This window comes from Bacteroidota bacterium (assembly GCA_016706865.1).
Lineage (GTDB): Bacteria > Bacteroidota > Bacteroidia > Chitinophagales > BACL12 > UBA7236.
Window position 1 is genome coordinate 2249189 of record JADJIS010000003.1, and the last position, 57671, is coordinate 2306859.

Annotated in this window: 45 protein-coding genes, 1 tRNA gene and 2 pseudogenes (2 of these 48 running past the window's edge); 19 read left to right on the plus strand and 29 right to left on the minus strand. The window is 35.7% G+C overall.

Going from position 1 to position 57671, the window contains the following annotated elements:
* Nucleotides 1-834, plus strand: the 3' portion of a protein-coding gene (locus tag IPI31_18895; protein MBK7569888.1) for a bile acid:sodium symporter family protein. The gene continues 78 nt to the left of window position 1, outside the view; 834 of the gene's 912 nt are visible here — the last part of the coding sequence; its start codon lies off the left edge, out of view; it ends in the stop codon at nucleotides 832-834.
* Nucleotides 835-999: 165 nt separating this feature from the next.
* Here IPI31_18895 and IPI31_18900 read toward each other — a convergent pair whose 3' ends face one another.
* The 3 genes from IPI31_18900 to IPI31_18910 form a co-directional block, all read right to left on the minus strand.
* Nucleotides 1000-1785: a DUF3494 domain-containing protein gene (locus tag IPI31_18900; protein ID MBK7569889.1), complete on the minus strand. Its 786-nt coding sequence runs from the start codon at nucleotides 1783-1785 to the stop codon at nucleotides 1000-1002.
* Between the two features lie 205 nt (nucleotides 1786-1990).
* Nucleotides 1991-5095 (minus strand): insulinase family protein, encoded by a 3105-nt coding sequence (locus IPI31_18905; GenBank protein MBK7569890.1) that lies wholly within the window; start codon nucleotides 5093-5095, stop codon nucleotides 1991-1993.
* Nucleotides 5096-5127: 32 nt separating this feature from the next.
* Nucleotides 5128-6942 (minus strand): DNA polymerase III subunit gamma/tau, encoded by a 1815-nt coding sequence (locus IPI31_18910; protein ID MBK7569891.1) that lies wholly within the window; start codon nucleotides 6940-6942, stop codon nucleotides 5128-5130.
* A 124-nt stretch (nucleotides 6943-7066) separates the two neighbouring features.
* On the opposite strand from IPI31_18910, the gene IPI31_18915 reads away from it, so the two are divergent.
* The gene (locus tag IPI31_18915; GenBank protein ID MBK7569892.1) at nucleotides 7067-8305 is read left to right on the plus strand and encodes a gliding motility-associated C-terminal domain-containing protein; all 1239 of its coding nucleotides are present in this window, start codon (nucleotides 7067-7069) and stop codon (nucleotides 8303-8305) included.
* Nucleotides 8306-8314: 9 nt separating this feature from the next.
* Here IPI31_18915 and IPI31_18920 read toward each other — a convergent pair whose 3' ends face one another.
* A complete protein-coding gene (locus IPI31_18920) occupies nucleotides 8315-9622 on the minus strand; it encodes a Type 1 glutamine amidotransferase-like domain-containing protein (GenBank protein ID MBK7569893.1) in 1308 nt (435 codons plus the stop codon).
* 173 nt (nucleotides 9623-9795) lie between these two features.
* Here IPI31_18920 and IPI31_18925 point away from each other — a divergent pair, with 173 nt between their 5' ends.
* The 6 genes from IPI31_18925 to IPI31_18950 all read left to right on the plus strand — a co-directional run bounded on the left by IPI31_18925 (nucleotide 9796) and on the right by IPI31_18950 (nucleotide 16768).
* Nucleotides 9796-10890 (plus strand): proline dehydrogenase family protein, encoded by a 1095-nt coding sequence (locus IPI31_18925; protein ID MBK7569894.1) that lies wholly within the window; start codon nucleotides 9796-9798, stop codon nucleotides 10888-10890.
* Between the two features lie 335 nt (nucleotides 10891-11225).
* Complete coding sequence (locus IPI31_18930) at nucleotides 11226-12383, plus strand: homogentisate 1,2-dioxygenase (protein ID MBK7569895.1); 1158 nt, start codon at nucleotides 11226-11228, stop codon at nucleotides 12381-12383.
* Nucleotides 12384-12774: 391 nt separating this feature from the next.
* A complete protein-coding gene (locus tag IPI31_18935) occupies nucleotides 12775-13131 on the plus strand; it encodes a four helix bundle protein (GenBank protein ID MBK7569896.1) in 357 nt (118 codons plus the stop codon).
* 104 nt (nucleotides 13132-13235) lie between these two features.
* Entirely contained in the window at nucleotides 13236-14369 is a 1134-nt protein-coding gene (gene hppD, locus IPI31_18940; GenBank protein MBK7569897.1) for a 4-hydroxyphenylpyruvate dioxygenase, read from the plus strand.
* 51 nt (nucleotides 14370-14420) lie between these two features.
* The gene (locus tag IPI31_18945; GenBank protein ID MBK7569898.1) at nucleotides 14421-15692 is read left to right on the plus strand and encodes a PAS domain S-box protein; all 1272 of its coding nucleotides are present in this window, start codon (nucleotides 14421-14423) and stop codon (nucleotides 15690-15692) included.
* A 14-nt stretch (nucleotides 15693-15706) separates the two neighbouring features.
* The gene (locus tag IPI31_18950) at nucleotides 15707-16768 is read left to right on the plus strand and encodes a response regulator (GenBank protein ID MBK7569899.1); all 1062 of its coding nucleotides are present in this window, start codon (nucleotides 15707-15709) and stop codon (nucleotides 16766-16768) included.
* A 5-nt stretch (nucleotides 16769-16773) separates the two neighbouring features.
* On the opposite strand, the gene IPI31_18955 is transcribed toward IPI31_18950, so the two are convergent.
* The 6 genes from IPI31_18955 to dnaE all read right to left on the minus strand — a co-directional run bounded on the left by IPI31_18955 (nucleotide 16774) and on the right by dnaE (nucleotide 24269).
* On the minus strand, nucleotides 16774-17124 hold the full coding sequence (locus IPI31_18955) for a hypothetical protein (GenBank protein MBK7569900.1): 351 nt from the start codon (nucleotides 17122-17124) through the stop codon (nucleotides 16774-16776).
* A gap of 243 nt (nucleotides 17125-17367) precedes the next feature.
* Nucleotides 17368-18357, minus strand: a complete 990-nt coding sequence (locus IPI31_18960; protein MBK7569901.1) for a T9SS type A sorting domain-containing protein — start codon at nucleotides 18355-18357, stop codon at nucleotides 17368-17370.
* Between the two features lie 30 nt (nucleotides 18358-18387).
* Complete coding sequence (locus IPI31_18965; protein MBK7569902.1) at nucleotides 18388-19152, minus strand: alpha/beta fold hydrolase; 765 nt, start codon at nucleotides 19150-19152, stop codon at nucleotides 18388-18390.
* Nucleotides 19152-20093: a DUF58 domain-containing protein gene (locus IPI31_18970; protein MBK7569903.1), complete on the minus strand. Its 942-nt coding sequence runs from the start codon at nucleotides 20091-20093 to the stop codon at nucleotides 19152-19154. Before IPI31_18970 ends, IPI31_18965 begins: the two co-directional genes overlap by 1 nt.
* A 138-nt stretch (nucleotides 20094-20231) precedes the next feature.
* Complete coding sequence (gene trxA / locus IPI31_18975) at nucleotides 20232-20549, minus strand: thioredoxin (protein MBK7569904.1); 318 nt, start codon at nucleotides 20547-20549, stop codon at nucleotides 20232-20234.
* A 111-nt stretch (nucleotides 20550-20660) separates the two neighbouring features.
* Entirely contained in the window at nucleotides 20661-24269 is a 3609-nt protein-coding gene (dnaE, locus tag IPI31_18980) for a DNA polymerase III subunit alpha (GenBank protein ID MBK7569905.1), read from the minus strand.
* A 432-nt stretch (nucleotides 24270-24701) separates the two neighbouring features.
* Here dnaE and IPI31_18985 point away from each other — a divergent pair, with 432 nt between their 5' ends.
* From IPI31_18985 to IPI31_19000, 4 genes are all read left to right on the plus strand, one after another.
* Nucleotides 24702-25682, plus strand: coding sequence for a T9SS type A sorting domain-containing protein (locus tag IPI31_18985; protein ID MBK7569906.1), 981 nt, complete (start codon nucleotides 24702-24704; stop codon nucleotides 25680-25682).
* Nucleotides 25683-26022: 340 nt separating this feature from the next.
* Nucleotides 26023-26355 carry a tRNA-binding protein gene (locus tag IPI31_18990; protein MBK7569907.1) on the plus strand — a complete coding sequence of 111 codons (333 nt, stop codon included), beginning with the start codon at nucleotides 26023-26025 and terminating at the stop codon, nucleotides 26353-26355.
* 190 nt (nucleotides 26356-26545) lie between these two features.
* Complete coding sequence (locus IPI31_18995) at nucleotides 26546-28381, plus strand: T9SS type A sorting domain-containing protein (GenBank protein ID MBK7569908.1); 1836 nt, start codon at nucleotides 26546-26548, stop codon at nucleotides 28379-28381.
* 11 nt (nucleotides 28382-28392) lie between these two features.
* Complete coding sequence (locus tag IPI31_19000) at nucleotides 28393-30153, plus strand: T9SS type A sorting domain-containing protein (protein MBK7569909.1); 1761 nt, start codon at nucleotides 28393-28395, stop codon at nucleotides 30151-30153.
* A gap of 147 nt (nucleotides 30154-30300) precedes the next feature.
* Here IPI31_19000 and IPI31_19005 read toward each other — a convergent pair whose 3' ends face one another.
* The 5 genes from IPI31_19005 to IPI31_19025 all read right to left on the minus strand — a co-directional run bounded on the left by IPI31_19005 (nucleotide 30301) and on the right by IPI31_19025 (nucleotide 34814).
* The gene (locus tag IPI31_19005) at nucleotides 30301-30642 is read right to left on the minus strand and encodes a translation initiation factor (protein ID MBK7569910.1); all 342 of its coding nucleotides are present in this window, start codon (nucleotides 30640-30642) and stop codon (nucleotides 30301-30303) included.
* Nucleotides 30643-30650: 8 nt separating this feature from the next.
* Nucleotides 30651-31535: a diacylglycerol kinase family lipid kinase gene (locus IPI31_19010; protein MBK7569911.1), complete on the minus strand. Its 885-nt coding sequence runs from the start codon at nucleotides 31533-31535 to the stop codon at nucleotides 30651-30653.
* Nucleotides 31532-33460, minus strand: coding sequence for an LTA synthase family protein (locus IPI31_19015; protein ID MBK7569912.1), 1929 nt, complete (start codon nucleotides 33458-33460; stop codon nucleotides 31532-31534). Before IPI31_19015 ends, IPI31_19010 begins: the two co-directional genes overlap by 4 nt.
* Before the next feature lie 105 nt (nucleotides 33461-33565).
* Entirely contained in the window at nucleotides 33566-34420 is an 855-nt protein-coding gene (nadC, locus tag IPI31_19020) for a carboxylating nicotinate-nucleotide diphosphorylase (GenBank protein MBK7569913.1), read from the minus strand.
* Nucleotides 34413-34814, minus strand: a complete 402-nt coding sequence (locus IPI31_19025; GenBank protein MBK7569914.1) for a DUF4783 domain-containing protein — start codon at nucleotides 34812-34814, stop codon at nucleotides 34413-34415. The genes nadC and IPI31_19025 overlap by 8 nt, the downstream gene beginning before the upstream one ends.
* Before the next feature lie 471 nt (nucleotides 34815-35285).
* Between IPI31_19025 and IPI31_19030 the strand changes: the two genes are divergently transcribed.
* From IPI31_19030 to IPI31_19040, 3 genes are read left to right on the plus strand one after another with little or no spacing between them, the layout of a single operon-like run.
* Nucleotides 35286-36824 (plus strand): 2,3-bisphosphoglycerate-independent phosphoglycerate mutase, encoded by a 1539-nt coding sequence (locus IPI31_19030; protein ID MBK7569915.1) that lies wholly within the window; start codon nucleotides 35286-35288, stop codon nucleotides 36822-36824.
* A 57-nt stretch (nucleotides 36825-36881) separates the two neighbouring features.
* Nucleotides 36882-37070, plus strand: coding sequence for a hypothetical protein (locus IPI31_19035; GenBank protein MBK7569916.1), 189 nt, complete (start codon nucleotides 36882-36884; stop codon nucleotides 37068-37070).
* Between the two features lie 49 nt (nucleotides 37071-37119).
* Nucleotides 37120-37203: a LysM peptidoglycan-binding domain-containing protein gene (locus IPI31_19040; GenBank protein MBK7569917.1), complete on the plus strand. Its 84-nt coding sequence runs from the start codon at nucleotides 37120-37122 to the stop codon at nucleotides 37201-37203.
* Nucleotides 37204-37364: 161 nt separating this feature from the next.
* On the opposite strand, the gene IPI31_19045 is transcribed toward IPI31_19040, so the two are convergent.
* The 11 genes and pseudogenes from IPI31_19045 to pruA all read right to left on the minus strand — a co-directional run bounded on the left by IPI31_19045 (nucleotide 37365) and on the right by pruA (nucleotide 48678).
* On the minus strand, nucleotides 37365-38732 hold the full coding sequence (locus IPI31_19045) for a dipeptidase (protein MBK7569918.1): 1368 nt from the start codon (nucleotides 38730-38732) through the stop codon (nucleotides 37365-37367).
* 588 nt (nucleotides 38733-39320) lie between these two features.
* A complete protein-coding gene (locus IPI31_19050; GenBank protein MBK7569919.1) occupies nucleotides 39321-40193 on the minus strand; it encodes a 1-aminocyclopropane-1-carboxylate deaminase/D-cysteine desulfhydrase in 873 nt (290 codons plus the stop codon).
* Between the two features lie 105 nt (nucleotides 40194-40298).
* Nucleotides 40299-40607 (minus strand): GIY-YIG nuclease family protein, encoded by a 309-nt coding sequence (locus IPI31_19055; protein ID MBK7569920.1) that lies wholly within the window; start codon nucleotides 40605-40607, stop codon nucleotides 40299-40301.
* A 201-nt stretch (nucleotides 40608-40808) separates the two neighbouring features.
* Nucleotides 40809-40882: transfer RNA gene (locus IPI31_19060), tRNA-Ala, on the minus strand.
* Nucleotides 40873-42023, minus strand: a pseudogene (gene lpxB / locus IPI31_19065) (lipid-A-disaccharide synthase). The gene IPI31_19060 and the pseudogene lpxB overlap by 10 nt, the downstream one beginning before the upstream one ends.
* Nucleotides 42024-42034: 11 nt before the next feature.
* On the minus strand, nucleotides 42035-42352 hold the full coding sequence (locus IPI31_19070; GenBank protein MBK7569921.1) for a hypothetical protein: 318 nt from the start codon (nucleotides 42350-42352) through the stop codon (nucleotides 42035-42037).
* Nucleotides 42353-42356: 4 nt separating this feature from the next.
* Entirely contained in the window at nucleotides 42357-43199 is an 843-nt protein-coding gene (surE, locus tag IPI31_19075; GenBank protein MBK7569922.1) for a 5'/3'-nucleotidase SurE, read from the minus strand.
* Between the two features lie 73 nt (nucleotides 43200-43272).
* The gene (locus IPI31_19080; protein MBK7569923.1) at nucleotides 43273-44820 is read right to left on the minus strand and encodes a PD40 domain-containing protein; all 1548 of its coding nucleotides are present in this window, start codon (nucleotides 44818-44820) and stop codon (nucleotides 43273-43275) included.
* 11 nt (nucleotides 44821-44831) lie between these two features.
* Nucleotides 44832-45788: a PorP/SprF family type IX secretion system membrane protein gene (locus IPI31_19085; GenBank protein MBK7569924.1), complete on the minus strand. Its 957-nt coding sequence runs from the start codon at nucleotides 45786-45788 to the stop codon at nucleotides 44832-44834.
* Nucleotides 45785-47035, minus strand: a complete 1251-nt coding sequence (locus IPI31_19090; protein ID MBK7569925.1) for a gliding motility-associated C-terminal domain-containing protein — start codon at nucleotides 47033-47035, stop codon at nucleotides 45785-45787. The genes IPI31_19085 and IPI31_19090 overlap by 4 nt, the downstream gene beginning before the upstream one ends.
* Nucleotides 47036-47049: 14 nt before the next feature.
* Nucleotides 47050-48678: an L-glutamate gamma-semialdehyde dehydrogenase gene (gene pruA / locus IPI31_19095; protein MBK7569926.1), complete on the minus strand. Its 1629-nt coding sequence runs from the start codon at nucleotides 48676-48678 to the stop codon at nucleotides 47050-47052.
* A gap of 778 nt (nucleotides 48679-49456) precedes the next feature.
* Between pruA and IPI31_19100 the strand changes: the two genes are divergently transcribed.
* Nucleotides 49457-50614, plus strand: a complete 1158-nt coding sequence (locus tag IPI31_19100) for a T9SS type A sorting domain-containing protein (GenBank protein ID MBK7569927.1) — start codon at nucleotides 49457-49459, stop codon at nucleotides 50612-50614.
* A 5-nt stretch (nucleotides 50615-50619) separates the two neighbouring features.
* Here the strand turns inward: IPI31_19100 and IPI31_19105 are convergent, their stop codons facing one another.
* Nucleotides 50620-51117, minus strand: coding sequence for a hypothetical protein (locus IPI31_19105; protein MBK7569928.1), 498 nt, complete (start codon nucleotides 51115-51117; stop codon nucleotides 50620-50622).
* 83 nt (nucleotides 51118-51200) lie between these two features.
* Here IPI31_19105 and IPI31_19110 point away from each other — a divergent pair, with 83 nt between their 5' ends.
* Nucleotides 51201-52001, plus strand: coding sequence for a class I SAM-dependent methyltransferase (locus tag IPI31_19110; protein ID MBK7569929.1), 801 nt, complete (start codon nucleotides 51201-51203; stop codon nucleotides 51999-52001).
* 211 nt (nucleotides 52002-52212) lie between these two features.
* Here IPI31_19110 and IPI31_19115 read toward each other — a convergent pair whose 3' ends face one another.
* Together IPI31_19115 and IPI31_19120 are read right to left on the minus strand one after the other, a co-directional pair.
* Nucleotides 52213-53112, minus strand: coding sequence for a T9SS type A sorting domain-containing protein (locus IPI31_19115; protein ID MBK7569930.1), 900 nt, complete (start codon nucleotides 53110-53112; stop codon nucleotides 52213-52215).
* Nucleotides 53113-53256: 144 nt separating this feature from the next.
* Nucleotides 53257-54301, minus strand: a pseudogene (locus tag IPI31_19120) (tryptophan 2,3-dioxygenase).
* Nucleotides 54302-54549: 248 nt separating this feature from the next.
* Here IPI31_19120 and IPI31_19125 point away from each other — a divergent pair.
* Together IPI31_19125 and IPI31_19130 are read left to right on the plus strand one after the other, a co-directional pair.
* The gene (locus tag IPI31_19125) at nucleotides 54550-56970 is read left to right on the plus strand and encodes a DNA translocase FtsK (GenBank protein ID MBK7569931.1); all 2421 of its coding nucleotides are present in this window, start codon (nucleotides 54550-54552) and stop codon (nucleotides 56968-56970) included.
* Nucleotides 56971-57026: 56 nt separating this feature from the next.
* On the plus strand, nucleotides 57027-57671 hold the 5' portion of the coding sequence (locus tag IPI31_19130; GenBank protein MBK7569932.1) for an outer membrane lipoprotein carrier protein LolA. The gene runs 3 nt beyond the window's last position; the window shows 645 of its 648 coding nt (coding positions 1-645); it begins with the start codon at nucleotides 57027-57029; its stop codon lies beyond the right edge, outside the window.

Consider the following 57671-nt stretch of genomic DNA (forward strand, 5'->3'; position numbering starts at 1 on the left):
TTAATGTTCGGCATCGCGTTAAGTTTAAAGGCTGCCGATTTTAAAAGAATAGTGGAAACACCACGCAAGGCATTTGCAGGATTGATCAGCCAATATATCTTCCTCCCCTTGCTCACTTTTGCTTTGGTATTAATTTTCACACCATGTCCGAGTATAGCTCTTGGAATGTTTTTATTGGGTTCTTGTCCCGGTGGTAATATGAGCAATTTTCTTTCCCATCTCGCAAAAGGAAATGTTGCACTTTCGGTAACCCTTACTGCCACTCAAACTATTCTTGCACCATTAATGACACCGCTTACCTTCGCACTCTGCGCAAATATTTATGGACCGACCCGCGAACTTATGCAATCCATTAATATTGATACTGTTCATTTAATTATTGAGATACTCACAATATTAGGGATCCCACTTATTTTAGGAATGTTCATCAACTATAAATTCCCGGGTTTTACGGCTAAAATTATTAAACCCATTCAAAAGATCTCCATATTTTTATTTTTAGGATTTGTAGTATTTCTATTTGTAAGTAATTACGATCAATTTGTTCAAATAATTGGAGCCATATTTATTTTGGTTTTATTACATAATGGACTGGCCATGGTTGGCGGATATAGCATTGCATCACTATTTCGCCTCGACTTTAAAGATAAAAAGTGTCTTGCCATTGAAACGGGTATCCACAATGCAACTTTAGGATTAATAGTGTGGGCTAATTTTTTTCCTATGCTCGGTGGAGTTGCTGTAGTTGCCGGGTGGTGGGGAATCTGGGATCTGGTGACAGGGTTTGCCGTTGCAATTACCTGGTCGAGAATGGCGAAAAAAAGCCTAGGATAACAGGTTGAGTTCTTTAAATATTGGTAGTAATTTATATGTGGACTTAAATTAAATTATTTTGTTTTTTTATGCATCATCTCAACACAAAAAGTATGGATAATTTAACCATAAAAAAAAGAGTTTGCCTTTAATAGACAAACCCTTTTTTTATAATAAAATAAAATATTAAAACGGATAAGTAACAGAATTCATTTGTAATGTAACAGCCGTTTGAGCTAATAATCTTCCATTTATACTTGCGCCAGTTTGTAAATTGATCGCTTTTTTACATAAAATATTACCTTCAAAGTGACTGGTAGTTCCTAAAGTAACTGCACCGGTTGTTTGCCAGAAAATATTTTTTGCCTTAGCTCCTCCAATTAATGTTACATTAACACTTGATCCAACGGTTAAAGTACCGGAGATCTGGAATATCCAAACATCAGTTGGTCCACCGGAAATAGTAATGTCTGTAGGCATATTTACTGCACTGGTCCATTTATATAACCCCGGTGTAAAAGTTAGGCCACCAATTGTTCCTGCGCCTAAATTCAAAAAATCGGGATCAACTCTTCCAGCTGCATCAACATAAGCAGTTTGCATAGCGCCAACTGCATTCGTTAATTTACTTGGACTTGCTACACTGCATGGCAATGGACCTGCAGCATCCACAGATAAAATTGAGCCGGTAACTTCAACGCAACTCAAAAGAATTGCAGCACCGGTTATAGGACTAGAACCAATATTACCGGTAACGGAAGATGGGAACACATTGGTAATTCCGGATTTTGAAAGAATTACAAATTTTCCCGCACTACCAAGATTTACAGGTGAAGGACCTGCCATAGCAATGTCAAACTGAGGTTCAGGAGATTCAATATTCGCCATATCAGCCAGTTCCGTTTTTGCACATCCTGCGATCAAAACAACCACTATCATTGTAATGGTTGCAAATACATTTCTATTTTTCATACTTGCTTGTGTTATTTATTAGTTTAGATTAATTAGTGGAACAAAGGTGCGAAGCAATACATGGGCGTTGTTACATATTTAAATGTAAAAGTTGCATGATTACCACATTTGAGTGAGCAACGCATCAATAATTCTCAATAAAAAAGGGGATTATACATTTACGTATAACCCCCCGGGTTAAATTTGTTATTGAAATTGATACTATTTAGTATCCAAATATCTCTTCCAGACTTAGTTCAGTAAATTCACCCAAACCCTGGAGATATAACATATCGAGTTTATCCTTATCTCCCATCACTATAATTGTAAAGGTTCGATCAGCTATATGAGCGTCAAAAAATTCCTGCATATCCTGAAGCGTTAAACTTCTGGCCTGCAAATAAATGTCTCTGCGATAATCGTGACTTAATCCCTTTCTCCTTACATTTTCATAATTCCAGAAAATTGCTGAACGAATGATACGTTCGCTTTCAATTTGTTTTGATACTGCATCGATACTGGCATTAAATTGCTCTTCTGCCTGAGGCATATTATTCATGATCTCCAACATTGCCTCAATTGCCTGTTGCATTTTATCGGCCTGAGTTCCAACAAATGCTCTTACATAATGCGCTTCATCCTTATTATTAGGAGTAGTAAAATTTGCATATGCGGAATATGCCAGAGCTTTTGTTTCTCTAATTTCCTGGAAAATAATACTGGATAATCCACTTCCGAAATATTCGTTAAATAATCTGGCTTCAGGTAAAAGCGGTGTTGAAAAATTCTGATCTTTTGCAATGAACATGATCTGAGCCTGCACCATATCATAATCGACAAATAATACTTTATTTGTTTTAGTTTCTAATTCAGGATAACGTTTTGCCTGCGGATAATCCTGTAAAGCTGCCGGTGTTTTATGATATTTAACGATCAAATTTTTAACATCATCCGGATTTTGGCGACCATAAAAGAATATGCGGTGTTTAAATGTCTCCAAAGATTTAATTTTATCCACCAAGGTTTGAGGCAAAGTATTTTTCAATTCGTTTTCGGCAACAATATCGGTAACCGGAGAAACGGAACCCCATTTTGCATATCCAGCCAATGCAGAATTAAATATTGCATTTTTACTTGTCTTGGCATCTGCACGCTCTTTTGAAATTCCCTCCACCAATTCTTTATATGCTTTAGTATCCGGTTTTACTGAATTTAATAAATGTTCAAATAATTCCAGGCCTTTTTCCAGGCTCGTTTCCAAACCAGTTAATGAAACATAAACACGATCGCGGCTGCTGAAAACATTAAAAGTTAATCCCAATTTAAAGAATTCCTGCTGCAGTTGCGCAGCTGTGTACTTATCGGTTCCTAAATATGGTAAATAATTAATTGCATATCCGATCATATCATCATTATCAGTACCCATATCGAGAATATAATACAACTCGAACAATTCATTTTCTTCATTTCTGATATAAGAAAATGGAATTCCATTTCCCAGATCTTGTGTTGCAATACGTTTTTCGTAATCAATAAAATCGGGAGTTATACGCGTTGAAGGAAGTTCCGAAAATCCTTTTACAAATTCACTTTGTGCCTCTCTGTTAGCTTCAACGGGGGTAATTACCGGTTTATCCACTTTTTTTACATTTTTATCTTCCCCCTGGCGCTTATTTATAACCACATAGCCATTTGCAGTAAAATATTTATTGGCAAAATCAATAATTTCTTGTTTGGTTACTTTTTCCATCATATTGTATTCGTTCAGATAAGCACCCCATTCAATATTTTTAATAAATACATTTACAAATGCATTTGCTCTTCCTGAATTTGATTCAAATGATTTAGTACGAGAAAGTTTAAAATCGTTTACCACCGCTTTTATCAGCCATTCATCAAATTCCCCTTTTTTAAGTTTATTTAATTCAGCCAATAATAACTGTTCACATTCCTCTAAAGTTTGTCCTTCACGTGGATCAGCTGATAAGGTAAGAACTCCGTATTCTTTCCATTCGCTGTAAAACGCACCTGCATCCAAAACTTTTTGTTGTTGATTAAGATCAAGGTCGATCAAACCTGCTTGCTGATTATATAAAATTCCTGCTACTAATTTTGCAATGGTATTATCTTTTGTATTTGCACCAGGCATACGAAATCCCATCATCATTGTTTCCGCTTCCAAACCATAAACATCGCGGCGTTGTATTTCAGATAATGGTTGTTCTGTAGGAAATTTCTGATCACCTATGGGCCTTTTTACATAAACTCCGAAATATTTATCAATCAAAGCAATTGTTTTATCATAATCAATATCACCACTCAAACAAATTGCCATATTATTTGGAACATAAAAAGTATAAAAATATCCCATGATATTTACCATGGATGGATTTTTTAAATGTTCTCCATCTCCTATAGTAGTTTGAGTTCCGTAAGGATGTGTTGGAAATAAAGCCTTGTAATATGCTTCAAACATTTTACTTCCGTCGCGATCCTGACCCATATTATATTCTTCATATACTGTTTCGAGTTCCGTGTGAAATAAACGCAATACACAAGTGCGGAATCTTTCACTCTCCACAACCAGCCATTTTTCAATTTCATTACTTGGAATATCATTTACATACACAGTCTGTTCTTTGCTTGTATATGCATTAGTTCCTTTTGCACCCAAGGAACTGATCATTTTATCATATTCATTCGGCACTGCAAATTTTGCTGCTTCCTGACTAGCATTATCAATTTGTTTGTAGATCTCCTTTTTCTTTTCGGGATCTTTTTCCAAACGATGTTTTTCATATAATTGTGAAATGCTTTCTATCACCAATTTCTCGCGATTCCAATTTGTAGTTCCGATATTACCTGTTCCTTTGAACATCATATGTTCAAGATAATGTGCTAATCCGGTAGTTTCTTTTGGATCATTTTTTGAACCGGCACGAACTGCGATATAAGTTTGAATTCTGGGTTCGGCTTTATTTTGAGATAAATAAACTGTCAGACCGTTTTTTAAGGTATAAATTCTTGTTTTGGAAGGATCATCTGGAACGGAAATAAATGGATATTTTTCTGCCTTAAATGTTGCATTTACATTTGGCGATCCATTCGATTCTTTAAATATAGTAACAGGATCTTTCACGCCTACTTCAACCCTAACCGGCCCGCTCATTCCACTGGCTGAAGCAGATTGCTGACTGCTTGCATTCGAGGAAGACGAAGAAGAACTGGATGAGCTTGATGAACTGCTGCTTGAACCTGTTTGTGCTATAACAAACTGCCCAACAAAAAGAAGCGCAATCAATAATTGAATCTGTGCAAATCGTTTTTTCATTTTATTGTATCGTTTAATTTAAATTTAATTAATTAATAATCGAGTTCGAAACCTAAAGTATCCTTCAGATCTTTAATAAGAGGATTTAATTCCTCCATTTTTTTATATTTTTCCTGTGTTGTGTATGGTCTTTTTAATCTGTCATTTTTTGCAGCACCAACTTCAAACGCAATTTCAAACTGATTATTCTCCAACGCCTCCTTTATAAACATTCTCATTTCGCTGATCATTTCTTTCATTATACTTACTTCAACAGAAGAATCCAGGCGAATTAAAATTGCATTACTTTCATTTATTGTAACTTCTGCATGATCCATTATAATTGCAACGCGATGATGGTCTTTTCTTATTTTATCAGCATATTGTTTCCAAACAACAAAAAACATTTCAGGGGAAATTGTTTCCATCGGTTCTTCAACAGTCACCTTTTGTGAATCTGCAAGACGTTGGTCGTCTTCTTTTTTAATTACTTGCCTAAGATCCGTCTTTTTGGGTATGATCACGGTTTCCGCATCATCCATCTTGGGAGTGAAAACCGTGCTATTTTCTACAACAACTTTTTTAATGTGAGAAATATTCTCCTGTAGAGGAGATATATTTTCAACTGTAACTTCTTTTAATATTTCCGCTTTCGATGTTATTATTTCTGCAGGAGTAATAATTTTTTCTGATATTTCAATTTTCTTTTCCAGTTTTATTTCAGTCAGTCGCGGAGTTTTTTTTTCCGTATTTCCCGCTTCAAGGGATGAAACTGCATTGTGCATATAACACAATTTCAGAATGGCAAGCTCAACATGTAACCTTTTATTTTTGCTGGTTCTGTAATTTACATCTGCGGTGTTTAATACATCTAATCCAGTTAACAGAAATGATGATGTAATTAATGCAGACTGATCTTTATATCTTTCGGTTAGATTTTCACTTATCTCGAGTAATTGAATTGTTTGTTCATCCTTACACATTAACAGATTTCTGAAATGTTCCGCTAATCCGTTAATGAATGTATCCCCTTCAAATCCCTTATTTACAACTTCATTATATAATAATAAACAAGAGGAAACATCTTCGGATGCAAAGGCATTCGTAATTTTAAAATAATATTCATAATCGAGAATATTTAAATTTTCGATCACATCTTTTGCCGTGATCTTTTTTCCGGAGAAACTGGTGATACGATCAAAAATACTAAGTGCATCGCGCATAGCGCCATCGGCTTTTTGAGCGATAAGATGCATGGCTTCCTCATCACAATCAACACCTTCATTTTTGCAAATGATCTCCAGTTGTTTGGTCATGTGTTTGATCTTGATCCTGTTAAAATCAAATATCTGACAACGACTTAATATGGTTGGAATTATTTTGTGTTTTTCGGTTGTTGCAAGAATGAATTTTACATAAGGTGGTGGTTCTTCCAATGTTTTTAAAAATGCATTAAATGCACTTGAACTCAACATATGCACCTCATCCACAATATAAATTTTAAACTTGCCCGAAGCTGGTGCATATCGAACCTGTTCCACTAAACTGCGGATATCCTCCACTGAATTATTAGAGGCAGCATCTATTTCATGAATATTAAAAGAGGCATTTTCGTTGAAGGAAGTACAACTGCCACAAACATTACAAGCTTCACCATCAGGAGTGATATTTTCACAGTTAATGGTTTTTGCCATGATACGGGCACAGGTTGTTTTTCCCACGCCGCGTGGACCGCAAAACAAAAAGGATTGCGCCAAATGGTTGTTTTTGATGGCGTTTTTAAGGGTTATCACCACCTGATCCTGCCCTATCACATCATCCCAGGAAGCGGGCCTGTATTTCCTTGCCGATACTACAAAACTTTGCACGGCTTAAAGATAACGATTTTGCCCCGTTTGAAAAACCACATTGTGACAAAATTTTTACCGGAAGAAAAATTCCACTTGCATACTGTATCAATAATCTACCTAATTTTACAATGAAGCCTTCAAGATGAATTTCATTTATCTGCAATTAAATATCTTTTCAGCTAATCTGTGGATCAGGAAATATCTTATCTATATACCTTTAATTGGTCTTTCGTCTTTAAACGGACAAAATCTGATTGAAAATGGAGATTTTGAAATGTATTCTACCTGTCCCTTTGAAACATCTCAAATTTCATATGCAGAAAATTGGTTTGACCCAACTGCTGCAACTTCTGATTATTTTAATATGTGCGATACAACAAATACAGTTTCTGTGCCAACAAATTTTATGGGTTATCAGCCAGCACAATCAGGAAATGCTTATGCCGGAATTTTTATTGCACAAACCGGCGGGCCAATTTACAGAGAATATATTGAAACTGGATTTAAATCCACACTGGTTGCCGGGATGCCTTATACTCTTACATTTTATGCAAATATTTCGGATCTGAGTTCCTGTAAACCTAAAACCGTATGCGCATTTATTTCCTCAGAATTTCTGTCTGATTATACTACAAATAGTATCCTGATGGAGCCTTCAGATATTATTCATACCATATGCAGCGATCCGGAAAATTATTTTGACTCAATAGGCCAATGGGAAAAAATATATGCCTGTTTTCTCGCTACAGGTGAAGAACGATACATTACTATTGGAAATAGTTTCAGTAATGATTATGCTCCTTGTTTAAGTGAGACCGGTGGAAATAAAACAGCATATTTATATATAGATAATATTGCAATTCAACCATTGCAGGTGCAAACTGTTGTAGTTGATACCATCATCTGCAAAGGAAGTACAGTTGTAATAAACGCATCCGAATTAATTCAGGAACCTCAAAATATTACATCTCAATATACCTGGAACGATGGAACTTCAGATCCCATAAAATCTCTATCGAAAGAAGGTGTCTACACAGTTTTAATACAGAACGGTTGTGTTACTGATACTCTCAAAATAAATATTCATTTCAAAGTTGATTGCACTGAAATATTTATGATACCAAATGCATTTTCTCCAAATGATGACGGCATCAACGACAGATTCAGGATCATTGAAGAAAATATCACAGTGAAACGATTCGATATTTACAATAGATGGGGAATTAAAGTTTTTGAAAGCACAGATGCACTCACCGGATGGGATGGTAAAATAAATGGCAAAAACGCGGAGATTGGAGTTTATTTATATATACTGGAATACTCCACTAATATAACAGAAAAACAAGAAAGTAAAAAAGGTTATGTTACTTTAATCTATTGAAATAAGCTCTTAATATACCATCACATTATACACAAAGTAATTTTTAGAATTAAAGATTTTTAAAGTATAAATGGACGGGGGAAATTTTTCAATATCAATTGCTGTTATATTTCCCCGTAAATCTCCGCTTTTTACAATTTTTCCATTCATGTTGATCAATTGATAAAATATAATTTCAGAATTATCCTTTATTTCTATCGTTAATTTTTCAGATACAGGATTTGGGTATATTTTTATAAATTGATGGTCAGGAATTAAATCTTCATTTGCAACAGTACAATCAATAGCTGAAGCATCAGATAAAACATTTAGAATCCCATCTTCCACCCACCAGTTTTCCCAGGTAAAATCGTCACCTGCAGCGGTTTTCCAGTCGTTGAGGTCGAGGGTTCCGGAACCAAAATTATCAGCGCCCATTTTGATCACTTTCAGGGCAACATCATTTCTATTCCAGGTTAATTTTTCTCCATCCACACATAATTCAGGTTCCTGTGGTTCGAAACAATTTACCTGAATAAAATATACATAATCTTCCTCTCCGGGATAAGATCCATACGCATGTGCAATATTATTTTCATCAATACAAACTGCAGTATATTCTTCACATCCAATGCCATAAAATGGATGACCATAATCATTAAATAATCGCGCTAAAAAAGCAACATGTCTACCCCGGCGATCGGGATTATCGTAATGTGTGTCTGTAATGAGATCCATTGTAACAGGGTTCTGAATAAAATCATCATATCCAAGAGTCATGTAATCATTAAAAGGATCATACAGAGATTGTGCGGAAGTAGCACTTCCATTTTCTGCAGAAAAATAGGCCTCTCCCATTATTGCCGAACCGGCACTCGTTCCACCGATGGGAATCTTTTTTTCATTCACAACAAAATTTATTGCATCTTCTACAGGTGTGTCGCGCCAAAAGGAAATATAATCCCACTGATTGCCACCGGCAAACCACAGTGCTTCCGCATTTTCAATTTGGGCAATAAGATATGGATCAATAGAGGCAGCAGCTGAATTACAGACAATGGTTTGAACTGAATTTACCGATATTCCGAGCTCAGAATAAAAATAATCGTTATACCCATCCTCTCCTGAAGCCCTGAGCACCAAAACATCACCTCCATCAGCTCTTTCCAAGAACCAACGCATTGCATAATCGTTTTCACTCGCACCACCCATTAAAACAGTTCCGGAGGTTGGACTGCTCACCACATCAATAGTATCGCCGGTGTAATAACTAGTAAAAGCTTGTCCGAAACCGAGAAAATAATTCAAACCGCACAACACTAAAAGTATAAAACGCATACAATTTACTTTAAAGTCAAAGATAGGAGGAAGCACAATACCAATTGAATTATATTTGCACAAATTTTCTACACTTGGAACCTTCTCCGAAATTGGACTTCAACGATACTGAAACTGCGTTTTCAGGAAAAAGTAATGCAGCATTAAAATGGGAATATTGGTTATTTAAGGTAATGAATAATTCCGGTATCACTTCTGTTTTAACGGGATTGGCACAACTAACAATAAAATTGCATCTGCCATTTAAATGGGCAATTAAAAAAACAGTATACGACCAGTTTTGCGGAGGTGAAACGCTGGAAAAAACTATTCCTGTTATCCAAAAATTAGAATCATTTAATATAGGAGCTATTATTGATTATGGCGTGGAGGGCAAAGAAAATGAAGAGGAATTTGAAAGAACAAAAAATGAATTGATCAAAATAATTCAGTTTGCTAAAAGTCGAAATAAAAACGGAAAAGTTACAGTTCCGTTTTTAAGTTGTAAGGTTACCGGATTAACGCCATTTAGTATTTTGGAAAAAATAAATAATGGATCAGAATTAACAGAATCAGACCAAAAAGAAAAAACAGCTTTATATGCCAGAATGCACGCCATTGCGGCATCTGCGGCAGATGCCAATATTGGATTATTTATTGATGCAGAAGAAAGTTGGATTCAGGATGCAGTTGATACACTCACGTTTGAATTAATGCGCAAATACAATAAAACAAATGCTGTTGTTTATAGTACTCCACAAATGTATCGCCACGACCGACTTGAATTTTGCAAACGATCGCTGCAGGATGCAATAGAACATAATTATATTTTAGGATTAAAACCGGTTCGTGGTGCTTATATGGAAAAAGAAAGAAAACGCGCTGAAGAAATGAATTATCCCTCTCCAATTCAAAAGGATAAAGAAGCAACAGACAAAGATTACGACGCAGTATTAGAATTCTCCATAAATAATATAGAAAAAATTGCTCTTTGCGCTGCTACCCACAACGAAAAAAGCAGTTTATTCCTTGCAGAAGAATTACATAAAAGAAATATCCCTCACAATCATCCGCATATTTCATTTTCCCAATTATACGGAATGAGTGATCAGATCACCTATAATCTTGCAAAAGGGGGATATAATGCCACCAAATACCTACCATATGGTCCGGTAAAAGACGTTATTCCCTACCTGATCAGAAGAGCCCAGGAAAATAAAAGCGTAAGTGGGCAAATGAGCAGGGAGTTGGGTTTGCTTTATAAGGAGATAAAAAGAAGAGGTTTATAGGAAGATTCGAAGGGAGAAGATTCGAAGAATCGAAGGGGAAGGAAAGAAGGTTCTAAGGAAGGAAGAATACGTAAGATTCGAAGGGAGAAGATTCGAAGGGGAAGGAAAGAAGGTTCTAAGGAAGGAAGAGGTGGGTAAGGTTGAAAAAGGGATTTCTCTCGATTCGTACATTCTGAGCAATTAATTCTCCAAACTACATTGTTAAAGGTTGTTTTTTGTCAAATTCTATGTTTCATTGGAACAAGGAACTATTTGGCCTACACAATTGTCAATTATCAATTGTCAATTGTCAATTTCTCGAGTAACTTTGTGTAGGACATTTTAAAGAAAAAGATATGCCATTTTACAGTAAATTGGGGGAAATACCGGAAAAACGCCATACACAATTCAGAAAGCCTGATGGCACATTGTATCATGAGGAATTGTTTTCAACGGAGGGATTCAGCAATACCTATTCTTTATTATATCACCTTTATCCGCCAACCAAAATAAAACAGGTTGGAGAAGCCTATTCGGTGGAACCGAAAGTTGTACTTTCCAAACAATTAAAACACCGCTCCTTACACGGATTTAAAATCAATCCTGCAGATGATTATCTGGAAAGCAGAAAAGCAGTGCTTGTGAATAGTGATCTTCATATTTCACTTGCAGCACCCCGCAAAAGCATGACCGATTATTTTTATAAAAATGTGGATGCAGATGAAATGATATTTTGTCATGAAGGCAGTGGCACCTTATTGACAATGTATGGGGAATTAAAGTTTGAATACGGTGATTATATTATTATCCCAAGAGGAACATTATATCAGATCCATTTTAATACAGAAAATAACAGATTATTTATTTTGGAATCATTTTCACCAATTGAATTTCCTAAACGGTATTTAAATAAAGTAGGACAATTAATGGAGCATGCACCATTTTGTGAACGCGATATTAAAACACCAACTAATTTGATAACACATGATGTTCAGGGTGATTTCTTTTTCAAAATAAAAAAACAGGGAATAATTTATCCTTACCATTATGCAAATCATCCATTTGATCTGATAGGATGGGACGGATATGTTTATCCATGGACATTTTCCATACATAATTTCGAACCTATAACGGGACGCGTTCATCAACCACCTCCGGTACATCAAACTTTTGAAGCACGTAATTTTGTTGTATGCAGTTTTGTGCCACGTATGTTCGACTATCATCCACTTGCAATACCAGCTCCATATAATCACAGTAATATCGACAGCGATGAAATTCTTTATTATGTTGATGGAGATTTTATGAGCCGAAAACACGTTGAACGCGGTATGATAACACTTCATCCCGGAGGTATTCCCCACGGCCCACACCCGGGCACCTACGAAGGCAGCATAGGCAAAAAAGAAACCCACGAACTCGCACTCATGGTAGATCCGTTTCGCCCGCTTCAATTAACGGAAGAGGCGTTGGGGATTGAGGATAGGGAATACTATCTTTCTTGGTTAACTTGATTTTCTTATGAAGAGATGTAGATGATGTACCAATGTACCGATGAACAGCCGAAAATAATGTACCGATGCCTGCACGTCTTGCGACGGGAACAGCCGGGGATGATGTACCAATGTGAGGATGAACAGCCGTGGATAATGTACCGATGCCTGCCCGTCTTGCGACGGGAACAGCCGGGGATGATGTACCAATGTGAGGATGAACAGCCGTGGATAATGTACCGATGCCTGCCCGTCTTGCGACGGGAACAGATGGGGATGATGTACTAATGTGAGGATGAATATTCGAAAAAAAAAATAAAATTAAATTATTTATAAAAAATAGATAGTTATGTAAAAAGAGACTTGATTTATTGAATTTATTTATTGATTTAACCCTTAACCCTTAAAAACGATGAATGATTATTTTAGTGATGATAATATCATCTTGAAATTGACCTTTGAATTTAGTTTGCTGATTATTGAATACACTGAAAAGTTGGAGGAAATGAGAAAGTATCCTATGGCGAGACAACTTTTTAGATCAGGAACTTCGATTGGGGCAAACGCAAACGAGGCTCAAAATGCGGAAAGTAAAGCGGATTTCATACATAAAATGAAAATTGCTGCAAAAGAAGGAGAAGAAACATTTTATTGGTTAAATTTATGTAAACATGCTCCAAACTATCCCGATTGTGATTATTTAATTGTGAAACTAAATAGAATTAACAGAACTTTAGGAAAAATAATAAAATCCTCAAAAAAACAATAATAAAAAAATAAAAACACGGACACCAAACAACCGCAGGTTGTGCGGGTTTGGCTGTTAATCGGTACATTAATTTAATTGGTACATTGGTACATCAAAAAAAAATTATGGAAACTTTAAATCTAAATCAAACCTCCTCCCCTCTCGAAACACTCGACTTCCTTCCACTAAATGGAACGGATCATATTGAATTTTATGTGGGAAATGCGAAGCAGTCGGCGTATTATTATCAGTCGGCGTGGGGATATAAATTGGTGGCATATGCCGGATTGGAAACCGGAGTTCGCGATAGGGCGAGTTACGTTTTGCAACAGGAAAAGATAAGAATCGTATTAACCTCTTCCTTTGATCCTGAAAGTGAAATTTCGATGCATGTTAAAAGACATGGTGACGGTGTAAAGGTTTTGGCATTAATGGTGGATGATGCAACAAAAAGTTTTGAGGAAACTGTAAAACGAGGAGCAAAACCCGCGATGCAACCTACCGTAATGAAAGATGCTTACGGAGAAGTGGTTGTTTCAGCAATACACACTTATGGCGAAACCATTCATAAATTCGTGGAGAGAAGAAATTATTCCGGTGCGTTCATGCCAGGGTTTGAAGCAAAGGAGTCGACAATAAATATACAGCCAATAGGATTAAAATATATTGATCACTGCGTGGGAAATGTGGAGTTGGGGCGCATGAACGAGTGGGTGAAATTTTATGAAGATGTAATGGGATTCAAACTATTAATAACATTTGATGATAATGATATATCTACAGAATATACAGCATTGATGAGCAAAGTTGTTTCTAATGGAAATGGATTTGTTAAATTCCCTATAAATGAACCTGCCGAGGGAAAAAAGAAAAGTCAGATAGATGAGTACCTTGAATTTTATAAAGGAGCGGGTGTTCAGCATATTGCCGTGGCTTCGGATAATATTTTGGAGACGGTAGCTGAATTAAGAAAACGCGGTGTTGAATTTTTACAGGTTCCCGGAGCTTATTACGAAGATGTATTGGAACGTGTTGGACATATTGACGAAAATCTTGAAGACCTGAAACGACTTAATATTTTGATCGACCGCGATGAGGAAGGATATCTCTTGCAAATTTTTACAAAACCGGTTGAGGACAGGCCAACAGTTTTTTATGAAATAATCGAACGACATGGTGCAAAGAGTTTTGGAAAGGGTAATTTTAAAGCATTATTTGAGGCAATTGAAAGAGAACAGGAATTGCGCGGTACTTTATAATTTAAAGTCATTATTTGATAATCTAAAATATAATAATTAAATTACATCTGAGTGGAAACAAATTTTGAAAGAAATTCAAATGTAAATTCACTGCAACAATTTGAGGCATTATTTCATCATGCAACGATCGGTATTATTATTTCCAATAAATTGGGTGAAATAATTAACGCTAATGACATGGCATGCAAATTTTTTGATTATCAAATTGATGAACTAGTAGGACAGAAAATAGAAATATTACTTCCTGAAAAATACCAGCACTCTCATCAACACAACCGTGAATCCTTTTATTCCAATCCACATAATCGTGCTATGGGTGCTAACAGGGATCTGAATGCCAGGAAAAAAGATGGATCTACGTTCCCGGTTGAAATTAGTTTGAGTTATTATAAAATTAAGGAGGAGTTATTTGCCATTGCATTTATCATAGACATTTCGGAGAGAAAGGCCAATGAGGAATTTATGCTTGCTCAAAAAAACGAACTGGAGAAAAAAACGATCGAAATTTCCTCGATGAATATTGGTTTAGAAAACAAAATAGAGGATCGAACAAAAATGTTAAGGGAAACCTTACAGGAACTGGAAAATTCAAGGCAGGAATTAAGTGAGGCATTTGACAAAGAAAAAGAATTGAGTGATCTTAAATCGCGATTTGTAACCATGGCCTCACATGAATTCAGAACACCATTAAGCACAATTTTATCTTCTGCGTCACTCCTCAATAAATATACTAAAACAGAAGAGCAAGAAAAACGCGACCGGCACATAATGCGAATTAAGGATGCGGTAGGTAGTATGAAAAATATTTTGGAAGATTTTCTTTCATTGGGAAAATTGGAAGACGGATTGGTTACTGCCAGGTATGAAAATTTAGAGGTTCAAGACTGTGTACATGCAATAAAAATATTAATTGAAGATATACAGCAGATCTGCAAACCAGGACAAAAACTTATATTTACACATGTTGGCGAAGGAAACCTTGTTACTGATTTAAATATGATTAAAAATATTCTTGTAAATCTAATTTCAAATGCCATTAAATTTTCTGCTGAAAATTCAGTGATCAATATAGATTGTATTTTAGACGGTGCCGTAATTAAAATTGTAGTAAAAGATAATGGAATAGGAATTTCGGAAGAAGACCAGGAACACTTGTTCGAACGTTTTTTCAGAGCTAAAAATGCCTCCAATATTCAGGGAACCGGTTTGGGATTACACATAGTTTCAAAATATCTGGAGTTGATGAATGGAAAAATATCATTAAAAAGTATATTGAATGAAGGAACTACTTTCACTTTGGAAATTCCAAATATAAATTCATAAGTTATAATATTAACATGAAAAAGAAATTACTATTAATTGAAGATAATACAGAACTGCGTGAAAATACTGTAGAGATTTTGGAACTTGCAAATTACACGGTATTTTCGGCGGAGAATGGCAAAATTGGAGTTGACATTGCACTTGCGGAAAAGCCTGATCTCATCATTTGCGATATTATGATGCCGGTTCTGGATGGTTATGGTGTGATACATTTATTGGGACAGAACGATGAGACAAAAAATATCCCATTTATCTTTCTAACTGCTAAAACAGAAAAGTCGGATTTCAGAAAAGGTATGGAAATGGGTGCTGATGATTATATTACAAAACCGTTTGACGATATTGAATTACTGAGAGCAATAGAGGTGCGATTTAAAAAACATGAATTGCTGCGTTCTGCATTTACAAACGACATTCATGGAGTGAATGAATTTATAAATTTAGCGAATGAAACAGCAGGTCTTGAATTGACATCTGATCTTCGGGAAGTGCGAGAATACAAAAAAAAGCAGTTTTTATATTCAGAAAACAACAGGCCTCATAATATTTATTACGTAATAAAAGGAAAAGTAAAAACCTATTTAATAAATGAAGATGGAAAAGAATTGATCAATGCAATTTATACCAACGGAGATTTTATTGGGTATACAGCTATATTGGAAAATAAACCCTATGCAGAAAATGCAGAATTTATGGAGGATTCTGAATTAATGCTTATACCTGCGGAGGATTTTACTGCGCTTATTAACAAGGATATGATAGTGGCACAACAGTTTATTAAATTGCTCACAAAAAATATTTCTGACAAAGAAGAAAAGCTTATTGCATTAGCATATAATTCTCTTCGGAAACGTGTTGCAGCCAGTTTGATGGAAGTATATGATATCTTTAAAAAATCGGATCCCAATAATTCAAAAGTAGAAATTTCCAGAGAAAATCTTGCACGTGTGGTTGGTACCGCTAAAGAATCGCTGATAAGAACATTAAGCGATTTTAAAGATGAAAAATTAATAGATATTAAGGAAGGTAAGATCTATATATTGGATGAAAAAAAACTCAGAAACCTCCCATTTTAAGATGTCTATTTTCTGCTGAATAATTCCCCTTCTATGTTCTGTCTCTCCAGAGTCCAGTCCTCAGTTAAAGTAGTTTCCACCCAAACTTTGCCCGCTTTTCTAAATACCAATACTCCAATACCGAATTTATTAAAGTGATCCTTTAGGGTTACTACTCTATCGTTTTTATCAATATGTATCGCAACTTTATCAGAATTGCCATTTAAAAATTGTATTTTTTGATTCGCCCCTAATTTTTCAATACTTGATTTCTCATCTCCTGTGCGTCTGCGAAAAAATTCTATTCGCAAAAAAGGGAAATACCTGTTAAATTCTTGCTGTAACTCTCCAATTAATTTATTTCCCTGGATATCCATTTTTAACCTTTTGCTATTCTTTTCATCATTAAAACTTACCGGATATGTCATATTAAACTCCTCCTACATGGTTCATTGCAAACTTTTATTGCATTTACCAACTGCAAAAATGAAAAAATGCCGCAAAGGTATAGATGATTAAAATCACCAATTTTAATGATGATGATTGACAGGTGTCGAAGCACTTAAAATAGAAAAACCCGCCAGAACAAAAGCTGGCGGGTTTTTCTATTTTAAGTGTATTTATTGAATTGTAATTGTTTTTATCTGCAGTCCTTCAGATGTTAAAACTTTTAATAAATATATACCCGAAGTCAGATCAGCAACATGTAATGTTGAGGTATGTCCTGATAAATCCTGACTAATTATCAAACTTCCTTTCAGGTCATAAATTTCAGCATTTAAAAGGTTAACATCGGCAGATGCAATTTGTATATTATCTACAGCCGGGTTAGGAAAAATATCTAATTTATTATTCAATAAATTATCCTGTAACCCAGTAATTTCCACATCGCTGTTAATTCCGTATGATTCCGAATTACTTGGAATTCCACCAACATCGGTTTTAAGATCAAAATACTGAAATAAAGGTCCCTTTACTCCTGCTTTATACCAATAATAAAGAGTGTAATCATATACAAATGTAAAAGGTATACCCACCGCTTCATCACTGAAATCTTGCTCAATTTTTACTCTTAAAACATTTGTATAAGTTCCTGATGGCAGAATTAGGGTTCCGTAACCATCTGCGTTCATTTCATTTGATCCGTCACGAATCATATCATACCCTGAGAAAAATTCAGCATGCAGATCATCGGAATTGGTTGTTCCGTAAGTTAAAGGAAAAATAAGTATTTCTTCCGGGTCACTATAACTTATTGTTGTTGCCGGGGTATAAACACCATACACAGTATATTCCGAAGGAGTGATCTTAAAAAAACCAAAACTCCCTGATCCGTCATCACTTGCAGTATTTGCACCTGGAAATTCCGCAGCTTCACCTGTTGCGGAAGGATCCACTAGAGTATAACCTACTGTAGTACCAGAGGTAGAGATGCCGGAAAAATCCCACGTAACATTTTCACCGGCAGCACCAGGGTCAAAGTCAGTAGTATTTACATTCACATAAGATAATTCATCTCCGATGGTACCAGCAACCGAGGATGTAATTGTTGGCTGAGCATAACAAGCTATGCTAATTGTTACCATTAATAAAGTAAAAAGTTTTTTCATAGTATTTTTTTTAGCAAAGTTAATAAATGACTAGGTAATAAATGTTAATATGATCCCTAAAAACGCCTCCGGTTGTTCAGCATGCACCCAATGCCCTGAATCTTCCACTGTTTTTAAGATGGCATTTGGAAAAACTTTTTGAATATCATCCCAATCTTCATTCACAATATATTTGGAATTTTCGCCTCTTACAAACAATACATCTCCTGTAAACGTATTTAAAACTTTTACGGGTGCAAGAATTTCGTCATCGTAATTGGCTGATAATGCTTCCAAATTGAACTTCCACCGGTAACTCCCATTTACATTTCTTGATAAATTTTTTAATAGAAATTGTTGTACTGTAATATCCGACAGCTTATCAGCCATAAGTATCTCAGCATCTTTTCTGGAATGGATGGTTTTAAGATCTATAGACTGTAACGCATCAAAAATGGAATCGTGTCCTCCCGGATAACGTTTAATTCCCATATCCACTATAATAAGTTTATTTACCTTTTCGGGGTGCTGAAGTGCAAATTGCATTGCCGTTTTACCACCCATGGAATGTCCGATGATATGCGCTTTTGATATTTGATGGTGTGTAAAAAATACACTAAGGTCATCCGCCATTAATTGGTATGAATGCTCCGGAGTATGTGGAGATTTTCCATGATTGCGTTGGTCGATAAGGTAAACAGTAAATTTTTCTTCTAAGGATCTTGCTATGGTTTTCCAGTTATCCAACATTCCGAATAATCCATGAAGAATAATTATAGGATATCCGGATCCTGATTTTATATAATTGAGTTCCATTATTTCATCTTCATTCTTTTCACTAAATAAGGCATTAATACCTGACTAAATTCCTTATTCATATCAGCTTCTATAAAATCAATTTTGTATTGATCGCATCGTGTTTTTAAATTCTTCATAAATTTCACCATTTGTTCCATGTAGTGAGATTTAACTTCATTGCTTCTAACTTTAACTTTTTCACCACTTTCCATATCAACAAAAACATATGGTCGGTTATCGTAGGTAAAATCTATTTCGTGTTTTTTATCCACTACATGAAATAAAATTACTTCATGTTTATTGTGTTTTAAATGTTGCAGCGCAGAAAAAAGTTCTTCCGTGTTTTCATTGCCTTCAAACATATCGCTGAAAACAATCACCAAACTCCGGCGATGCACATTTTCCGCAATTACGTGCAAACATTTTGCAGCTTCAGTTTTCAGATCTCTGGATGATCTTCCAATAAAATTCTCCAACTGAGATTGCAATAATTTTTGATGAACAATATTACTTGCAGCTTTTGTATGCAGCAAAATATCATCCGCAAAAATGGTAAGTCCCGCAGCATCTCTTTGCAATTTTAATAGATGCATGATAGAACTGGCACAAATGGCAGAAAATATGAGTTTATTAATGTGTAATCCCTGTTCATTTTTTTCTGCTTCGGGAAAATACATACTCGAGGAAGCATCGATCACGATCTGACAACGCAGATTGGTTTCTTCCTCATATTTTTTTGTGAATAACTTATCCGTTCTTCCGTAAACTTTCCAGTCGATATGACGTGTGGCCTCTCCGGGATTATAAATTCTATGTTCTGCAAATTCTACAGAAAATCCATGAAAGGGGCTTTTATGTAATCCTAAAATAAAACCTTCCACTACCTGTTTAGCAAGAAGCTCCAGGTTTTCAATACTGCGCAGGTCCTGAATGGACATCAATTGTTGGGTTGTAGCCATATTCTATGCAAATAACCCTGAATTAGAAAATTTGAAATTTACTTCAAACCATTTGTTTTATCTAATTTTCAATTCAGGGCTTACGTAAAAAGCCTTCCTACTAACGCAAGAAGGCTTAAATTAAGTATGTTTAACAAATTACATATGTTGTTTCACCTTCGCATCGAGCACACTTTTAGCAACTGCACCCACCTGTTTGTCGATTACCTGGCCATTTTTTATAAATAAAATGGTTGGGATGTTGCGAATCCCGTACATCATAGAGATCTCAGGGTTAAAGTCAACATTCACTTTGCCGATGTTCACCTTACCGTGGTAGTCTTTCGACAATTCTTCGATAACTGGTCCAACAACCCTGCAAGGTCCGCACCATTCAGCCCAAAAGTCGATTACAGTAAGTTTTTCACTTTCAAGAACATCTTGCTTGAAGTTCGCATCGTTAAATTCTAATGCCATAGTAATTTTTGATTTTATTGGTTTATTAATTAAGAACATTATTGTAACAATCAAGTGTGGGATTAGTTCCTGCACCACTCATTTTTCCCCTCCTATCCCGGCTCTGCAAATTTAACCAGCTACTTTTAAAGTTACCTCCCCAAATTTCCCCAAACTGTTCAAAACTGGACTTTCTGCTTTGATACAGCCATTTTGGGTTCTGAAATAGACGTCAAAATTCTCGGTTTCCTCCACAATTTTCAGTGCGATCCTGTCATTTCCCGGGTGTGCCTTGATAAGATCTCCAACGGCATCAATAAAGGAATGGTTCAAATCGGAAAGTGAGATGCTTAAGGTGATCTTCATGGTCTTTTTCTCACGCATTTCACTGAGCAATTGAATATCCGTCACCCAAAAACGTTTTCTTTCCGGATCATTTCTGTCTGTTTGATAATTTCCCTTTACGTATAATACATTACCGGTTTGGTCAACGTAATTTTTGAATTTAATATAATTGCTTTTAAATAATCCAAGTTCTAAATGGCCGCTGAAATCTTCCAATGAAAAAATGGTGTATTTATCACCCGACTTTCCGATCTTGGTATCAGTAGATGCGATATATCCTACAATAGAAATTTCGCCTTTATCCGTAAATTTTTCTATTTCATTTATGGCACATGTTTTAAATGCATCCACTTCAATTCTATAATCATCAAGTGGATGTCCGCTTAAATAAATACCTATTACTTCAAATTCTTTTTTTAATTTTTCTACGGTGTTCCATTCAGGCCATTCCGGAATTTTTGGTTCCGCAACCTCACTGTCAATGGTATCACCAAATAAAGTATTTTGAGCATTATTGACATTATCGGTGAAATTATTTCCGTAGCGTATTGCATTTTCTAAAACATTAATAGTTTCATTTTTTCCAACCGCAAAATATTGTGCACGAAAAACATTAAAACTATCAAAAGCGCCGGCAAGCACAAGCGACTCCAAGGTCTTTTTATTTACACTGCGCAGATTAACTCTTCTTGTAAGATCATATAAACTTTTATAGGGACCATTTGCATTGCGTTCTCTTATCAGCTCAACAACTGCAGCCTCTCCTACCCCTTTGATCGCGGTTAATCCAAAACGAATTTCACCATTTTTATTTACGGCAAAAGTTACATTACTTTCGTTTACATCAGGAGGTAATACAGAAATTCCCATACGGCGACATTCATCCATAAAGAAACTCACTTTTTCAATATTCCCCTGATTATGTGTGAGCACTGCACTCATATATTCAGCAGCGTAATTTGCTTTAAGATAGGCAGTTTGATAAGCAACTAAAGCATAACAAGTTGAATGCGATTTATTAAATGCATATTGTGCAAATGCTTCCCAATCGCCCCATATTTTTTCACATATTTTTTTATCAAAATTATTTTTTTCGCAACCCTCGATAAATTTCGATTTCATTTTATCGAGCACATCCTTTTGTTTTTTACCCATTGCCTTACGCAGGGTATCCGCATCTCCTTTTGTGAAATTTGCGAGGCGTTGTGAAAGTAACATTACCTGTTCCTGATAAACAGTAACACCATATGTTTCCTTTAATATTTCCTCCATTTCCACAAGGTCGTAATGAATTTCCTCACGCCCGTGTTTGCGTTTGATATAAGTAGGAATATATTCAATAGGACCCGGACGATAAAGAGCGTTCATCGCAATAAGGTCTTCAAATTTATCGGGTTTTAATTCTTTCAGATATTTTTGCATTCCCGGACTTTCAAACTGAAATGTTCCGTTTGTTTCGCCGCGCTGATATAATTCGAAGGTGGGTTTATCGTCTAAAGTAATTGTGTCGATATCAATGGTTACGCCATGATTTTGTTTAATTAAATTTAATGCAGTTTTAAGAATGGATAAAGTTCTTAAACCAAGAAAGTCCATTTTAATTACACCTGCATTTTCTATCACTTCTCCTTCAAACTGTGTGATATATAGATCCGAATCCTTTGCAACTGCAATTGGAATCAGGTCGGTAAGATCGCATGGTGCAATAATTAACCCTGCAGCATGCACACCGGTATTGCGCACCGATCCTTCTAAAACTAAAGCCTCTTTAATTACTTTACTTCTCAGATCATCACCATCTTCAAATATTTTGCGCAACGCCTTTGCATTTGCCATTTCATCCGGTGATAAATTTTCTTTTTCAAATAAGGAATTATCACCGTTTAGGGGTGCATTAATAAATCTGTTTAATGAAATACCCGGGCGTTCAGGAATAAATTTACTTAGTGCATTACTATCTGAAATTGCCATATCCAAAACACGTGCAACATCTTTTAAACTTGTTTTGGCAGCCATGGTACCATAGGTAATTAATTGTGCAACCTGATTTTTTCCGTATTTCTGCACAACATAATCAATAACTTTTTGCCGCCCGTCATCATCAAAATCCGTATCAATATCTGGCATCGACTTTCTATCAGGATTTAAAAATCTTTCGAAGAGCAGATTATATTTCATGGGATCGATATTGGTTATCCCAATACAATATGCAACTACAGATCCTGCAGCCGATCCTCTTCCGGGACCAACAAATACACCCATGTCGCGCCCTGCTTTTATAAAATCCATTACAATGAGAAAATATCCTGCAAAACCCATTGTTTTAATGGTAAACAATTCGAAATTGATGCGTTCCTCAGTGAGTGCTTCAATTTCGCCGTACCGTTTTTTTGCACCTTCAAAGGTGATGAACTTTAAATATTCCCATTGATTTAAAACATCATCCTCATGAATTTTAAATTCGGCGGGTACAGGAAATGCGGGCAATAATATATCGCGTTTAAGATCTAATAATTGTATCTTATCAACTATTTCATTGGTATTTTCAATTGCCTCAGGTACATCATCAAAAAGAGTTATCATTTCTGATGATGTTTTAAAATAAAACTGATCGTTATAAAAAGCAAAACGTTTGCCTTTGCTTTGCATATCATCGTCACCAAAATCCTTCATTTTTGGCGTTGCCTGTTTTTCTCCGGTATTGATACACAATAAAATATCATGTGCGTTTGCATCACCTTGATCAACATAATGTGCATCGTTGGTTGCAATCACTTTAACATTATATTTTTTTGCATATTGCATTAAAACATCATTCACATAAACCTGATCGGGGATGTCATGACGCTGCAATTCGATATAATAATCCTCACCAAATAAATTATGCCACCATTTGAATGTTTCCTCTGCCTCTTCCTTACTTTTTTTCATGATGGCTCGGGGAACCTCAGCAGCGAGACAACAGGTGGTTGCAATTAATCCTTCATGATATTTTTCAATAATGGATCTGTCGATGCGAGGGTATTTACCGTACATGCCCTGCGTATAACCCAGGGAACACATTTTTACTAAATTTTTATATCCTACCTCATTTTTGGCAAGCAGCACCTGATGATATCGCACATCTTTCTCTTCCCGGGTAAAATTTTTCCGGTACATATCACTCACGATATAAAATTCGCAACCAACTACAGGTTTGATCTTTGGTGTTCCATCGGCATTTTTGTGTTTATAGGCCTCTGCCACAAATTGAAATGCGCCAAACATGTTGCCGTGGTCGGTAATTGCGAGCGCGGGCATTTCGTCTGCAACTGCTTTCTTATATAGCCTGCTTATGTCACTGGCTCCGTCGAGCAGCGAAAACATGGTATGATTGTGAAGATGTGAAAATTTCATTTTTTTTAAAGGTCGGCTAAATTAGAAAGAAGCCCAAATGAAGGTAAAAAAAATGACGGGATTTTTTAAACAGGTTGTGCACAAGATTAAATAAAAAAGTTTCGTTTAAGCTAAGTAAATGTAATTCAGCACATTGAATTGTCTATAAAACTGCATAAACTCACTGAAAAAATGTAATTTTAAATAAATTGTGGGTCCTGATGAAAACGATCATTTCTTGTCTTTTTATTCTTTATACCCGGTTTCGCAAGCGGACAAAATAATACCTGGTATTTCACCGGTATTACCGATACAGTAATTAGTATCACTTCCCTCAACAATAAAATTTGGGCTGCAACTCAAAACGCGGGGTTAAAGATTTTTGATCAAACCACAGGAGAAATTACAACCTATAATAAAAATAATTTACAGGTGGGAACTAATGATTTCAGGATGATCAGATCACTGAATAATAAAATTTATGCCGGCGCTTTTTTTGGTGGATTATATATTTATGAAAATGATAGCTGGAGTTGGATTGATACTTCCAATTCACCTATACCGGGAATGAATGTAAATGATGTAGCATTCGACAGTGTCAATTCCATTTTATGGATCGCAACAAATAAAGGTCTTGCAAAGGTTCAGAATGATAGTTGGCAAATATTTGATTCAACCAATTCAGAACTGGGCGCAAATGATCTCACTTGTTTATTGAATGATAAAAACAATACGCTTTGGATAGGATCACGATTTTCAGGCGTTTCAAAATTAATTGATGGTGTTTTTACAAATTATAATTATGATAATTCAGGACTAAATTCAAATCTTATACGCACCATGATAAGTGATGATGAAGGCATTTTATATATAGCAGATTTTCTCGGTGTAGAAAAATATGATCCGGTTTCTGATGTTTGGTTGTTTGTATATAACACACTTACCTCCCAGCTTACACACAACAGTGTAAACCGCATGGCAATTGACGCGGAGGGAAATATTTGGTTTGCCACACACAATGGAATTACAAAAACAAATGCTACAGGAAGTTGGGATCAATTTTACAGTACTAATTCAAATTTACCACACAGTACTACGGATGGGTTGTATATAGATGATGCGGGAAAGGTATGGGCAGGTACCTTTGGTGGTATGGCTATTTATACTTCCTCAAACCAAATAGGATCATTTGATGATGTGGTAAATATATTTCCCAATCCATGTCGCGATCTTGTTACCATTTCTACAATAAATCCTATGTATATTTCCTTGTATTCCATAACCGGGAAACAACTTGTTTTAGAATATATTATGGAAGAAACGTATGGAGAATTTTTCAATTCTTTTAATGTTACTTCCCTTAGCAAAGGTATTTATGTTGTGGAATGTAAAAATGAAAATTCTGCTATCTCAAAAATATTTGTAAAAAATTGATGTCAATAATAAAGTTCCCTTACTATCAGTGATTTAGCCACAAGTTCTCCCTCCCATTCAAAATATATTTACGAGCTTCTATTATTGAAAAATTTCGCCATTTTTTCGGAAAATGGATAAATCTGTATTTTATTGACCTCAATATCTGCTGCAACTTTGTGAGTGGATCTTGGAAGGGATATACAAACAGTTCAGATTAATAAACAGTCCTTTTCAAAAACGATTTTTTGTAAGAACATCCTGAAACGGAAGTAGGGTATAGTAGTTGGGCATTTTAGAATAAACGTTATTTGAAATAATTTGTTTAAAAACTATATTTGTAGCCACATCTATTTGATCTATGGCAATAAATTATTCCGACTTCGAAAAAGTGGAAATGAGAACAGGCACAATACTGGAGGTAAATGACTTTCCGGGAGCAAAAAAACCTGCTTTTCAGTTAATAATTGATTTCGGAGAACTCGGAATTAAACGATCGAGTGCACAGATCACATCACATTACTCAAAGGCAGAACTCATAGGGAAACAAATTGTTGCCGTGGTAAATTTTCCACCTAAACAAATTGCTAATTTCTTCAGTGAGTGCCTTGTTTTAGGTGCAATTCAAACAGATGGTTCTGTTATATTACTCCAAACAGATAAAGTAATAGAAAACGGATTACGCATTGCATAATCTGATAATCTCTTGACTTTAGGATAGATGCTACTTCCTGTTGCAGTTACAATTACCATTGTAATTCGATTTAATTTTTAAGATGAACACCAAATAAATGGTGACAATTGTTTCCTGTTTACAGAACAAAAGTCATCCGATTTTTACTATTTAACCAATTTCTTTGTATATACATATAAATTTAACTTTTATGAAAAAAATATTATTTATTGCGGCATTATCCCTTAGCACAATAGCCATAAATGCTCAGGTAACGGAAGACTGGGTTTCGCAGGACGATTATTATGGTAAAGACGGCATCATGGTAGTAGTTGATGAGGCAGATAATGCCTTCACTCTTAGCGACATCTTTTATGGTGATATTTACCTTACGAAAAGAAGTCCGGACGGAACCATTCTATGGGCTGTAACCTACGACAATACAACACCATCTCAATGGGAAGTGGCAAGTTGTGTTGCCATCGATATTAATGGAGATGCCATTGTAACGGGATATACAAATACCGGATTTGGATCAGATTGGTTTCCGGTTCAAGCAGTTACTATGAAATTTAATGGTGAAGATGGTGCATTGATTTGGAGAGAAACATACAGCACCGGAGTTGCATACCGTGGACGCAAAGTATTAACGGACGCATCCGGAAATATTTATGTTGGTGGTGATGTAAATGCATGGATGATCTACCACGGAGAAGTGGGTAATATGATGGTAAAAAAATATGACACCAATGGAAATGAAATTTGGACAATTATTGCAGACAATCTTGGAAATCCAATGCCGGGAACACTTAATAATTTAGAATTTGACGCAGCAGGAAATATTGTTATAGCATCTTATGGTTCAACCATGGCTAAAATATCGCCTGCCGGAACCATATTATGGTATTTAAGCGGCATTGAAAATGGAATTATTGATATTGATCTGGATCCGTCAGGAAATATATTTGTTTTATCACATGGTTCCTTTGGCGTGATTCCGTTTATTTCAAGCGATTTCACAGTAAAAAAATATAATAATTCCGGATCATTATTATGGTCGCAACATTACGATTTTGGCAATGAAGAATTTGGTCGTCAAATTGAAAGCGATAATTCCGGTGGTGCATATATAATAGGATATGGTGGACTTTATTTCGACTGGATAACATTTAAAATAAATAGTACCGGAATTCTACAATGGTCGCAGGAATATGATGAGCACACAGGTAATGATGAAATACCAATGAAGATGGTAAAAGATAATGATGATAATATTTATGTAACAGGACAAGGTGGACCATGGCCGGGATATTTCTGGACTAGTTTAACTCAAATGGTTACTATTAAATATACACCTGATGGAGTTGCGGAATGGACAGCCTTACATGATTATTATACCAATGTAGGGACAGCAATTTGTCTTGCCTCTGATAATTCTATTTATGCTGTTGCTCAAATGTATGCAACTACAATACATTATACTCAGGCGCTTCCAACCCTTTGCGAAACTCCTGTAGGATTATTCACCAATAATATTACAACAACAAAAGCGAGACTTAATTGGACAGTTGATCCTGATGCATTTCAATACGAAGTATGGTATAAAAAAACAACGGCAGCGGCTTGGAAGAAAAAATTTGTTCCCGGTATAACCAATAAATTAAATCTTAAAAATTTACAGTGCAATAAAAATTATGAATGGCAGATCAGAACAATTTGTGATACAGTTGGTGTTGATGTGGTATCTGATTTTTCTGCACTACAAAATTTCACAACTCTGGTTTGCAGAGAGATGGAAACTGTAATGGAGGAAAATATTTCATTCTTCCCGAATCCGGCAACAGATGTTTTAAATATAAATATTGTAGATATTACAGTTAATAATATTACAATTCTTGATCTATCAGGAAAAGTATTGATTGTTATTGAAAATATAAATACTGGTACAAAAACTATCGATGTTAGTGCATTAACTTCCGGAATGTATATAATACGCTTCGAGACTGACGAAAACATCATTAATGAGAGATTTATTATATCAAAATAAAAATTACAATTATGAAAACCTTTCTTTTATTTCTATTTTTTATACCGATCATCGGCACAACGCAAGTAACACTTGATTGGTTGGAATTTACAGGAGGTGTTGCTATCGCCACAGACGCCACCGATAATGTATATACTGTAAACTGGGATTATAATCCCGCAGGCGATATTTCACTTACTAAACTTGATGCAGATGGAAATTTTCAATGGGTAACTTCCTTCGATAATACTGACATCACGAGACATGAAGTTGCAACCTGGGTGGAAACAGATAATGATAACAATATTATTGTTACAGGAACAATTCGTTCAGGATTTGCTTCACCTGTAAATGCAGCAAGTGTGATCATGAAGTTTAATCCATCCGGAGTATTATTGTGGCGTGTTGTTTACGAATCTGCCTTTGAAGGTTCCTATACAAAAAAATGCCTTATTGATGCGGATAATAATATTTATGTTCTGGGATTAGGCAACAACGGTGCAGGTTTGGTAACCAAGGTTAAAAAATTTGCACCCGATGGATCTACAGTATGGAATTATTTTAATGTAGCGGGAATTGGTGCACCTCAAAATTTTAAATTCACACCCGACAATAAATTATTAATTTCAGCAAGAGGAATAATTGGCAGCGTAAACGGATATGCCAAAATAGATCTTGATGGAAATGAATTATGGAGTTTTGCCGGAGTGTTGAGTCTAACTGTTGGTGATGCAGCAGGAGACGCATTCGGTAATACTTATATAATAAATGGTGAATATGTAGTTGTTGATGCAGGAAGTGTCATCACAAAATTATCACCTGCGGGAACGGTTGTATGGGATGAAATAAACGGTATAGCCGGAACAAAAGTGGAAGTTGGAAATGACAACAACCCGATAGTTGCCGGATTTCCAAATGGTGGATCACCGGGTGTTGCCATGATCAAATACGACCAACTTGGAAATATAATTTGGGAAAATTTAGACGCCGACGGTGCCGGATTTAATTTGCTGCTGCACGCAATAATGAAATTGGATCCTGCAAATAATGCATATTTTGCAGCGGGAACATTATTTGAAATGGCAGTTTGTAAAGTAAATGCCGATGGAAGCAGCGATTGGGTTGCACATTGTTCAGGTGGTTATGCAAACGGTTTTGTTTTTGGAAATGATTATAGTATTTATGTTGTTGGCGGAATAACAACAGCGCACTTCACTCAAGATCCAATAGTTACCTGCGATACTCCTATTGGTCTGTTTACAAATAATATTACAACAACAAAAGCAAGATTAAACTGGACCATAGTTCCAGGTGCATTTCAATACGAAGTGTGGTACAAAAAATCTACCGCAGCAGTTTGGAAGAAAAAATTTGTACCCGGCATCAATAACAAATTAAATCTAAAAAATCTGCAGTGCAATAAAAATTATGTGTGGCAGATAAGAACAATTTGTGATACTGTTGGAGTTGATCTTGTATCAGCATTCTCTGCAGTTCAGAATTTCACAACTGCAGTATGCAGAGAGGAAATAGCTGAACTTACAAATGCGGAAATGTTGCTTTATCCAAACCCTGCCACAAATACGTCAACAATTATTTTACCTGAATCAGGGAAGTATACTTGTAATATCTTAAATATGACAGGAGAAATTGTGTATAATGAACAATTCGATATCATTTTAAAAGGAGAATCAATAAATTTAAATCTGCAAAATTTATCTGCGGGAATTTATTTGGTGAGAGTTTACAATGATATGATCCAATATACCGATCAACTTGTGATTCAAAAATAAATTGAGATCAAACTAAATATAAAAGGTGGAAGCGATTAAATATCCTTCCACCTTTTTTTATAAATCTTTTACCCCTCGACCTCACAGGTTTCCCAAACCTGTGAGGTCGAGGGTATTCATTCTTTCATTCCTTAATTCTTTCATTAATTACCCACCTGCTAACTTATATTTATATCCAAGTTTAGTTAATATCTCACCCAATTTTTTACGTTGATCGCCTTGAATAATTATTTCACCATCTTTAACGGAGCCACCTGTGCCGCATTTTGTTTTTAATTCCTTTCCGAGTTTTTCGAGGTCTTCATCGGATCCTATAAAATTTTTAATTACACAGACAGTTTTACCTCCCCGGTGATTTTTTTCCAACCACACCCTTAGATCTTGTTGTTGAGGCGGAAGTGTATTTTGTTTTTCTTTATCTTTTTCAAATTTAAAATCCGGATCTGTAGAAAAAACAAAACCGAACTTATCGTTGTTCTTTTTTGCCATTCGAATAATTATTTTTTTGAATTTACCAATACATTTAATCCCTCCGGAATAATACTTACCTTAAACGATTTATCTTTTGGCACTGTTTCACCGTCTATTTGTAAATAAATATAATTTGGAGATTCAATTAATACTTCCTTTGTTTTGAAGGTAGTAAAATGTTTACTTTTCAAATGAGTTCCGGTAAAAACCTGTATCACAGCAAAGGGTACTTTCCATTTTGGAATATTATCCACCAAAACAATATCCATTAAACCATCGTTCAAACTTGCGAAGGGCGCAACTTTTACATTGTATCCATATTGATTTGAATTACACAAATTCATCATAAAAGCTTTGCCTTTAAATGATCTTTCTTCTGAATTGAATGAATATTCAAAGGGTTCGAAAGAGGAAATACTTTTAATGGCGCTCCAGAAATAAGTTAAAAAACCTCTTGTTTCCTCTTTGCTGAAAACTTTTGCAACGAATGCATCAAATCCAATTCCGATCAGGCTAAAAAAATACGCCTCATTCACTTTACAAACATCAATTTTCTTTAATTGAAACTCATTAATAATCTCCAAAGTTGATCTGATATTTATGGAATATCCGAGATGCCTTGCAAGTCCGTTTCCGGAACCACTGGGAATAATTGCCAGTGCAGTTTCACTTCCCAGTAAACCCGTTGCAACTTCATTTACGCTACCATCTCCACCTGCAACAGCAACTACGTCAAATTTATCAAGCACTGCCTGTCGCGCAATTTCTGTAGCGTGACCGCGGCTTTCTGTATAAATTACTTCGTAATTAAATTTATTATGATCGAGATATTTATTTATGAGCGGAGGGATCTTATCCTTTCTTTTTACTCCCGCAACAGGGTTAACAATAAATAAAATATTTTTTTTCACTCCGGCATCAATTTATTCCTAACCATCGCTTCGTGGTGGGTTTGAATAATTGCTTTTAATTTTTCTTCCATTGTTGCAGTGATATTCGGATATTCAAATATCAGATTATCATTTAACGAACTATCCATTTTATACTGATATAATCCAATTGATTTTGACCCATCAAATTGTAAGGCGAAATCATCCGTTATTATCATATAATCAGAAGAGTGATAATTATACACAAAACGCGCTTCTGTAGTATCGAAAACAGATTTTCCGTATGCCATGAATTTACCCGTATAACCGATATAATCTAAAACTGTTGCAGGTATATCGGTTTGTTGCGTAACCTTGTCGTTAACTCCTTGAAATTGTCCGTTTGGTTTATAAATCAACATCCATGTTGAATGCGATCCAACTTGTTCCTGATAAAATTCATGTTCAGGAAGTGGTGGTCCGGGATGATCTGCAGTTAAAATAAATAAGGTATTATTATACCAGGGTTGTTTTTTTGCTTCTGCGAAAAATTGTTTAAGAGCATAATCTGCATATCCAACAACTTCCAACATAGGTATAACACCTTTCTTAAATTGGCCTTTATGTTGTGGTGGTACTGTGAAAGGATGATGGGATGAAATGGTAAATATCTGGCTGTAAAATGGTGGTTTCAAAGTACTCATTTCGTTAGCGGTCCACTTCAAAAAAGGTTCATCAAAAATCCCCCAATTACCATCAAAATCGGCATCATTACCATATTCATTTCTACCATAATAATGTTCAATACCGGCTTGCGCCATTAATCGGTCAAATTGCATGGAACCATTGTTTGCCCCATGAAAAAAAGCAGATGAATAACCGACTCCTTTTAAAATAGTACCTATTCCTTCAATCTGATTATTTTGATAAACTGAAGAAACAAATGGTTCTTCCATTAATACCGGAATTCCGCTTGTAATTGCAACTATTCCCTGGTTGGATGATTTTCCGTTGGAAAACGCATTGGTAAAACATAAACCTTGTGTTAATAAACTATCAAGAAATGGAGTGTATCCGTTTCCACCATTAAAATATCCAATGTATTCTTTGGAAAAACTTTCGAGAACAATTACACAAACATTTTCAGGTTGATCCGGCTTTTGTATGGAATCAGGCCATTGATAAAAATTTGCATTCTCGTGAAAAGGTGAAAATTTTCTTTTAAGTTCTTCTTCCTCAAAATACTTTGGCTCTTGTAATTGTCTATGACCGAAAGCATAAATTACGGAAAAAGGTGTATTAATAATGAGAGACGTTAAACGACTATCCGTTACATATAAAGAGGCGGAGTTCGGTGATAATGGTTTAGCCTGAATGCCACCACGTGCTCCAATTACAGAAAAAACCAAGATCACCAACATAAATACAAGTTGATAGGGATAATGAATTAATCTTGGCAGTGTAAATTTTAATTTTTTAGCGCGGTGCAGATCGGTTTTGCGATATAAATATTCAATTGCAGCCACTAATAAAAATGCGATCACAAATACTATCCAATAATCCTGAATTACCTGAGGTAAAATATTAGTATCACTGGTTAATCCAAGTTCATGTGTGGATGTTCGTTTTAAACCATATCTGTAATATATAAAGTCGCAGGCTTCCAACATCAATGCTATCCCATTAAATACATAAAACAAAATTCTGAGAATTCGCTGATACCAATTTTTGTCAAACCAAGGGCTAGGCAAAATATGCATCAGAATAAAAATAAAATTCACATAAATAATGGAGGAAATATCGAACCGCATACCATGAAACATGATCTGCAGAAAATCACCCGGCGGAATATGCGGGAAAAGATCTTTATTAAAGATAAAAAACAGTACACGGCAAACCGAATAGAGCAGTAACAGGATGCCAAGCCTTTTTAACAAAACCTGTATATGAAAAAGTTGCTCCCTCAAAGTTTAAAGAATTTATACAAAGGTAATAAATAATTGAGGCGTTAGATGAAAATAACGGTAATTCGAACCTCCATAACAACTATTAACAGTAGTTTCCAGGATATTTTAGTCCATAACTGCCTTAAAACTAAGGTCAAGACTGTTCACCGAATGTGTAAGTTCACCTATGGAAATAAAATCAACTCCGGTTTCAGCATAATTGAGCACTGTATCTATGTTGATGCCCCCGGAGGCTTCCGTTTCAAATTGCCCGGAAATTGCTTCTACGGCTTCCTTCATATTGTTAACAGCAAAATTATCCAGCATAATACGATCCACTCCACCGGTTCTAAGCACCTGCCAAACCTCTTCTATATTGCGGGTTTCCACTTCTATTTTTAGTTCAAGTTCATTGTCCTGAAGATATTGTCGAACTTTAGTGATAGCATTCTCAATACCTCCACAAAAATCAATATGGTTATCCTTGATCATGATCATATCGTATAAACCCATACGATGATTATGTCCCCCACCAATTCTTACCGCCCATTTCTCAAAGTTCCGCAAGCCCGGGGTAGTTTTTCTGGTATCCAGGATCTTGGCATTGGTATGTCGCTTTTGCACAAAAGTGTTGGTCTTTGTTGCAATACCACTCATTCGTTGCATAAAATTGAGCATGGTGCGCTCGGCAACTAAAAGAGCCTGTACTCTACCAAAAACAGTAAAAGCAATATCTCCCGGTTCCACCTTGGCACCGTCGGGAATAACAATGTCAACCTCGAGTTCGGGGTTGACATGTTTTAAAATCTGTTCTGCTAATTCGACACCTGCAATTATTCCTGGTTGTTTTACCAAAAGTTTCGCAGTACCTGTGGCTTCATGATCAATGGTGGCCAATGTGGTATGGTCACCTTCTTGTATGTCTTCTATCAGGGCCTCGTCAATAATATCGAGCATATCCCATATCTCAACACTACTCATTTTCGAAACTTAATTCCTGGATCACGAATTTATCACCCACTTTTTTCAGGTAAACATAAGTCCTGAATTTACCCTTATCTGTTCCCAGTGAGCCAATGGCATAATGGGCATTATTACCACCTGATGGTCCATCGTGAATAAATTTGAATGTTTTAGGTGGATTTTTAGCAAAAAAGTCTTTTACGATCGCTTCTGCCTGGCTTTTACTGTATGCACCTTCTTTATTGGCGATCTTAACTTCAACAGTATTGTCGAAATATTCAGCTAAGGCTTTTGAATTTCCGGCTTTAATAGCGGCAGAAATATTATCCAGATCGCCTGTTGCTGTTGCAAATATCATAAGTGGCAATGCCAACAGAAGAATAGATGCTTTTTTAAATTTAAATTTTATCATGGCTGTATTGTTTGGTCAATGCACTGAATTTGCTAAAACCATACCAAAATTAAGAAAAGTTTAACAATCCGGCGGGGGACATAGGATAAAGGACATAGGACATAGGACTGGACGTAGGACAAGGGAGAGGGAAATAGGAAGTAGGAAATAGGAAGTAGGAAATAGGACAAAGGACATAGGACTTGAAATAGGACAAGGGAAAAGGACATAGGACAACAAAATTTCGTAAGAAATTTAAACTCCTCTCTCCTTTCTCCTCTCTCCTTTTTTGACCTTGGCAAAAAAAGGGTGGAAAAAAGAGGGAGAACCCGCCAGTGGACGAACAGGCGCTGATGACGATGATTTGGGAGAAAAAAAAATAAAAAATATTGGATGAAATTGAATTTATTAATAAAATTGAAGTGAAATTTTCATTTATGTCCTGTGTCCTGCATCCTGTGTCCTTTGTCCAATCCCCTTATCTTTGCAGTAATGGAACCAAATAAACGTGCTATGCTCATCATCATGGATGGGTGGGGACATGGTAAAAATGCTGCGGCTTCTGCTATTGCTCAGGCGAATACTCCGAATGTAAATAGTTATTACAAAAAATACCCAAACGCTGAATTGAGAACGGATGGCGAATTTGTTGGATTACCGGAAGGACAAATGGGAAACAGTGAAGTTGGACATCTTAATTTAGGAGCGGGAAGAATTGTGTATCAGGAATTACAAAGAATTTCCAAGGATATAAAGAATGGTGTTCTTGCTCAAAATCAAGTGTTATTGAATGCAATTACCTATGCGAATACTTATAATAAAAATATTCATTTAATGGGTTTGGTGAGTGATGGTGGTGTGCATTCGCATATAAATCATCTTATTGGTCTATGTGAAATATTAAAAGAAAAAAATGCGAACATGGATAAAGTTTTTATTCATGCATTTACGGATGGGCGCGATTGTGATCCTAAAAGCGGCAGTGGTTTCATTAATAAATTGGAATCCACTTTAAAAATTACCGGTGGAAAAATTGCAAGTGTTTGTGGGAGATATTTTGCAATGGACAGAGATAAACGCTGGGAACGGATCAAACTTGCCTATGATCTTTTAATAAACGGTATCGGCACTCCCACTAAAGATCCGGCAAAAAGTCTGGAGGATAATTATAAGGCAGATGTTACGGATGAATTTATAAAACCCATTGTTTGTGTGGATGATAATAATGAACCAATAACAAAAATTATTGCAGGAGATGTTGTGATCGTATTTAATTTCAGAACTGATAGATGCAGACAAATTACTTCCGTATTAACACAACATGACTTTCCGGAATTTGAAATGTTTAAAAAAGATCTGTATTATATTACTATGTCGATGTATGATCACAGCTGGACAAATATTGGTGTGTTATTTGAAAAACAAGATATTACCAAAACGATGGGAGAAATAATTGAGGATAATAAATTGACACAGATAAGGATTGCCGAAACAGAAAAATATCCGCATGTTACTTTTTTCTTTAGCGGAGGAAGAGAAAAAGAATTTGAAGGTGAAAGCAGGATCATGATACCATCACCTAAAGTTGCAACATACGATCTTCAACCGGAAATGAGTGCTTATCTTGTAAAAGATGCAATAGTTGCAGAGTTGAATAATAAGTCGGCGGATTTTATTTGTCTCAATTTCGCCAATGCTGATATGGTTGGACATACCGGTGTTTTTTCCGCAGCGGTAAAAGCGTGTGAAGCAGTTGATGTCTGTGTTGGGGAAGTTGTGGAAGCTGCATTAAATAATAATTACAATGTGATACTTACAGCAGATCACGGGAATTCTGATAATGAAATAAATGAAGATGGTTCCCCGAATACACAACATTCCACAAATCCTGTTCCGGTATTTTATATTTCCAATGATAAAAGATTTACTTCAATAAAAGATGGAAAGCTGGGTGATATTGCTCCTACCCTATTAAACATTATGGGATTGATAATTCCGCCTGAAATGAGCGGAGAGATCTTGGTGCGTTGAAATTAATTTGTGTGATTAATTGGATTTAAACAAAATATTTATTATATTTCGAAAATTATGACATTAAAAGATAAATATAAAAACGCTCTTGCACTTGGCGAGAAGTTACAGATCAAAGATGGTTATGTAACTGAAGAAAATGGCAAATTAAAAATTGGTGGTACTTACGCAGTATCAATTGGGAAAAGGACAGATTATGGGATGCAATTAAAAAAGATGGCGGAGAAAATCCTACGGATCTGGTAGCTGATATTAAAATAACCGAAAAAGCGCTTATGGTGATGCAAATAGTTATATGAAAATATTTGAAGCCAACAGAGATAAACTGAACGACCCGAATATGATAAAGGTTGGACAGGAATTGGTTATACCAAATTAATAAACTTCGTAATTAAAGTCTTTTATTCACCTTGTTTTTTGCGCCGGCAAAATTCTGGCTGTTTATTCGTGAATTAGTGGCTTTCTTTTACTACATATTACGGATAAAAATTGCCACAAATGCACCGATAAAATATTCATGCATTTGTGGCAATTAAATTATTACTCCATCTCCGAATAATATTTAAAAAACCAGGGCAGAGTTTCTATTCCTTTATAATAATTGAATAAACCGTATTTTTCATTTGGTGAGTGAATATTATCACTATTTAATCCAAATCCCATTAAAATACTTTTTGCTCCTAATACCTTTTCGAATAAAGCAACAATTGGAATACTTCCTCCCTCGCGAGTTGGAATTGGTTTTTTACCAAAAGTTTTTTCCATTGCTTTTGCACTTGCCTGTAATGCCGGAAAATCCATCGGAACCACAACAGGTTCACCGCCGTGATGATGTGTTACTTTAACTTTTACATAATCGGGTGCAATAGCTTTAAAATGTGCTTCAAAAAGGTCTGCAATTTTATGTGATTCCTGATTAGGAACCAATCGCATCGAAATTTTTGCGAAGGCTTTGGAAGGTAAAACTGTTTTACTTCCTTCACCGGTATATCCTCCCCAAATTCCGTTCACATCTAATGTTGGACGTATAGAAACGCGTTCCAGTGATGTATAATCTTTTTCTCCCTTCACTTCATTTACACCGAGATCTTTTTTATATTCTTCGAGATCGAAAGGAGTTTTGCTCATTTCTTTTCTTTCTGCTTCGGAAACAATTTCCACATCATCATAAAATCCTTTCACAGTAATATGACCGTCCTTATCAATTAATGAAGAGATCATATCACATAAAGTATTAATAGGATTTGCAACACTGCCACCATAAACCCCGGAATGCAGATCGCGATTCGGGCCTGTTACTTCCACTTCCATATAACTCAATCCACGTAAACCAACAGTTATGCTCGGAACATCGTTTGCAATAATGGAAGTATCGGAAATTAATATCACATCACATTTTAATTTTTCTTTATTTTCTGAAATAAATCCTCCTAAATGTGCAGAACCAACTTCCTCCTCTCCTTCTATAATAAATTTAATATTACAAGGCAAGGCATTATTCTGCATCATTGCTTCAAATGCTTTTACGTGCATGTAAACCTGACCTTTATCATCACAAGCGCCGCGAGCATAAATATTTCCATCTTTAATTACCGGTTCAAATGGTGGTGAATCCCAAAGTGAAACAGGATCGGCAGGTTGAACATCATAATGTCCGTAACACAAAACAGTGGGTTTTGAGGGATCAATTATTTTTTGTCCGAAAACGATCGGGTGACCGGCAGTAGGGCAAACTTCCACATTATCGGCACCGGCTTTTCGCAAACTTTCGGCAACTGCTTCAGCACATCGCGCCACGTCTTCTTTATATTTTGGGTCGGCGCTTACGCTTGGTATGCGTAACAGAGTTAGCAACTCTTCCAACAAACGATCCTTATTTGTTTCAATGTAATTATTGATGAAATCCATTGTAGTTTATTTTGTGGTAAAGTTAAGCAAAAAGCGGGACACGGGATACAGGACACGGGATACAGGACACGGGACACAGGACTTGATAAAGGACAAGGGAAATGGACATAGGATTACTTTTACTTAAAATTATATTTTATTTTCTAAATGATAAATTAATGTGACATGGAAAATATATATCTTTTATTTTTCGAAATATTCTTCGTGAACATAGAATCTTTGTGCCTTGGTGGGAAAAAAAAATATGTAATAGAAATTAAAATAACATTCCAAAATATATTTCTTCGCGAAACTTTGCGCTCTTTGAGCCTTTGTGGCAAAAAAAATATGTAATAAAAATTAAATTAACATTCCAAAATATATTTCTTCGCGAAACTTTGCGCCCTTTGAGCCTTTGTGGCAAAAAAAATATTCAATAGGAAATTACTCTATCATTCCAACTAAAATTACTTCCCGTTTCCTGGGAAGCGGACGCTTCGTTGAATGTTGCACCAGCCCGAGGCTGGCGCTATTTTACTTCGTAAAATACAAACATCCGGAGGCGGGATGTTTGTATTTTTTTGCAAAAAAAGGGTCTACAAAAACAACTCACCTGGCAAACCGATAATTCCATCCCATCCAACCTTGTAATCCACCTGTATGAATGATGCAAATTTTTTCGGTGGAGGGTATTAATTGTTTGTCAATTAAATCAAAAACTGCGTAACAAGTTTTTGCAGTGTAAATTGGGTCGAGTTTGATGGTGTAATTGTTTTCAAATTGTTTAATGAATTTTAATAATGTTGGGTCGTATTTGGCATATCCGCCGAAATGGTAATCTGTATTTATATTCCATTCTACATTATTCGAATTGTTATTATTTTGGAGTAGCGTTTTAATATTATCCGTTAAAATATCTTTTCCTTTTAGAACAGAGATCCCTGTGATCTTTGATTTTAAATCAGGGGTGGAAATTAATCCTGCAAGTGTTCCACCTGTGCCGGATGCACAGAAAATTTGATCGAATTTATTTTCAAGTCCAGTTAATATTTCTGAACAGCCTTTTACTGCTAAATGATTTGTTCCACCTTCAGGGATTAAATAAAATTGACCGTATTTTTCTTCGAGGGTTTGCAGAAATTGTTTGTCGTATTTATTTTTATATTGTTCACGGGAAACAAATAATAATTCCATGCCTTCATTGCGTATAAATTGCAGGGTGGGATTTTTTATATCATCCTCACCCCTAATAATACCTATAGTTTTAAATTGATATTTTTTTCCTGCGACAGCTGTTGCGTGAATATGGTTGGAAAATGCTCCGCCAAATGTGAGTAGTGTATCAATAGATGATCTTTTTGCTTCTTCCAGATTGTATTTCAACTTGAAATGCTTATTTCCCTGTATTTCGGGGAATGCAAGATCCAAACGCAGAATATCTATGGAGTGGCCTTTGTATTTGATTTGAGAGATTGGAGTCATATTGGTGAAAGTAGAACAAAGTTTTTAAAAGTGCCTGTTTTTTAGGGAGATTGTGGGTTTTACTTGTTGGTTTCAAGGTGGGGGAGCTTAGAAAAAATCCCTAAATCAAGTTTCATCATCCGATATTTGAACACCCAAGCTTTTGTATCCCATCTTTAAAAGAGAATTCGCAAGCATAAGTTTAATAGTTTTTTTCCCCATGGTTGTTTTAAAATATTTTTCTCTCTTTCTGGCATCTTCTTCAAATAAATAAAATTCACAAAAAATTAATTTTAACGGAGTTCTATTTCGGGTACTAATTGCTCCACCGTTATTGTGATTAATAATTCGCTGTTCAATGTTGGAGGTATATCCTGTGTACAATAATTTATCTTTTTCACTGAAAAGAATATAAACACAAAAAGGCAAGGGCATGCACATAACTTTAAGGGGTTAAACACTTTAAAATTAATTACTATTAATTAAAATTCTAAATTTAAATAACTCTGATTTGAAATCTGCGTTCAGTCCTAAAGCAGAACTCCCTGCGGTCGTTCGCTTCAGGACACCGTAAAGCAGAAAAACCGTCGTGAAGTAGAACGGAGTTCACTTCACGACGGTTTTTCTGCTTTACGGTGGAGATAGTGAGACTCGAACTCACGACCCCTTGCATGCCATGCAAGTACTCTAGCCAACTGAGCTATACCCCCGTTTTGGGCAAAGATAAAGTATTAATATCAACTTGTGATTGGAGAAATTGATAAATTAATTTGGCAGTTCTTTCGGAGGCGCCGGCGTTGCCGAGTTTGTCTTTTAAAATTTGATACTCTTCGCGCATGGTCGATCTGTATTCATCATTATAAACCAATCTTTCAAAATGAATACGCAGGTTTTTTTCGTTTAATTTAAATTGAATTAATTCAGGGACTACTGCCTTACCCGCAATTAAATTCACCAGCGATATATATTTCACTTTAATAAGTTGTTTTGCAATGGCGTAAGAAATTACGGAGCCTTTGTAACACACTATTTGTGGCACATTAAACAATGCCGTTTCCAAGGTTGCCGTTCCTGAGGTTACTAATGCAGCCTCACTGTGTTGCAAAATATCGTACGTTTGGTTTAACAGATAATGTACATTGTGCTCCCGTACAAATTGTGTGTAAAAATTTTTATCTATTCCCGGAGCACATGCTACAACAAATTGAAATTTTGGAAAATGTTTTGCCATCGATAACATGATGGGCAATTTTACAGCGATCTCCTGTTTTCTGCTGCCTGATAAAACTGCAATTATCGGATCAAAAGTAAGTGCATTTTTTTATAAAATAAAGGGTCTTTAATTTTATCGGAAATTTCATCCAAAAGCGGATGACCTACATATTCCACTTCGTAGTTAAATTTTTTATAAAATTCTTTTTCGAAGGGAAGAATTACATAGAGTTTATCTACATATTTTTTTAATATTTCCGCACGTGAACTTTTCCAGGCCCATAATTGCGGAGAAATATAATACAATACTTTAAATCCCACTTTTTTTGCAAATGGGGCAATACGCAAATTAAATCCGGGATAATCCACCAATATCACACAATCGGGTTGAAATGCAGTAATATCTTTTTTACAGAGTTCAATATTATTTAAGATAGCCCGCAAGTGGAGAGCTACTTCAATAAAACCCATGTATGCAGTTTCTTTATAATGTTTGAAGAGATGAACACCCTGCTCCTTCATTTTATCTCCTCCAAACCCTCGAAATTCTGCATTTTTATCCAACAAACGGATCTCCTCAATAAGATTTGATGCATGCAGATCACCTGAGGCTTCACCGGCAATTATATAATATCGCATATCACCATCAATTAAGCAAATAAATTAGAATTATGCAATACATAATAATACACCAACATAAAAATTGCAAATAAAACTGTTACTATTCCTACACCACGTAAACAATTATCTTTTCTTACGCGTATATAAATAACAAATGGAATTATATTAAAAAATACGGCGAGTGTGGCAATAAATCTTTCTGTTACGCCCTCAAACGCTCTTCCGTTTATCGTTATATTTCCAATAAGATTATTATTCAAAGTATAAAAGGCATAAAATACAGTAACTGTAAAAAATGTTGAAACCAACATGCCCACAAAAATATTATCTTCCTGTAATTTACTCATAGTCTTATCCTAGATCGTGAATTTTATCGGAGGTATCAATAAATATATGGTCTTTGTTTTCAGAGGGTTCATCCAATTTCCAGGTATTATTAAAAAAGCTGATCGCGTGATGTGCTGTAAGATCAAATTGCACCGGAACCACCGAAACAAAACCATTTGAAAGCGCCCATTCATCGGTATCTTCACCTTTGTCGTAATTCACAAATTTTCCTGTAAGCCAATAATATTTTCTACCGATAGGATCAAATCTTTCATCGTATTCTTCTTCCCATTTGGCAACCGCTTGTCGGCAAATTTTTATTCCCAATAATTCAGCTGCCGGCAGATCGGGAATATTTACATTTAATAGTGTAGCGTTTGGCAAACCGAAAGTGAGTATTTGCTGTGCAATGATGTTTGCATATTTTGCAGCGCCGCTAAAATCAGCATCCTGAGCAAAATTCAACAATGAAAAACCAACCGCGGGAATTCCTTCTATACTTGCTTCCACAGCAGCACTCATTGTACCTGAATAAATTATATTTATCGAAGAATTTGAACCGTGATTAATTCCTGAAACACAGAGCTCCGGTTTTTTATGCAAAATTTTATCCTTAGCAAGTTTAACACAATCAACTGGAGTTCCACTGCAGGAATAAGCTTCAATATCTCCGAAAATATCCACTTTTTTTAACCGCAAAGGATCATTCAGGGTAATTGCGTGTCCCATTCCGCTTTGAGGTTTATCAGGTGCAACAACAACTACCTGCCCAAGAGGTTTTACCGCTTCAATTAATGCACGAATTCCCGGTGCATGGATGCCATCATCGTTGGTAACTAATATAATAGGTTTATTCTTATCCGACATTAAAAAAAATTTAAATAGATATATTCAGTAATTTAACGAAAAAAAATTGATATCTATTCGATTCTGATAGAAATTAATTGTCAATCTTTTGGGTGATATTTTCTGAATCGGGAGTGGGAGTATTTTCAATATTTCCCAAAAGCGGTTGCAGTTCCACAGGTAAAATTCCATTACTGGACCTAAGGCTTCCAAGATTATTTACCACCTTATCTAAAAACCCTTCTTTAGAAATTCTGATCGACATATTTGAGCCTGTCAAGGCAGAAATATCACAACTTCCATTTGCATCAGTTTCGCATATTGGTTGTGTTTTAGGACTTTCCACAAATGTGATCAGCGCCTTGGTAATTGGTTTAAGGTTTGTATCGTAAATATAAATTTGGGTAATGGGTAAAGCTTCTGTTACGCCATAAATATCATCACTTCCCACCCCTCCCGGCCTGTTGGAAGTCAAATACCCTCTCCCATTTTTTATTATAAATCCGAAGTCGTCGAATGAGGAGTTTAAAGGTTTTCCCGCATTAACAGGAACCGACCAATGTTCACCTTCCCGATGTGTTTTAAAAACATCCAAACCTCCGAAGCCTGGTAACCAATTGCTGGAAAAGTATAAGTTTCCTTCAGGATCCATATAAGGGAATAATTCATCACCCGAAGTATTCACAACCGGTCCCATATTTTTTGCGCCGCTCCATCCATTACCTTTTTTGGTTACGAAATAAAGATCAACTCCACCATATCCTCCCGGTTTATCGGAAGAAAAAATTAAAATAGAACCATCAGGTGAAAGTGCAGCATGTCCAACCGAATAAGACTTTGAATTAAACGACATTGGTTTTGGTGCCAAAAATTTATTGTCAATATAATTCGAATAAAACATTTCGAGTTTTACTTCATCATCTTTGGAAGTAATGGTTCTGTTTTTATTGTGGTTATTTCTTGTAAAATAAAGTGTTTCGTCAACCGGGTCATAACATGGAGAAGCCTCATGCAGATCGCTGTTTATTGCAGCATTTAATTTAACTACCGACCATATCGTATCATTTTTCATTTCACTGAAATATAGATCATAAAATGGCAATCCGGTGTTATAGTTAATTTCATTTCCCCCGCTGCCGGAAAAAATTATTCCTCTTTTAAAAAAGGTTGGGGTCATTTCAGAACCTGTTGTATTTATTCCAATAGAGTCAAGAATATAAGTTGCAGGTTTTCCTTCATTTGCCAAAGCCCAATCGCAGGTAGATGCGAGATAAAATCCTTCATCCTCATAAGCACCATATTTTAAAAACCAGGTTTTTGCTGATCTGTATTTGCCATTACTCTTTAAAAGGTTAGCATAGTTATATATAATCGTGGCGTCAGCAGTACTTTGATTTACGATAACTTCATACCAAAATTCAGCTTCCATATTCATGTTCATATTCCTGTAACACTCAGCCAATTTATAGTTTATATCATAATTATAACTTTGTTGTAAATATGCAAGATAGATTTTTGACGCCTCGCTGTAAACTTTATTTTCATACAATTTATCGGCACGTTTTATATAATCTTCCTGTGCAACAACAATTTGTATTGTTATCAAACTAAAAAGCACCAAAACTATTTTTAATTTATACATAAGTTATTATTTCAGAAAAACCTTGGGTTTTTAATGAAGGTATTATTTTTATGAAAACGATATATAAGGAATACTTCGTGTGTAGGACTTAAAAAAGCTACATCATCCGTAGTTAAGGTGTTGTAAGAATAACCTAATCCTGCGTCGTGTTTTTGTAATATATTGTCGGAGGAGAACATATATTGTGCAACAAAATTAAAGCTGTTATTTGTTCTATACCCTCCACCTATCATGAGTGAATTATAAAAAATTAAATTGAGGTTAATATCCAGTTGAGATGGAATATTGCTGCTCATTTTAAAAAGGGCATCAGGTTTTACTGAAAAATTATCTGTAATTTTAATTAGCACTCCTGCAGTTGCAAAAATATTGGAGGTCTGGTCAAATGCATCGTCATAAGTAGAATCGCTTGCTGTTGCAGATTCATCATTACTTGTGAGTAATGTTGGGGATGAAAATCCGAGATAAAATTTATCGCTGTGCAGATATACGCCGGCACCAAAATTTGGTTTAATATAAGTATCCACTTTACCGTCGAAGGCAGGATCGCCATCATTAAAAGCATCCAATTCCTGATAATTTATTGAGTAATTGGTAAGTGAAGCCTCCAATCCGATTGCAACAACCAATTTATTATTTATATGTGCACGATAGGCATAATCCAATCCCACTGAACTTGAGTTGGTTACACCAATTTTATCGTGATAAAATTTTATTCCTAATCCAACTTTATCATTTGCAACCGGCAGATGTGCAGAAAAGGATTCGGTGGAAGGAGCTCCTGTAATATTAACGGAATGCCTATGAACAAAAAAGTTTGTTTCAAACGCACCTTTACTACCTGCATAAGCGGGATTAAACACCAATTGATTAAAATGATATTGCTCGTAAAGCGGCAGATTTTGTGTAAATACATAACCGGGCAATGTAAACAATATCAGAATATACAATAAACCTTTTCTTTTCATCTCTTTATTACTATAAAACCGGTGAATGGATCTACTGCTTCTTCAAGCCGCAATACATAAAAATAGGTTCCTTCCGGAACGTCGCCTGATGTGGAAACAAATTCCGTGTTTGATTTACCATTCCACATTTTTACGTCGTTACTTGTTTCAAAAACCAAACTACTCCATCTATCATATATTTTAATATTGTATTTAGGATAATTTTCAATACCGACAATATCCAATACATCATTAATTCCATCTCCATTTGGTGAAAAGGAATTTGGAACAAAAACAAGATCATCAATTATTACCGTTTCGGATACAACTACATGAACAAATGCTGTATCACAAAGAGCTGGAATATTATCATCGCAAACCACATAAGCAAAATCATCAACAGTTTCTACAGAAGAACTATAATTAATTGTATTTGATGCTGATATTTCTGCAACTCCGGTAATTCCGGGAGTGATCAATTCTGTAATGGTCAAACCGTCGCCATCACCATCGAAATCGTTCGCCAATACATTAAAATCAGAAGGTATATCAATTAAAATATTAAAGGTATCGTTTACCGCAACTGGTTTATTAAAATTGGTGGTAAGCACATTAATATAAACTGTAGCAGTATCACAATAAATTTCAGAGCCTAATTTACATACGCGATAAATAAGCGAATCTTCCCCAACAAAATTAAAAGCGGGTTCATAATAAATGTACTCCCCAATCTCCGGAAAAAAAGGTAAAATGGTGGTAGTACCCGGAAAAGCGTCATCCAGTATTTCAAATTCCAACCCTTGCTCATCCACATCAATATCATTCAACAATAATTCAATATTGAATGGGGTATTGATATAGGTATTTACAAAATCGTTAACTGCAATAGGTGCATCATCCACTGAATCAATTTCTATATTTACGAATGCAGTTCCGCATTCGTCGGGATCGGTATCGGCACAAATGGTATATTCAAAAATATCATCACCCGCGTAATTTGCATTTGGCGTGTATATGATCCAATCATTCGCATCATCAATTGTTGCCAATCCGTGAACAGGCGGAATAGAAATAAAAATATAAATGTCAGATTCCAGTGTAAGATTTATATCATTTGACTTCACATCAAAAACAGCTCCTTCATAGTCTTCGATTATATTGTAGGAATCATCTCCGGTAATCCAAAGCTGGGCTTTCGAAACAAATACGAAAGACATAAACAATACTACCAAAAGTGCAGATCTCAACTCACTTCGTTTAATCATCATCCAAAAATAGAAATTTATTCTTCAATTAAAAACGGATATCGGTAATCAGTTGGTGGATTAAAGGTCTCTTTTATAGATCTCGGAGATACCCAACGCAACAGATTGAGGATGGAACCTGCTTTATCATTGGTTCCTGAGGCACGAGCGCCGCCAAATGGCTGTTGTCCTACTACAGCTCCCGTTGGTTTATCATTTATGTAAAAATTACCGGCTGCGTGACGCAATTTGTTTGTCGCGGTAATAATTTCATACCTGTCCTGAGAAAAAATTGCTCCTGTTAAGGCGTAAGGCGAGGTGGTGTTCACAATATCGAGCGTTTCTTCCCATTTATTCTCATCGTATACATAAACAGTAAGCACCGGTCCAAAAATCTCCTCGCACATGCTTCGGTATTTTGCATCTTTTGCAAGTATTACCGTAGGTTCAATAAAATATCCTTTTGATTTATCAAAATTTCCACCCGCAACAATCTCCAAACCATCCTCCTTTGCTTTAGTTATATAGCCGGAGATGGTGTCAAATGCTTTTTCGTCAATAACAGCATTTATAAAATTAGAGAAGTCGTCAATAACTCCCATTTTCATACTTGCGAGGTCTGCCTGCACGTATTTTTTTACTTCAGGCCAGAGGTTTGAAGGAATATAGGCTCTACTGGCCGCCGAACATTTTTGCCCTTGAAACTCAAATGCACCGCGACTCATTGCTGTTGCAAGTGCGTTTGGATGTGCACTTTTATGAGCAATTATAAAATCTTTACCGCCGGTTTCTCCCACAATTCGAGGGTAGGTTTTATACAGTGCTATATTTTCGCCAATAGTGGTCCATATCGTTCTAAAAACCGAAGTTGATCCTGTAAAATGTATTCCGGCAAAATCCGGATGCGAAAAAATTACCTTTCCGGCTTCAGTACCACTCACATGTACAAGATTTATCACTCCATCAGGCAATCCGGCTTCCCGTAAAATTTCCATAATAACCCATGCGGAATAGATCTGGGTGTTAGATGTTTTCCAAACTACTGTATTTCCCATCATTGCCGGAGCAGTGGGCAAATTACCTCCAATACTGGTAAAATTGAAGGGTGTTAAGGCAAAAACAAATCCTTCCAAAGCCCTGTGTTCCATACGATTCCACATCCCGGCACCACTTTCCGGTTGGTCAGTATACACCTTGGTCATGAACTCTACATTAAATCTCCAAAAGTCGATCAACTCACAGGCAGCATCAATTTCCGCCTGAAAACAATTTTTGCTTTGAGCAAGCATTGTTGCTGCATTCATTTTATATCTGTAGGGTCCTGTAAGAAGGTCGGCAGCCTTTAAAAAAATGGCAGCTCTTTGCTCCCAGGGCGTATTTTCCCACTGAAGCTTTGCTTTTAAGGCAGCATCTATAGCCATTTTTACGTGACTTTCATCTCCTTTATGATATACACCCAGTGTATGCGCTAATTCATGTGGCGGATGGATAGCGATCGTTTTACCGGTTCTCACCTCTTTTCCATCGATAAACATAGGAATATCAACCGTTCTGGACTTAAGTTCGGTGATTGCTTCTTTTAATAATTTTCGCTCAGTAGTGCCGGGAGCGTAACTTTTTACCGGTTCATTAAGTGCCTTTGGGACGTGAAAAAATGCGTTCGACATGATTTATTTTGTAGTAAGATGTAAAGATAATTGACAATTGACAATTGATAATTGATAATTGACAATTGAGAATTGAGAATTGAGAATTTGAACAGCCGCTGCGTCGATCACTGCATGTTTCAGTTCGGGGTTCTGACATGTAGTAGATCTCCTGCGTCGATCACTACATGTTTCAGTTCTGAGTTCTGGGTTCTGAGTTCTGAGTTCTGGGTTAACTCACTACTGACCATTCACTACTTACCCATAGGTTATAAAACGAACGATAATTTTTAGGTTGACCAACTCATTACTCATTACTCATTACTCATTACTCATTCAAAGCGATGTAGAAACTTAATTTCGAAGCAAAATCTTGCTCGCGAAGACCTGCGACTGTGACTGTGACTGGACCTAAATTCTATCAACCCCAACAATAAAAAATAAACCCTTAAAAAAGGAGTTTATTTTTTACATGACCTAAGGCTGTGTGTGGTGATTTTCATGTTAAATTAAGTTGGGGGTTAAATTGAACATGGAAATAGCAGAACTTTTCATACTCGAAAAACAGAAAATGAAATGTGACATAAAAATAATCTGTTGGAAATAAGTTTCTGTTAAACAGGTGCCAAAACCCCGCTAAAAACAAATTGTTATGATAAGTGTATCAAAATTGCTGATAAGTGTTAAACCATAAATGGGTGGTGATAAAGAAAAATCTTAAATAAAGCCACTGAACCATTATTTTAAGAAGGTGTTTTACTGATAAAAGGCCTTATCTTTAGTGCCCAATAAAGTAAATATGCGTTTTAAGATAATAGTATTAAACCTCTCTTTTTTATTTTTACTGCCGTCGTTTGGGCAGATCACGATAATAGATACCATAGAAAGTGGAGGGCTGGAGCGGAATTATCGTTTATATATCCCCACAGCCTACGATGGATCTGAACCAGTTCCGTTGGTTTTGAATTTACATGGTTACACCAGCGATGCTTTTGGACAAGATCTTTATGCAAATTTTCGGGTGATTGCAGATACGGCAAATTTTTTAATTGTATTGCCAAATGGAACTTTGGATGGAATTGGCAATCGTTATTGGAATTGTTTTACTGAAAAAGGAATTGGAGTGGATGATGTTGCATTTTTAAGTGATCTTATTGACAGTATTTCTGCAAATTATAATGTTGATGCAAATCGTATTTACAGCACCGGAATGAGTAATGGTGGATTTATGAGTCATGCCCTTGCATGTGAATTAAGTAATAAAATTGCAGCCATCGCAAGTGTTGCCGGAAGTATAGATGAAGACAGATTACCGGCTTGTGATCCACAACATCCCATGCCTGTGATGCAAATACATGGTACAGCAGATGATGTGGTACCTTATGAAGGAAATCCTGATTTTATACCTGTAGAATCTGTAATTGATTACTGGACCAATTTTAATAATTGTGATGAGGCTGCTGAATTTACTGCTATAGAGGACATAGTTCCTTCCGATTCCTGTACTGCAGAACATTTTGTTTATGGTGGTTGTAATAAGAATATCAATGTGGAATTATATAAAATTATTGATGGCGGACATACCTGGCCGGGAACAGCGCTTACTTTTCTTGGAGTAACCAATCTCGACATAAATGCATGTAAAGAAATATGGTATTTTTTCAGTCGCTATAGGTTGGATGAATTAACTTCAGTACAACCTGATCTTACATCCCCAAAAAATAATATTATAATTCAACCTAATCCGGCTTCAGAATTAATTAATATTAATATATCGAATAATGAATTAATTAATTCGATAATATTATATGATATTAAGGGGAGAAAAATATTGACATTGGAAAATCTCCAAATACTCAATTATACATTACAAATTAATGATTATGCGAATGGAACCTACTTTATACAAGTAATTGGCAAGGAATTTAATTCTACCGTTTCATTCATAAAAGAATGAAATTATTATTCCATTTTGCGAACACAAACCATATTATAATAATCTACTTTCTGCACATCGTACCAGGTACCGTTGTAGGTATATAACGAAACCGCCTGAGTACCGGAAGCTTCGGTGGATGTCCATAAGGTCATGCTACCAGACCATCCGAATTTATCAATATTAAGGTATATTAATTCCGCCTCATTTTTAGCAGGCAGATACCAATTATCAAAACCTCCTGCAATGCTGTTATCACACACTTTAGCGGCGTAATCTCTTCCCTCATATCCCGAATTATCACCAACTGCCAACAATATTGCCTTTGAATTGAGCGCTCCATCCTTTTCACTTTTTGCCGGCAAACCTATCTCATCATATCCTCCCCATTGAATTTTTTCATTAGCCGTGAGATCAAGCACTTGATATTTAGTATCACCTTTTTCAATAGTAACAATGTTTTGTGCCTGGCTGAAAACAGGTGAAAATAACACGAAGGATAGGGTAATAATGGAATTTTTCATAACATTTTTTTTATAAAGATATAAAAAAATAGAAAGCAACAAATTTTTTTATTACTGAACTTCAATCCTCTTATCTTTATGTTATGGATGAGAATAATTACCTGGAGATCAACAGAGAACTCTGGAACAAAAGAACGGGTGTACATTACCACAGCGAATTCTATGGAGTAAAAACCTTTTTGGAAGGAAAAAGCACCTTGAATAAAATTGAACTGGATCTTGTTGGAGATGTAAAGGGAAAAACATTGTTACATCTTCAATGCCATTTCGGAATGGATACCTTAAGTTTTGCCAGAATGGGAGCTGAAGTTACCGGAATCGATCTAAGTGACGAGGCAATAAATAAAGCAAATGAACTAAAACAAAAATCCGGTTTAAATGGTAATTTTATTTGCTGCGATCTTTATGAAACACGTAAACATTTAAAAGAAAAATTTGATATAGTTTTTACCAGTTACGGAACCATAGGTTGGTTGCCCGATCTTAATAAATGGGCAGAAATAATTGCCGATAGTTTAAAACCCGGAGGCATATTTATTTTCGCAGAATTTCATCCGGTTTATTGGATGTATGATAATGCAGTTTCAAAAATTGAATATTCTTATTTCAAAAATAAAGATATTATTGAAGAAGAAAAAAATACCTATGCCGATAAAGATGCTGTTATTGAATTAAAATCAATAAGCTGGAATCACAGTTTACATGAAAGTATTTCTGCTTTGTTGAACCATGGATTAATTTTAGAAAAATTTGAAGAATTTGATCATTCGCCTTATAATATTTATCAAAATGCGGTGGAGGTTGGGGAGAATAAATTTCAGATAAAGGGGTTGGAGGGGATGATGCCTTTGGTATTTGCACTTCGTGCAAAAATGAAAGAATGAAAAAAAAGGGGAACGCGGATGACGCGAATTTAGCGGATTTAAAGGGATAAAAAATGAAGGAATGAATGAATAAAAAAATGGGGAATCCGCCAGTGGGCGGACAGGCGCGGATGACGCGGATTGGGCGGATTTAAAGGGGATAAAAAAGAAAGAATGAAAGAATTAAAGAATGAAAGAATGAAGGAATGAAAAATGAATAATTCACACCAAATTAATTGTTAATATAAATTTTTTTAATCAGTTCCTTTTTATTGGAAGTTAATTTAACGAAATAAAAATTTGCAGGTTGATTAAGAACAAAATTTGAAAACTTTTCTTGAACAGAATTCGAATAAATTTCTTTTCCGGTAATATCATAAACGGATACTTTTACTTCAGCATCCAATTCATTCAAATTTATATAAATGATATTTTCAAAACTATAAACATTAGCATTTAAAGTATTTATTTCGGAAATTGAAACGGTTGTTGTATCGCCTATTATATCTCCTGCATGGATACCAACATCGCATTTTGTTTCGTATGCAAAATCTTTTATTACTAGCTCCTTTCCAAAATCTTTTACATCACATCGCATCCACCCATAGTGAAAGCAATTAACAGTATCTTCAAAATAGAAACCAAGATAACGATCTGTTACTTCGGGATACCAACGACCTCCAAATGGCCAGTAGGAACTATATTCTCCTCTAAATCTGAAAGCCATGAATTGATATCCATCAAATTGAAAATTCATATTTTCATCGATCATTTCATTAAAAAGAACGGCGTATGGATAGTAATTGGTGGTAGCTCCATAAGAGGGGCTAATTGTATTCATTGTGCCAGCAATTTGATTGCCAAACTGCTCAGGTCCAACAATTTGCGCACTAAAATGAGAGGTAATATAACCTGACGAATATGTTGTCTTTAAAAATGAAAATGATCTTCTTAAAAAAGCGAAATCAATTACTCCATCGTTGTTCAAATCAACTATAAAAGTTTCTAGTTCCTGATCAATTAATGTGTCCGGGCTAATGTCAGTATACACTGCCTCACTATCAGCTTCTTTTAGCAAGAGGAAACTCACAGCGAAGGTGGAATATTGCAATAATCTGTTATTAGATTTCAAGTTTTTTGTTTTATAAATTGTATTTTCAGTTTTCTTCCATTTTCACTTAAGTGCATATTTATTTCTGAATTTAGCAGATACTGAGGAAATAGAAATTTAAATTGGGTTTTGCAACCTCCCAAAAAACAACAAATTATTTAACAATCATCCACTAAAGCCCAACCTACCTTTTAACTCTGCACTTAATTCGGGTAATTTATTTCTCTCCATTAGAAAACTGGAAAGTATTGCAAAATCTTTAAAAATATAATGTTTATTTAAAGCACCTTGCAAATATTCTTTTCCCGAGCTTCCACCGGTACCAACGCGGGAGCCTATCATACGGTGCACCATGTTGATATGACGGAAACGCCAGGTGGCAAGTTGTTCATCTATATCCAATAAATTTTGCATTAACTGAAATGGCATTTGTAAAATGGGATAACCGCGATACAAAGAAATAAATAAAGCGTTGCGCATTGCTTCAGAGCTCAATGCAGTGTGTTCACTTTTTGTGTTACTCAAAAAAACATCCTCAAAAACCTTTACATTTTGTTTTTCACCTTCTACCAGTGTGTTTTCGTAAATATGAATATAGTCGTTCCAAAAATCGTGATACATTGAATTATTTGGTGTAATGGTCTTATAATTTTTCCAAATATTTTCATCCCGGAAAAATGGCATACGTTTTAACCAGTCGTCAATTAATTCTAATAATGTTTTTTGAGATTCCACTTGTTTCACCAGATCCACATATTCGGGTTTAAGCATGGAAGTATAATATTCTTTTCCGTGACGATGGTCGAATTTTAATCCGAGTTTGGCTTCCAGAATTTTAAATTGCCAACTTTGAAAACCGGATGCCGGACGCAAGAAATCGCGAAATTCGTAAAAATCTAGAGGCGTCATTGTTTCCAGAATATCTATCTGATGAACAAGCACTTTAAGTATGGTAACAACCCGAGAACTTCTAGTACTATTGTTTGTAATTCCGGTGAATTGTCGTTTACTGTTTCTTTATTTAAAATAGCAAGAGCACTATCCACTTCAAAATGAATTTGTTTGAACCAAAGTTCGTATGCCTGGTGAATGATGATAAATAACATTTCATCGTGCGCATGCGCATTTTCCTTATCACTTTCCAATGCCTGTGCATGGAGAATTTTTCTAACTGCAGATATTCCGTGTATTCAACCGGTGCCTTACTCATTTGTAATTTTTTTCAAAATTAAGACGGCTTACTGCATTTTGAAAGCAAAAGAGGAAATTTATCCCAGCTGAACACGGAAAACAGAAATTAGCGGATAACTTTTAGTCAATTTGGCTATTCCACTTGCATCAGGCAATAAACTATCCACAATCTTAGACAAACAAATAAGTTTGTGGGATAAAATTGCGTTCAATTGCCGCAGGTAGTTGCCTACCTTTACCTTGAGAAAGTGTATACCCTAAAATCGAATGGCAGAAACTAAAAAGTCGAGTAAAAAAACAAAGAAAAGCAGTTTAGCTTTTTTAAAGGATGAGCGTTTTAAAAAGATCACGGGTGTGCTTATGGTGCTCATCAGTTTTTTTCTGCTGGTTTCCTTTGCCAGTTATCTTGTAACCTGGAAACAAGATCAGAGTTTGATCATCGACCATCCTTGGAAACAGGTGTTCAATACCTCGATTGATGTAAAAAATCACCTTGGCAACTTAGGCGCTGTTGTAAGTCATCAATTTATCTATTATTGGTATGGCATTGCAAGTTTTGCATTCGTAATATGGTTTTTCACTTTGGGTATCAATATATTTTTCAGCAAACGCGTTTTTAATAATGCAGTTATTATTGGCGAAGGAGTGGTAATTATGATCTGGACCAGCATCATGCTTGGGTTCTTTTTAAACAATGCCTCCTTTGCATTTGGTGGAGCCTTTGGTGTTGGCACGGCCGATTATCTGGAAAGTATATTAGGTAAAATTGGTGCAATACTTATTCTCACCGCAACCCTTGTAATTTATCTCATTTTATTCACAAAATTCAATTTCAGTTTTCTCCTTAATGTTTTCAAAAACAAACCCAAGGTTACAGATGCAGATCCTTTAACCGAAGACGATGTGTTGGTTGCGAACGAATTATCTGAAAATAAAGAATCCAAAGAAAATATTTTTATTCCGCCTGTGTATACCTCACGCACTGATATTGAAGATCCGGTGCAAATGGAATTAAAAAAAGTGGACCCTGTAAAGGATGTAGTTTCCCCAATTGCTCTGGAATTAGATGAACCGGTAATTGCCGAAACATTGGATGAAATTGATAATGAAAATACCGAGGAACTTCCTTTAGATATTGAAGAAGGTCAGGAAGAAAAGATAGCCCTGGAAAACCAGCATTACAATTTTGACCCAATACTTGACCTGCCTAATTATAAATATCCCGGAGTGGAACTTCTGGAGGAATATGGCAGTGAAACCGTTTCCATTAATACAGAAGAATTAGAGAGAAATAAGGATCAGATCATCGGCACTTTAAATAATTACAATATTCAGATCTCAAAAATAAAAGCCACTATTGGCCCTACAGTAACATTATATGAGATAATTCCGGCAGCAGGGGTGCGTATCTCAAAAATTAAAAATTTGGAGGACGATATTGCATTAAGTCTTGCAGCCTTGGGTATCAGGATTATTGCACCAATTCCAGGGAAGGGAACCATTGGTATTGAGGTTCCAAACGTAAACAAAGAAACCGTTTCGATGCGCAGCCAGATCAGCTCCGAAAAATTTCAGAGTGCAAAAATGGATCTGCCTGTTTGTTTGGGAAAAACCATTTCAAGTGAAAATTATATTGCAGATCTTACCAGAATGCCGCATTTATTAATGGCAGGAGCAACCGGTCAGGGTAAATCGGTTGGTATAAATGCAATTTTGATATCTCTTTTATACAAAAAGCACCCTTCGCAATTAAAATTTGTGATGGTGGATCCTAAAAAGGTGGAATTGAGTCTATTTTCCACCATCGAAAAACATTTTCTTGCAAAACTTCCGGGTGAGGAAGATGCCATTATTACCGATACACGAAAAGTGGTGCATACTTTAAATGCGTTAACTATTGAGATGGATACCCGGTACGAATTGCTAAAAAATGCACAGGTTAGAAATATTAAGGAATATAACACCAAGTTTATGAAGAAGAAACTGAACCCGAAAGAGGGTCATCAGTTCTTACCATATATAGTACTAGTAATTGATGAATTTGCCGACCTGATCATGACGGCAGGAAAAGAAGTAGAGATGCCTATTGCAAGAATTGCGCAATTGGCCAGGGCAGTAGGTTTACACTGCGTGATCGCAACACAAAGACCTTCCGTTAATATTATTACAGGTACAATTAAGGCGAATTTTCCGGCAAGAATAGCATTCAAGGTTGCAAGTAAGGTGGATTCACGCACCATTTTGGATGCCAGCGGAGCTGAACAATTGGTGGGTAGAGGAGATATGTTGCTTGCAATTGGAAGCGATATGATAAGATTACAATGTCCTTTTGTTGATACTCCGGAAGTTGACAAGGTGGTGGATTTTATATCAGATCAACCAGGTTATCCCGAAGCTTTCCAATTACCCGAGTTTATTGATGAACAGGCACAGAAGGAAAAAGCGGAAATTTTGGATGGCGAACGCGATTCGCTTTTTGAGGAAGCTGCAAAAATCATAGTTCAACATCAACAAGGTTCCACTTCATTAATTCAGCGCAGATTAAAGCTGGGATACAACAGGGCAGGGCGTTTGATGGATCAGCTGGAGGCTGCAGGAGTGGTTGGCCCGAACGCAGGAAGCAAAGCAAGGGAAGTTTTATTTAACGATATCACACAGTTGGAACAGTATTTGCAAAATCTCGATTAAAATCTTAAAAAACATCTGTTTCACCTTAATTTTGTGCTTATTCTAATTTATCGGTCATGAAAAAAATCATTGCATACTCGTTTATTCTGTTCCTGGGGACACAAGTTGCTTTTGCACAAACTTCTGATGCAGCAGCTGTAAAATTATTGAAATCTGTTAGTCAGAAATACGGCGGATTTAAAACCATGCAAATGGACCTTTCCTTAATTGTTGAAAATTTGGACTCTAAAAGCAAAGAAACCAAAACGGGAAAAGTGATGAGTAAAGGCAATATGTTCATTGCGGAATTAGGCAATCAAAAATTATTTTGTGATGGTAAAACATTATGGACTTATCTGAAGGATGTAAACGAAGTGCAGATCAATAATTTTGAAAAGGGTCAGGATATTATGACTCCTAATGATATATTTAAAATAGCGGAAAAAGATTATCTCGCATATATGGGAGAAAAGGTAACTGAAGGCGGAAAATCCTTACAGATCATTGAACTCACTCCAAAAAATAAAAGTTTGAGTTTCAGCAAAATAAAGATGTATGTGAATACTTCTGATAATTCTGTTATGAAGGGTGTGGTGTTCGATAAAAATGCTATTCATTACACTTATTCCATCAGTAATTTCAAATCAAATGTTGAAATGTCAAACAGTTCTTTCACTTTCGATAAAACGAAATATCCGGGAGTAGAAGTAATTGACCTCAGA

Excerpts from the sequence above, each read along its gene's own strand:
- IPI31_19105 (MBK7569928.1), bottom strand. The coding sequence starts at position 51,117 with ATGAAAAATTCCATTATTACCCTATCCTTCGTGTTATTTTCACCTGTT.
- IPI31_18925 (MBK7569894.1), top strand. The coding sequence starts at position 9,796 with ATGAATAATTCCGGTATCACTTCTGTTTTAACGGGATTGGCACAACTA.
- IPI31_18965 (MBK7569902.1), bottom strand. The coding sequence starts at position 19,152 with ATGGAACTCAATTATATAAAATCAGGATCCGGATATCCTATAATTATT.
- pruA (MBK7569926.1), bottom strand. The coding sequence starts at position 48,678 with ATGTCGAACGCATTTTTTCACGTCCCAAAGGCACTTAATGAACCGGTA.
- IPI31_19100 (MBK7569927.1), top strand. The coding sequence starts at position 49,457 with ATGCGTTTTAAGATAATAGTATTAAACCTCTCTTTTTTATTTTTACTG.
- IPI31_18950 (MBK7569899.1), top strand. The coding sequence starts at position 15,707 with ATGAAAAAGAAATTACTATTAATTGAAGATAATACAGAACTGCGTGAA.
- IPI31_19125 (MBK7569931.1), top strand. The coding sequence starts at position 54,550 with ATGGCAGAAACTAAAAAGTCGAGTAAAAAAACAAAGAAAAGCAGTTTA.
- dnaE (MBK7569905.1), bottom strand. The coding sequence starts at position 24,269 with ATGAAATTTTCACATCTTCACAATCATACCATGTTTTCGCTGCTCGAC.
- IPI31_18995 (MBK7569908.1), top strand. The coding sequence starts at position 26,546 with ATGAAAAAAATATTATTTATTGCGGCATTATCCCTTAGCACAATAGCC.
- nadC (MBK7569913.1), bottom strand. The coding sequence starts at position 34,420 with ATGAGTAGTGTTGAGATATGGGATATGCTCGATATTATTGACGAGGCC.
- IPI31_19000 (MBK7569909.1), top strand. The coding sequence starts at position 28,393 with ATGAAAACCTTTCTTTTATTTCTATTTTTTATACCGATCATCGGCACA.
- surE (MBK7569922.1), bottom strand. The coding sequence starts at position 43,199 with ATGTCGGATAAGAATAAACCTATTATATTAGTTACCAACGATGATGGC.
- IPI31_18905 (MBK7569890.1), bottom strand. The coding sequence starts at position 5,095 with ATGAAAAAACGATTTGCACAGATTCAATTATTGATTGCGCTTCTTTTT.
- IPI31_19005 (MBK7569910.1), bottom strand. The coding sequence starts at position 30,642 with ATGGCAAAAAAGAACAACGATAAGTTCGGTTTTGTTTTTTCTACAGAT.
- IPI31_19070 (MBK7569921.1), bottom strand. The coding sequence starts at position 42,352 with ATGAGTAAATTACAGGAAGATAATATTTTTGTGGGCATGTTGGTTTCA.
- IPI31_19045 (MBK7569918.1), bottom strand. The coding sequence starts at position 38,732 with ATGGATTTCATCAATAATTACATTGAAACAAATAAGGATCGTTTGTTG.
- IPI31_19050 (MBK7569919.1), bottom strand. The coding sequence starts at position 40,193 with ATGACTCCAATCTCTCAAATCAAATACAAAGGCCACTCCATAGATATT.
- IPI31_18935 (MBK7569896.1), top strand. The coding sequence starts at position 12,775 with ATGAATGATTATTTTAGTGATGATAATATCATCTTGAAATTGACCTTT.
- IPI31_19025 (MBK7569914.1), bottom strand. The coding sequence starts at position 34,814 with ATGATAAAATTTAAATTTAAAAAAGCATCTATTCTTCTGTTGGCATTG.
- IPI31_19085 (MBK7569924.1), bottom strand. The coding sequence starts at position 45,788 with ATGAAAAGAAAAGGTTTATTGTATATTCTGATATTGTTTACATTGCCC.
- hppD (MBK7569897.1), top strand. The coding sequence starts at position 13,236 with ATGGAAACTTTAAATCTAAATCAAACCTCCTCCCCTCTCGAAACACTC.
- IPI31_19080 (MBK7569923.1), bottom strand. The coding sequence starts at position 44,820 with ATGTATAAATTAAAAATAGTTTTGGTGCTTTTTAGTTTGATAACAATA.
- IPI31_18970 (MBK7569903.1), bottom strand. The coding sequence starts at position 20,093 with ATGGCTACAACCCAACAATTGATGTCCATTCAGGACCTGCGCAGTATT.
- IPI31_19110 (MBK7569929.1), top strand. The coding sequence starts at position 51,201 with ATGGATGAGAATAATTACCTGGAGATCAACAGAGAACTCTGGAACAAA.
- IPI31_18990 (MBK7569907.1), top strand. The coding sequence starts at position 26,023 with ATGGCAATAAATTATTCCGACTTCGAAAAAGTGGAAATGAGAACAGGC.
- IPI31_18920 (MBK7569893.1), bottom strand. The coding sequence starts at position 9,622 with ATGCGTTTTATACTTTTAGTGTTGTGCGGTTTGAATTATTTTCTCGGT.
- IPI31_19055 (MBK7569920.1), bottom strand. The coding sequence starts at position 40,607 with ATGCCCTTGCCTTTTTGTGTTTATATTCTTTTCAGTGAAAAAGATAAA.
- IPI31_19035 (MBK7569916.1), top strand. The coding sequence starts at position 36,882 with ATGACATTAAAAGATAAATATAAAAACGCTCTTGCACTTGGCGAGAAG.
- IPI31_18960 (MBK7569901.1), bottom strand. The coding sequence starts at position 18,357 with ATGAAAAAACTTTTTACTTTATTAATGGTAACAATTAGCATAGCTTGT.
- IPI31_19090 (MBK7569925.1), bottom strand. The coding sequence starts at position 47,035 with ATGATGATTAAACGAAGTGAGTTGAGATCTGCACTTTTGGTAGTATTG.
- IPI31_18955 (MBK7569900.1), bottom strand. The coding sequence starts at position 17,124 with ATGGATATCCAGGGAAATAAATTAATTGGAGAGTTACAGCAAGAATTT.
- IPI31_19030 (MBK7569915.1), top strand. The coding sequence starts at position 35,286 with ATGGAACCAAATAAACGTGCTATGCTCATCATCATGGATGGGTGGGGA.
- IPI31_18985 (MBK7569906.1), top strand. The coding sequence starts at position 24,702 with ATGATCAGATCACTGAATAATAAAATTTATGCCGGCGCTTTTTTTGGT.
- IPI31_18915 (MBK7569892.1), top strand. The coding sequence starts at position 7,067 with ATGAATTTCATTTATCTGCAATTAAATATCTTTTCAGCTAATCTGTGG.
- IPI31_18930 (MBK7569895.1), top strand. The coding sequence starts at position 11,226 with ATGCCATTTTACAGTAAATTGGGGGAAATACCGGAAAAACGCCATACA.
- IPI31_18900 (MBK7569889.1), bottom strand. The coding sequence starts at position 1,785 with ATGAAAAATAGAAATGTATTTGCAACCATTACAATGATAGTGGTTGTT.
- trxA (MBK7569904.1), bottom strand. The coding sequence starts at position 20,549 with ATGGCATTAGAATTTAACGATGCGAACTTCAAGCAAGATGTTCTTGAA.
- IPI31_19040 (MBK7569917.1), top strand. The coding sequence starts at position 37,120 with ATGAAAATATTTGAAGCCAACAGAGATAAACTGAACGACCCGAATATG.